This is a genomic window from Methylobacterium sp. Leaf88, from assembly GCF_001422795.1.
Lineage (GTDB): Bacteria > Pseudomonadota > Alphaproteobacteria > Rhizobiales > Beijerinckiaceae > Methylobacterium.
This window is the reverse complement of sequence record NZ_LMMK01000001.1, coordinates 2,203-59,873: the sequence shown is the minus strand read 5'-3', so window position 1 is coordinate 59,873 and position 57,671 is coordinate 2,203. Positions and strand designations below refer to the sequence as shown.

Sequence of the window (57,671 nt, the reverse complement as noted above, 5' to 3'; positions counted from 1 at the left end):
AACGACGGGATCGCGACGGCGACCAGGATCAGCACCGGGACGATAGTCCAGGCCACCTCGATCATGGTGTTGTGCGTGGTCTTTGAAGGCGTCGGGTTTGCCTTCTCGCTGAAGCGGAAGACGCAATAGAGGATCAGGCCGAGCACGAACAGCGAGATGCCGAACGACAGCCAATGCATGCCGTGCTCGAACGAGTGGATATCCCGGGCGTTCTCGGTGACGGCGACCTGACGGTCCATCTGCCACGGCACGGGCTGGCCGATGCCGGCCGCGAGAGCCGATGACGAAGAAACGAGGAACGCGCCAAGCGCGGCAAGCCCCCATGATGACCGGTGTTGCGCCTGCGTCGTCCGCATGTGCCTCTCGTGGCTCCCCGTGATTGTGATCGTCGATGCCGCGCGTCTTGCTGGGTTTGTTCTAAATCGCAAGTGCATTTCGCGGATCGCGGGCCGTTTGCGGGTAAGAACCCACGTCGGGCCGATTGGCGTGTCAGACCACAAGGGCGGGAGGCGCGCAACCGCAACAGCGTCGCATCAGACCGCTCGAAGGTCTCGACTCAGGCTGTTCACCGTCTATCGAAATGTCGCAGCCTCGGTAACGTGTCCTCCGGTATTCATCATGCCAGGTGAGGAAGCGTCGCCCGGCTTCGAGGCCGGCTGTGGGGTCGCGCGTGATCGATCGACTGGAATTCATCCTGGCTCTCGCCCGCGAGCGTCACTTCGGCCGGGCTGCCCAGGTCTGCAACGTCTCTCAGCAGACCCTCTCGGCCGGCGTGAAGCAGTTGGAAGAACGGCTCGGTGTGCTTCTCGTGCAACGGGGCTCGCGTTTCCAAGGGTTCACTCCGGAAGGCGAGCGCGTTCTCGAATGGGCGCGGCGCATCGTCGGGGATGCGCGGGCGATGCGAGAGGAGGTTGCAAGTCTGAGGCGCGGTCTTTCGGGAACGCTTCGACTCGCGGCAATCCCGACGGCGACTCCGATCGTCGCCGCGCTCACGACGCCGTTCCGGGCGCGCCACCCGAACGTCCGCTTCTCTGTTCAATCGACGACCTCCGGGGAAATCGGGCGCCTGATCGCCGATCTCGAGATCGATGCCGGCATCACCTATCTCGAGAACGAGCCCCTCGGCCGTTTGACCGCCGTGCCGCTCTATCGGGAGCGCTACCGCCTGCTGACCGCGATCGACGGGGTGTTCGGCGAACGGGAATCGGTGACGTGGGACGAGGTGGCGAGCCTGCCTCTGTGTCTGTTGACCCCGGATATGCAGAACCGGCGGATCATCGACCGGCAGCTTCTCAACGCGGGAACGGAATCCGCACCGCTTCTCGAGTCCAACTCGATGATCGTTCTCCTGACCCACGTTCGCACAGCCAAATGGGCGAGCATCATGCCGGCGGTTCTCGCCGACACGTTCCGTCTGAATGACCGCGTCAGAGCCGTGCCGATCATCGATCCGGATCTCAGCCACGTTGTCGGTCTCGTGGTGCCGGAACGCGAACCGATGACGCCCCTCTGCGCGGGGCTGATCGTGGAAGCGCGGGCCGTTGCTTCGTCCATTACCCAAATGATCGACGCGCTGTGAGAAAAGCTTGACGACTCGGCATGAGGGACCGGGGTTGCGATGCCTTTTCGCGTCGCAGAATTCGTTTCCGACAAAAATCCGTTGTCGATCCACCGATCAGTGCGATTGATCGGGGGTTGGCGATATACCACCTTGGAACGAGAACAATCTCAGTCCGGGTAGGAATAATGGTGCCGAACGAACCCTGGAACGAGCCGCGGGCCGCCAGGATCATCGCCGAACATATCCACCTGGAGGGGGCGACGCTCCCGATCCTCCATGCGCTGCAGGAGACCTTTGGCTACGTCGACGAAGGTGCTGTGCCGCTGATTGCCGACGCGCTGAACCTATCGCGTGCCGAGGTGCATGGATGCATCACCTTCTATCACGATTTCCGGCGCGCGCCGGTGGGGCGCCACCAGGTGAAACTCTGCCGCGCCGAGGCCTGTCAGGCCATGGGCTCGGACGCGCTGCACGCCCAGATTCTGTCGCGTTTCGGGGTCGACTGGCACGGGACGACCGCCGACGGCCAGGTCACGGTCGAGCCTGTCTACTGCCTCGGTCTCTGCGCAAACGGTCCCGGAGCCCTCGTGGACGACGAGCCTTTGGCCCGGCTCACCGCCGATTCCCTCGAAGCCGCCCTGACGGAGATGACATCGTGAGCATCACGATCACCGTTCCGCGCGATGCCGTGGCCCTCGGGCTCGGCGCCAATCGCGTGGCCCGCGCGCTGTTCGCCGGCGCTGAGCGCCGTGGCCTCGACATCACGATCGTCCGCACCGGGTCCCGGGGCCTCTTGTGGCTCGAGCCGATGATCGAGGTCGCAACGCCGGGGGGCCGTATCGCTTATGGACCGGTGACACCTGCCGACATCGACAGCCTCCTCGATGCGGGCCTCGTCGAGGGCGGTGCCCATCCCCTCCGCCTCGGGCGACCGGAGGAGATCCCCTATCTCGCGCGTCAGCATCGGCTCACCTTTCAACGCTGCGGCGTGGTCGATCCGGTCTCGGTCGAGGATTACCGAGCGCATGGCGGCTACCGGGGCCTCGAAGCTGCCTTGAAGCTCGACGCGGCCGGCATCGTCGCGGAAGTGCGTGAATCCGGTCTTCGTGGCCGCGGTGGCGCCGGGTTCCCTGCCGGGATTAAGTGGAACACGGTGATGCTCGCTCAGGCAGAGCAGAAATACGTAATTTGCAATGCCGATGAGGGGGATTCTGGAACCTTCGCCGATCGCATGATGATGGAGGGCGACCCCTTCAACCTTATCGAGGGTATGACCATCGCGGGTCTCGCCACGGATGCAACCCGCGGCTACATTTACCTGCGCTCCGAGTATCCTCAGGCCTTCGCGACCCTCAAGGAGGCGATCGCCAACGGCATCAGGGCCGGCGTCCTCGGCGAGAACGTACTGAACTCCGGCAAGGCCTTTCATCTGGAAGTTCGCCTCGGCGCCGGCGCCTACATCTGCGGCGAGGAAACGTCCCTGCTCGAGAGCCTGGAGGGCCGCCGCGGCATCGTGCGCGCCAAGCCGCCGATTCCGGCCCTGAAGGGCTTTCTCGGCCAGCCGACGCTCGTCAATAACGTGATGACCTTCACGGCCGTGCCCTACATCCTACAGCATGGCGCCAAGGCCTATGCCGAGTACGGCATGGATCGCTCGCTCGGTACCCTCGCGATCCAGCTCGCCGGCAACATCAAGCACGGCGGACTGATCGAGTACGCCTTCGGCATCACATTGCGCGAGATCATCGAGGATTTTGGCGGCGGCACGCAGAGCGGGCGTCCGGTTCGCGCGGTCCAGGTGGGTGGCCCTCTGGGCGCCTACTTCCCCGACCACCTCCTCGACACGCCGCTCGATTACGAAGCGATGGCGGCCAACAAGGGTCTCGTCGGCCACGGCGGTATCGTCGTCTTCGACGACACCGTCGACATGGCCAAGCAGGCGCGCTTCGCGTTCGAGTTCTGCGCCGTGGAATCCTGTGGCAAGTGCACACCCTGTCGCATTGGCGCAACCCGCGGCGTCGAGACCATGGACAAGGTCATCGCCGGGATCCGGCCGACCGAAAATCTCGCCGTGGTCGCCGACCTCTGCGACGTGATGACCGACGGTTCGCTGTGCGCCATGGGCGGTCTGACGCCGATGCCCGTCATGAGCGCCATCACCCACTTCCCCGAAGATTTCCAGCAGCGCGGACCGATGTCCGTCGCAGCTGAATAAGGAGGCGCGATCCATGGCCCTCATCAAAGAGATCGACTACGGCACCCCGATCCGCGTGAACGAGCAGACGGTCACGCTTACCATCGACGGCATGAACGTGACGGTGCCCGCGGGCACGTCGGTGATGGCCGCCGCCATGCATGCCGGCACGCAGATCCCCAAGCTCTGCGCCACAGACTCGCTGGAGGCTTTCGGTTCCTGCCGTCTCTGCCTCGTTGAGATCGAGGGACGTCGCGGCACGCCCGCTTCCTGCACGACGCCTGCCGAGAACGGCATGGTCGTCTCGACCCAGACGGACAAGCTCGCGAAGCTCCGCAAGGGCGTGATGGAGCTCTACATCTCCGATCACCCCCTCGACTGCCTGACCTGCGCCGCCAACGGCGACTGCGAGTTGCAGGACATGGCGGGCGCGGTGGGCCTGCGCGACGTACGCTACGGCTATGACGGCGCCAATCACGTCAAGCCGACCTCCGAGCAGTACCTGCCGAAGGACGCGTCGAACCCGTACTTCACCTACGATCCGTCGAAGTGCATCGTCTGCAATCGCTGCGTCCGCGCCTGCGAGGAGACGCAGGGGACCTTCGCGCTGACCATCTCCGGTCGAGGGTTCGACAGCCGCGTCGCTGCCGGCCCGACCGACTTCTTCAACTCCGAGTGCGTGTCGTGCGGCGCCTGCGTCCAGGCCTGCCCGACCGCGACCCTGCAGGAAAAGTCGATCATCGAGCACGGTCAGCCGGACCATTCGGCGATCACCACCTGTGCCTATTGTGGCGTCGGCTGCTCGTTCAAGGCCGAGATGCAAGGCACCCGGATCGTCCGCATGGTGCCCTACAAGGGTGGCAAGGCGAATGAGGGCCATTCCTGCGTGAAGGGCCGGTTCGCTTACGGCTACGCCACCCACAAGGACCGCATCACCAAACCGATGATCCGCGACAAGATCACGGACCCCTGGCAGGAAGTCTCCTGGGAGGTCGCGATCGACCGCGCCGCGTCAGAATTCAAGCGCATCCAGGCCAAGTATGGCAAGGATTCGGTCGGCGGCATCACGTCGTCCCGGTGCACCAACGAAGAGGCTTACCTAGTCCAGAAGCTCGTGCGCGCCGCCTTCGGCAACAACAACGTCGACACCTGCGCCCGCGTCTGCCACTCGCCGACCGGCTACGGGCTGATGTCGACGCTCGGCACCTCGGCCGGCACGCAGGACTTCGCGTCCGTGGCGCATTCCGACGTGATCCTGGTCATCGGCGCGAACCCAACGGATGGCCACCCCGTCTTCGCGTCCCGCATGAAGAAGCGCCTGCGCGAAGGCGCGAAGCTCATCGTCGCCGATCCGCGCAAGATCGACCTCGTGAAGTCGCCCCACATCCAGGCCGACCATCATCTGCCGTTGAAGCCGGGTTCGAACGTCGCCTTCATCAATTCGATGGCGCATGTCATCGTCACGGAAGGCCTCGTCGACGAAGCTTATGTCCGCGAGCGTTGTGACCTCGGCGACTTCGAAGCCTGGGCGCGCTTCGTTGCCGACGAGCGCCATTCTCCCGAGGCGCAGGCGACCTACACGGGCATCGACCCGACCGAGCTGCGTGCCGCTGCACGGCTCTACGCCAAGGGCGGTGCCGCCGGCATCTATTACGGCCTCGGTGTTACCGAGCACAGCCAGGGCTCGACCATGGTCATGGGCATGGCCAACCTCGCTATGGTCACCGGCAACATTGGCATGCTGGGCGCTGGCGTGAACCCGCTGCGCGGTCAGAACAACGTCCAGGGCTCCTGCGACATGGGCTCGTTCCCGCACGAGTTGCCTGGCTACCGCCACGTCTCCGACGACGCCACCCGCGAGACCTTCGAGTCGCTCTGGGGCGTGTCGTTGGACCAGAACCCGGGCCTGCGCATCACCAATATGCTCGACGAGGCCGTCGATGGTGCTTTCAAGGGCATGTACATCCAGGGCGAGGACATCGCCCAATCGGATCCTGATACGCACCACGTGACCGCCGGGCTGATGGCGATGGAATGCATCGTCATCCAGGACATCTTCCTCAACGAGACAGCGAAGTACGCTCACGTCTTCCTGCCCGGCGCTTCTTTCCTCGAGAAAGACGGCACCTTCACCAATGCCGAGCGCCGCATCTCCCGCGTGCGCAAGGTGATGCCGCCGCTCTCCGGCGTCGGCGACTGGGAGGGCACGATGCTGCTGTCCAACGCCCTCGGCTATCCCATGCACTACAGCCATCCCAGCGAGATCATGGACGAGATCGCATCCCTGACGCCAAGTTTCTCCGGCGTGAGCTTCGCCAAGCTCGACGAACTCGGCTCGATCCAGTGGCCGTGCAACGAGGCCGCCCCGAAGGGCACGCCGATGATGCACGTGGACCGCTTCGTGCGCGGTCTCGGAAAGTTCATGATCACCGAGTACGTGCCCACCGAGGAGCGTACGGGCCCGCGCTTCCCGCTCATCCTGACCACGGGCCGCATCCTGTCGCAGTACAACGTCGGCGCGCAGACCCGTCGTACGGAGAACTCGCGCTGGCACGAGGAAGACGTGCTCGAGATCCACCCCTTCGACGCGGAGGTGCGCGGGATCGTCGACGGAGACCTCGTTGCGCTGGAAAGTCGCTCCGGCGACATTGCCCTGAAGGCCATCGTGTCCGAGCGCATGCAGCCCGGCGTGGTGTATACGACCTTCCACCACGCCAAGACCGGCGCCAACGTGATCACCACCGACTACTCGGACTGGGCCACCAACTGCCCCGAGTACAAGGTCACGGCGGTGCAGATCCGGCGAACGAACCGCCCCTCCGACTGGCAGGCGCGGTTCTTCGAGGAGGATTTCTCGTTGACCCGGATTGCGACACAGTTGAATGCGGCCGAGTGACCAGACCAGCCTGACGGCGAACGAGGATCATCCGGCGGTCGAGACCGCTCGGCGCGTCCCGACCCTGGTCGTCGCCTACGATGACCAGGAGCCACGGAGCGGCACCCGGCCCCTTGCGGTCGAGATGCCGGTCAACCTGATCTACGGCGCGGTGCCTTACGCCGTGATGATGACGACGCCGGCAGATCTCGTGGACTTCGCCTACGGGTTCAGCTTGACGGAGGGCATCATCGCCACCGCCGACGAGATCCGGTCGGTTCAGGTCGAGGCGGATACGACGGCGGGCGGCATGCGCCTTCTCGTCGATCTCGTGCCGGGGCGCCTGCGGGAACACCTCTCGCGTAAGCGCGCCATGTCGGGGCGTACCGGCTGCGGCGTCTGCGGAATCGACGATCTCGCGTCACTGCCGAAGACCGACGCGCCTCTGCACGGCGCCAGCCGGGTCACCATCGCGGCGATCCAGCGGGCTCTGATGGCCATGGGCGACGCGCAAGTGTTGAACGCCGAGACGCGGGCGGTCCATGCCGCGGCCTGGGCGAATCTCGATGGAAGCTTAGGGGCGCTGCGCGAGGATGTCGGGCGGCACAACGGCCTCGACAAGCTGATCGGCGCCTTGATCCAGCGCAAGACCGACCCGGCCGATGGATTCGTCGTCATCACCAGCCGCTGCTCCTTCGAGATGGTCGAGAAGGCGGCGAGCCTCGGCGCGACGGTGCTGGTGGCAATCTCTGCCCCGACTTCGCTGGCGATCGACCGGGCGCGTCTTCACGGTATGACGCTCTGCGCCATCGCCCGCTCAGATACCCTGACGGTCTTCGCTGGACGCGAACGTCTCGACTTGCCCGCGCAGCCCTGACGCCACGCGATTCCCGTTCCCTCGACAGAGTTTTCGTACCGATGAGCGCCCTGACGTCCGACGAAAAACTGGTCCGCATGGCCAATCAGATCGCCACCTTCTTCCGGTCCTATCCGGACGAGGAGGCCGTGGCCGGCATTCACAAACACATCGTGGCGTTCTGGACGCCGAAGATGCGCAGAGCCCTCGAGGCCTCTGGACTCGATCCGGACAGTGGCCTCGATCCCCTCGCGCTCAGGGCCCTTCAGGACACCCCGGCTGCCGATAGCCCCGTTCGTGCCGCCACCCGCGACCCGCATTTGCAGGGTGCAGGGGCCAGCGACGCCGGCTGATCCAATTCCGAAATCGTCAAACCCGAAGGACCACGCGGTCCTTCGCGTCTCATTACCTGCAGCGCTGACTTCAGTCCTTCTCCGGTTCCTTCCTGGTACCTGGCACGATCGTCGCGCCACCGATCACCCGGACCGGTCGCTTGGCGTCCGCCGGCACGTCCTTCCAGTTCTGCGCCATCGGCTTCGGCACCGGAGGCGGCTGCACCGAGGCCGGCGTCATGGCGGCGGCCGGTCCATCGACCTTCGGAGATGAGACCGCGGCGGTTACGGCGGCGGGGGCAGCGTTGGCCTTTGATCCGGCAGGGGGCACATCGGACAGCTTCGGCGCCCCGGGTGTGACAACAGGCGAACCCGCTTTGACCGTTGGGGTGAGGTGGACGACTTTTCGAAGTGTCTCGGACTTCGGCTTTGCGTCTGCCCCGCGAGCATCGGGGTTCAGGCCCATGGGATTCCGATCGGCAGGTCCGGGCGGCGCCGGCGGAACGGTCCGCGATCCGGTTTCCGATCGATTCGCAAGGTCCGGAAGGCCCGCCGGAGCGGGGCGCGCACGTCGAGCCTGATCCTGCGGGAAGGGGATGTCCGCCGGCGGTATGATTCTTTCGGCTTGCCGGATCGGCTGACGGATCGCCTCGTCGTCTTCGGTCCAGCCATAGCCGGGTGCACGGCGTACGATCCGCGGAGGTGCGTCGGGCGCTATGTCCAGCCGATGGCGTCCAATGATTCGACCGTCGCGCGCATCGACGAAGAGCCGGAGGCGATCACCATAAGGATTCGATGCCTCGACGATATACGCCTGCCCATCGAAGCGTGGACGCGTGACGTCGGTGAATCCGCGGTCATTCAGCCGCCACACGACGGCACGGGGCGGTAGAAGGAGGTCAGGCTCGTAGGCGTATTGCGCCTGGACAGCAGGCGCGGCTGAAAGCGTCATGACACCGGCCAAGACGCCGGCCGACAAGGCGCGGGATGAGGGGGATGCACGCATGGGCTTCTTGCGAGACGAAAACATCGCTGTGAGATCCAGAGAGATGTCGGTGCGGAGGCCTGCTGTTGTCGCAGGTCCTCCGCTCCAAGGTCCGCCGGGATTCGAGACAATCCCCGCACGCCGCTTGTGCTCGGCACGCCGTGTAAACAGGCCGAATGGGGCGAGATTGCGAGGCTTCCACCGTGGGTTCGGCTTCAACGGATCTGGCTCGTTCCGATCACCCGTGGGCCTGCGGCGAGAAAGCTCGCGGCGGGAGGGAACCATGCGCCGGAAAACCGCAGTGAGCCACCGGACACGCCCTTGCTGGAGCGGTTAAAATCTGTCACTTTCCACCGGTAGGACAGTAACGCTGTCCCATTCCCGGCAGGGTATCTGTCCGGATGGCTGTGAGGATCTCGCTCAGGTGACGTTGCCGGCGACCAAACGAGATTCGAAGCCGGTCGCCATCGCGGCGATCCGGGCCCGCACGGCTTGAAACCAAGCCGGCGTCGAGCCCGCGAGTTGCGGGCGCTTCCTGACCGAAGAACCCGCCCAGAGCCGACGCTGTCGAGAGACAAACCCGGAAGCCCCTCGGGCTCTGGGCATGAAACATGCTCGCTTGCGGGCAGGTCGGAGGCGAGAGATGGTGGACGTGGTCGCATCTTCTGAGTTCGGGGCGCTGCAGGCGTCGGTTCCCGCCACCCGCGACGGAACCGCGCCCCTGATCGTGCGCGACGGGGCTCTGCCGAAAGTTCAGGGGCTTTACGACCCGGCTCGCGAGAGCGACGCCTGCGGCGTGGGCTTCGTCGCCGACATGCACGACCGGCGGACGCATGCCATCGTCCAGCAAGGACTCCAAATCCTGAAGAACCTTGATCATCGGGGTGCCGTAGGCGCCGATCCGAAGATGGGCGACGGGTGCGGTATACTGGTTCAGATTCCGCACGCATTCTTCAAGGCTGAGTGCGAGGCACTCGGTATCACCCTACCCGAGCCCGGACATTACGGGGTCGGCCAGTTCTTCATGCCGAAGGATTCCGAGGCCCGTCGCCTCGTCGAGGAGATCGTCGAGAAGGCCCTGGCCGACGAGGGACTGCCCTTCCTCGGCTGGCGCGATGTGCCGGTCGATCCGAGCGACCTCGGCGTGACGGTCAAGGAGACAGAGCCCTGCCACCGGCAGATCTTCATCGGCCGTCCTGCCACGGTGTCGGACGAGAACGCTTTCGAACGTCGACTGTTCACCGCTCGCAAGGTGATTTCGAACAAGGTCTATGGCCTGAAGGACGAGCGTGCGAGCACCTACTATCCCGTGTCCCTCTCGACCCGTACCATCGTCTACAAGGGCATGGTTCTGGTTGATCAGCTCGGCGAATACTATCGCGACCTGCAGGACGAGCGCTTCGTTTCTGGTCTCGCTCTGGTGCACCAGCGGTTCGCCACCAACACCTTTCCGACTTGGCGCCTGTCGCACCCCTACCGGATGGTCGCCCATAACGGCGAGATCAACACACTGCGCGGCAACGTCAATTGGATGGCGGCGCGCCAGGCGAGCGTCGATTCGGAGCTGTTCGGCAACGACATCTCGAAGCTCTGGCCGATCTCCTATGAGGGCCAGTCCGACACCGCGTGCTTCGACAACGCCCTCGAATTCCTCGTCCAGGGTGGGTATTCGCTGGCCCACGCGATGATGATGCTCATCCCGGAAGCCTGGGCCGGCAATCCGCTGATGAGCGAGGAACGCCGTGCGTTCTACGAGTATCACGCCGCCCTGATGGAGCCGTGGGACGGTCCGGCTGCCGTCTGCTTCACCGATGGCCGCCAGATCGGCGCGACCCTCGATCGCAATGGACTTCGACCCGCGCGCTACCTCGTCACCGACGACGGCCTCGTGGTGCTGGCGTCCGAGATGGGCGTGCTCCCGATCCCGGATGAGAAGATCGTCGAATCCTGGCGCCTGCAGCCCGGGCGGATGCTGCTCATCGACCTGGAGAAGGGCCGCATCGTCTCCGATGAGGAGATCAAGAGCGAGCTCGCCGCCGCGCATCCCTACGCCGAGTGGGTCAAGAACACCCAAATCGTCCTTGAGGACCTGAAGCCCGTGATCCCGCGGGCCTCGCGTTCGGACGTGTCGCTTCTCGATCGCCAGCAGGCCTTCGGCTACAGCCAGGAAGACCTCAAGCTTCTCATGGCGCCCATGGCTGTCACCGGCCAGGAGGCCGTCGGCTCCATGGGCACCGATACGCCGCTCTCTGCGCTGTCCGACAAGCCGAAGTCGCTCTATTCCTATTTTAAGCAGAACTTCGCGCAGGTGACGAACCCGCCGATCGACCCGATCCGCGAGGAAGCGGTGATGAGCCTCGTCTCGTTCATCGGCCCGCGCCCGAACCTGCTCGACATGGAGGGCGCCTCCCGCAAGAAGCGTCTTGAGGTTCGTCAGCCGATCCTGACCAACGGCGACCTCGAGAAGATCCGCTCGATCTCCCATTTCGAGGACCGGTTCGACACCAAGACCCTGGACATGACCTTCCCGGCCGAAACCGGTGCGGCGGCCATGGAGGGCGCGGTCGATCGCCTTTGCGATCGGGCCGAGGTCGCGGTGCGCGGCGGCTACAACATCATCATCCTGTCGGACCGAGGCGTCGGGCCGGATCGCATCGCGATTCCGGCACTCCTCGCGACTGCCGCCGTGCACAATTACTTGATCCGCAAGGGACTGCGTACTTCCGTCGGCCTCGTGGTCGAGTCGGGGGAGCCACGCGAGGTACATCACTTTGCTTGCCTCGCCGGTTACGGCGCCGAGGCAATCAACCCCTATCTCGCCTTCGAGACGTTGATCGCGATGAAGGACGAGTTCCCGCCGGACCTGACGCCGGACGAGATCGTCTACCGCTATATCAAGTCGATCGATAAGGGCCTGCTCAAGGTAATGTCCAAAATGGGCATCTCGACCTATCAGTCCTATTGCGGTGCCCAGATCTTCGACGCGATCGGTCTGAATTCCGCTTTCGTCGAGCGGGACTTCTTCGGAACCGCGACGACGATCGAGGGCATCGGTATGGCCGAGGTCGCACAGGAGACCGCGCGGCGTCACGCCGATGCTTTCGGCGACTCCCCGATCTATCGGACCGCCCTCGATGTCGGTGGTGAATACGCCTATCGCCTGCGCGGTGAGAGCCACACCTGGACGCCCGATTCGGTCGCGACGCTGCAGCATGCCGTGCGCCTCGGCCTGCCGGAGCGCTACCGGGAATATGCGCGGCTGGTGAACGAGCAGGAGAACCATCTCAAGACGATCCGCGGGCTGTTCCGCATCAAGCAGGCGGCCGAGATCGGCCGGGCGCCGGTCGACATCGATCAGGTCGAGCCCGCGGCCGATATCGTCAAGCGGTTCGCGACAGGCGCCATGTCCTACGGCTCGATCTCGAAGGAGGCGCATGAGACACTGGCAATCGCGGTGAACTCGTTCGGCGGTCGCTCGAATTCGGGCGAGGGCGGCGAGGAGGTCGAGCGCTTCAAGCCGATGGCGGACGGGCGCTCGCGCCGCTCGGCCATCAAGCAGGTCGCTTCCGGGCGCTTCGGCGTCACGACGGAATATCTCGTCAATTCCGACATGATGCAGATCAAGGTTGCGCAGGGTGCCAAGCCGGGCGAGGGCGGCCAGCTGCCCGGCCACAAGGTCGATGCCAAGATTGCCAAGGTCCGCTACGCCACCCCCGGCGTCGGCCTGATCTCGCCGCCTCCGCATCACGACATCTATTCGATCGAGGATCTGGCACAGCTGATCTTCGACCTGAAGAACGTGAATCCCGAGGCCGACGTCTCGGTGAAGCTCGTCTCCGAGGTCGGCGTCGGAACAGTCGCGACTGGCGTCGCCAAGGCGCGCGCCGATCACATCACGATCTCGGGCTTCGACGGCGGCACTGGTGCGGCCCCGCTGACCTCGATCAAGCACGCGGGTGGCCCCTGGGAAACGGGTCTGGCCGAGACCCAGCAGACCCTGGTGCTGAGCCACCTGCGCGGGCGCGTCGTCCTTCAGGCCGACGGTGGCATCCGCACTGGCCGCGACGTGTTGGTCGCGGCCCTGCTCGGGGCCGACCAGTTCGGCTTCTCGACCGCGCCGCTGATCGCGGCCGGCTGCATCATGATGCGCAAGTGCCACCTGAACACCTGCCCGGTGGGCGTGGCAACGCAGGATCCCGTTCTGCGCAAGCGCTTCAAGGGGACGCCCGAACACGTGATCAACTACTTCTTCTTCGTGGCCGAGGAGCTGCGGGAGTTGATGGCGTCCATGGGCTTCACCAAGATCGAGGACCTGATCGGACGGGCCGACCTCCTCGACACGCTGGAGGTGATCAATCACTGGAAGGCGCGCGGTCTCGACTTCTCGAAGCTGTTCCACCGCCCGGAAGTGCCCGAGCACGTCGCGATCCGGCACACGGAGAAGCAGAAGCATCCGATCGATACGGTGCTCGACCGACGCCTGATCGCCGGCGCGCAATCAGCCCTTGACGGCGGCGAGCCTGTAGTGGTGCGGGAGGAGATCAAAAACTCGGATCGTACGGCCGGCGCCATGCTTTCAGGAGTCGTGGCCAAGCGGTACGGCCACGAGGGTCTGCCCGACGACACCATCCGGTTGGAGCTGTCCGGAACGGCCGGCCAGAGCTTCGGCGCCTGGCTCGCGGCGGGTGTCACGTTGGTACTCACCGGCCACGCCAACGACTACGTCGGCAAGGGCCTGTCCGGTGGCAAGCTGATCATCCGCCCCTCCGACGCCCTGCGGGCGCCGGGCTCGCACACCATCATGGCCGGCAACACGGTCCTTTACGGGGCGATCGCGGGCGAGGCCTACATTCGCGGTTCGGCCGGTGAGCGCTTCGCCGTCCGCAATTCGGGCGCCATCGCTGTGGTCGAGGGCATGGGCGACCACGGCTGCGAGTACATGACCGGCGGCGTGGTGGTGTCGATCGGCGAAACCGGACGCAACTTCGCGGCGGGCATGTCGGGTGGCATTGCCTACGTCCTTGACGAGGACGGCTCGTTCTCGGCCCGTTGTAACCTGTCCATGGTCGATCTCGAACCCGTCGAGGAGGAGGACGACCTCATGCGTCGATTCCACCAGGACGGCGACCTGGAAACGAAGGGCCGTGTCGACATCCTGGCCGATATGTCGGGGCACGACGAGGAACGCCTGTCTCAACTCATCACCAATCACCTGAAGTACACGGGCTCCCCGCGTGCCAAGGCGATCCTTGATGACTGGGCTGGCTACCGCACCAAGTTCGTCAAGGTGATGCCGGTGGAGTACCGGCGAGCCCTGCGCGAAATGGAAATGGCGCGGATGCCGGTGGCGGCCGAGTAGGCGCTGCGCGACCGAAATTCTATCGAGACGGTTCCCGGTTCGTCGACGAACTGGGAACCGCACGGGTCAGCACCTTAGGATGGCTGACGCATGAGGCAGGGCGGTGAGCGGCCGATCTGCCGGGTGAAAGCGGAATAGGCCATCGAGGCCGCCTTCCGCGCGACGGATCAGACAGACTCGCGAAAGACGGTCAGACGATGGGCAAGGTCACGGGTTTCCTCGAATTCGACCGGCAGGAGCAAAAGTATCAGCTCGCAGCCGATCGCGTGCGCCATTTCCGCGAGTTCACGCTGCCGCTCGACGAGCATGATCTTAAGAAGCAGGCGGCTCGTTGCATGGATTGTGGCATCCCGTTCTGCCACGGTCCGACGGGTTGCCCGGTTCATAATCAGATCCCCGACTGGAACGAGCTCGTCTACCAGTCCGACTGGGAAGAAGCGGCACGCAACCTCCATTCAACCAACAACTTTCCAGAATTTACCGGCAGGATCTGCCCAGCGCCCTGCGAGGAGGCGTGCACGCTGAACCTCGAGAATCAGCCGGTGGCGATCAAGACCATCGAGCAGGCGATCGCGGACCGCGCCTGGAACAACGGATGGGTCAAGCCTGAGCCTGCCGATCATAAAACCGGAAAGAAAGTCGCGATTATCGGCTCCGGCCCTGCAGGGCTCGCAGCTGCGCAGCAACTCGCCCGTGTCGGGCACGAGGTCCACGTCTTCGAGCGCGAGCCCAAGGCCGGCGGCCTGCTCCGCTACGGCATCCCCGACTTCAAGATGGAGAAGCGCCACATCGACCGGCGCGTGAAGCAGATGGAGGGTGAGGGCGTTCACTTCCATTACGGCGTCAATGTCGGAATCAACAAGCCGCTCGATGAACTCACCGCCGAATTCGACGCAGTGCTGTTCGCCGCTGGTGCCGAGGACCCGCGTAATCCGCAATTGCCCGGCCAGGATTTGGAGGGCGTCCACTACGCCATGCCATTCCTGGTGCAGTCCAACCGCCGCGTCGGTGCCGAGCCGATGCCGGGGAACGGTGAGGCTCCCATCCTCGCCACCGCCAAGAACGTCGTCGTCATCGGTGGTGGCGACACCGCTTCGGATTGCGTCGGCACCTCGTTCCGTCAGGGCGCCTTGTCGGTGACGCAGCTCGACATCCGGCCTCGCCCACCGGAGCGCGAGGACAAGCTCTCGGTCTGGCCGTACTGGCCGACCAAGATGCGGACCTCTTCCAGCCAGGCCGAGGGCGCCGAGCGCGAGTTCCAGGCCGCGACGCTCCGGTTGGAGGGCAAGAAGGGCAAGCTCACCGGCGTCGTCTGTACCCGCGTCGATGAGAAGCGTCAGCCGATCCCGGGCGGTGAGTTCACGCTACCCGCCGACCTCGTGTTCCTGGCGATCGGCTTTGCCGGCTCGGTCCGGAAGGGCCTGCTGGAAGAGTCCGGCGTCGCCATGGACAAGCGTGGCAACGTGACGGCGAACGAACTCGACTACCGGACGTCGAACGAGAAGATCTACACAGCGGGCGATATGCGCCGCGGTCAGTCCCTCGTGGTCTGGGCCATCCGCGAGGGGCGTCAGGCGGCGCGTTCCATCGACGAGGCCCTGATGGGCGCGAGTATCCTGCCGCGCTGAAGATGATGCCGGACTGGATTGCGACGTCTCGCCGTCGCAGTCCGGAACACGCCGGGTCTACGCATCATTGCTGTCCTGACACCCAAGATGTCGGGATACGCGCATGACCGAACCGATGGCCGAACCCAAGATCGAACCGTATGACGGGCCTGCGGGAGGCTGGGGTTCTGCGCGCTCCCTCGCGGAAATCCTGACGCGGGAACAGATCCCAGTCTCCGGCGCGGCGCTGCTGATGAAGCAGAACAAGCCGGACGGCTTCATGTGCGTCTCGTGTGCCTGGTCGAAGCCGGCCAAGCCCAACACCTTCGAGTACTGTGAGAACGGGGCAAAGGCCACGGTCTGGGAGCAGACCGCCAAGCGGATCGGACCCGACTTCTTCCAGCGCCACACCGTGAAGGAACTGCTGAGCTGGACGGACTACGCCCTCGAGGAAAAGGGACGCCTGACCCATCCGCTCCGCTATGACCCCGGCAGCGACCGGTACGTGACGGTGTCGTGGGAAGAGGCTTTCGCGGAGATCGGACGCGAGCTGCGCGCCCTCGATCCGAACGCCGCGGTCTACTACACCTCTGGCCGCGCTTCGCTAGAGACTTCATACATGTACGCGCTGATGGCGCGGATGCATGGCACCAACAACCTGCCCGACTCTTCGAATATGTGCCATGAGCCGACCTCGGTCGGACTCAAATCATCGATCGGATCTCCTGTCGGGACCACGATCCTGGAAGATTTCGAATCGACCGATCTGATCCTGTTCTTCGGACAGAACGTCGGTTCGAATGCACCCCGCATGCTCCACCCTCTCCAAGAGGCACGAAAGCGGCGCGTTCCAATCGTCACATTTAACCCACTGCGGGAGCGCGGCCTGGAGCGCTTCACGAACCCGCAATCGCCGACCGAGATGCTGACGCGCAGCTCCACCGAAATCTCGACGCAGTACCATCAGGTGAGGGCGGGCGGAGACCTCGCGGCGATCACCGGCATGTGCAAGGTCTTGATTGCCGCCGACCGCGAGGCGATGGAGGTCGGCCGCCCGCGTATCCTCGACGTCGATTTCATCGCTGAGCACACCCACGGTTTCCGGGAGTTCGTCGCATTCTGCGATTCGCAGTCATGGGCGGATATCGAGACGCGCTCGGGGCTCACCCGGGAGGCGCTGGAGGCGGCGGCGACGGTCTATGCGCGGGCCCGTTCGGTCGTTGCGGTCTACGGCATGGGCCTGACCCAGCACCGCCGTGGGACCGAGGGCGTACAGATGCTCGTGAATCTCATGCTTCTGCGCGGCAATGTCGGTCGCCCCGGGGCCGGGCTCTGTCCGGTCCGTGGGCATTCCAACGTCCAGGGTCAGCGCACCGTCGGCATCACGGAGAAGCCGGAGCTGGCACCCCTCGACAAACTCAAGGAACTCTACGACTTCGAGCCGCCGCGGGAAAAGGGTTGCAACACCGTCGAGGCCTGCGAGGGTATCATTGCCGGTGAGGTGAAGGCCTTCATCGGTCTTGGCGGCAACTTCATCCGCGCCGTGCCCGATACCGTCCGGATGGAGAAAGCTTGGCGCGCGCTGCGCCTGTCGGTGCAGATCTCGACCAAACTGAATCGCTCGCACCTGGTTCATGGTGCCGTGTCCTACATCTTGCCCTGCCTCGGCCGGATCGAGGTCGACGAGCAGGCTAGCGGCCCACAGGCGGTCTCGATGGAGGATTCGACCTCCTGCTTCCACGGATCCCGCGGACAAACCAAGCCGGTCAGCGATCAGGTGCGCTCCGAGCCGTGGATCGTTGCTGAGATGGCGAAGGCATTGCTGCCTCCGAACCCGAGGGTTGATTGGGACGAATGGGTCGGTGACTACGCCAAGGTTCGGGATGCGATCGAAGCGACCTACCCAGATGTCTTCCACGACCTGAACGGCCGGATGTTTCAGCCCGGAGGTCTCCACAAGCCCGTCGCGGCGCGTGATCGCAAGTGGGAGACCGAAACCGGCAAGGCCAACTTCACCGTTCCGGACGGCCTGGAGGCCGACCCTGACATGCGCAGCAACCGCCGCGACGTGCTCGATCTGATCACCCTTCGCTCGAACGATCAGTTCAACACGACGATCTACGGCTATGACGACCGCTTCCGTGGTGTGAAGGGCACTCGGATGGTGCTGCTCATGAACGACAAAGACATCGAGCGCCTCGGACTCGCCGACGGCGAAATGGTGGATCTTTCGGCTGACGCCGATGATGAGTTCCTGCGCGAGGTCAACGGCCTGCGGGTGATCAAGTACGGCATCCCGGAAGGTAACGTCGGAGGCTATTACCCGGAGCTCAACGCCCTCATTCCACTCTGGCACTACGACCAGCAGGCGAAAACGCCGGCCGCGAAGGCAATCCCAGTGCGGATTCGGAAAGGGGCGCCGATCGCCGTCGCGGATTGACGCAAAGTCGACTTTCCGCCGCTGGTCCCCTCGACGACCGGCGCCACAGACCCATAATCGACGGCATGGACCGCTCCGACGACGCCCATGACCGCCGCCAGACCATCATCGACCGGATGCTCGCCCAGGCGTTGGATCCGGCTTCGAATGAGCGGAGCCCGAGTCATGACGGACTGCCGAAGGACATGCGGGCAGTGGTCGATGTGCTCCTGGCCAAGGCCGAGGCACTGCGCCAGCGTCGCCTGACCTATGCCGACTTGGAGGCTGCGTTGCCGCCGCGGGATGTCACGGCGGAAGACCTGGAAGCGATCTTCTGGATCCTGTCCGAGCACGGAATCGCCATCGAAGACGGCGATTCGGGTGGAGACTGATTGGACGTGATTTCAATCGAAATCGGCGATTGCTCTTTTCAATCCAGACTCACGCGCGTTGGGTGAATAGCAGCTACGGCCCGGCATCTCTCGCCTCTGCCGAAGAACCGCTTTATAAGCCGCGCTTCTCCGCGGGGCCCTCCGCCGCGCGGAGCCGACCGAAAGGCGGAACGGAGACGATTATGGCCGAGCGTTGGACACCGAAGACCTGGCGAAACCTGCCGATCCAACAGGTACCTGCCTATCCGGATGCCACCGCCCTGGAATCGGTCGAGTCACAGCTCGCAAGCTTCCCCCCCCTGGTGTTTGCAGGTGAGGCGCGGAAGCTCAAGTCGGCTTTGGCTCGAGTCTCGACCGGCGAGGCGTTCCTGCTCCAAGGGGGAGATTGCGCCGAGAGCTTCGACGAGCATTCGGCCGATAACATCCGCGACTTCTTCCGGGTATTCCTGCAGATGGCTCTCGTACTCACCTTCGCGGGCGGCTCGCCCGTGGTGAAGGTGGGGCGGATCGCCGGTCAATTCGCGAAGCCTCGTTCCTCACCGAATGAGACGATGAACGGCGTGACCCTGCCGAGCTACCGTGGCGACATCGTCAATGGCCTGACTTTCACGGAGGAGGCCCGCGTGCCCGACCCGCGCCGTCAGCTCGAAGCGTATCGCCAGTCGGCGGCAACGCTCAACCTGCTGCGTGCCTTCGCGACTGGAGGCTATGCCAATTTGGAGAACTCGCACCGGTGGATGCTCGGCTTCGTGAAGGATTCTCCGCAATCCTCGCGCTACGCCGATTGCGCTGAGCGGATGACCGAGACCCTCGACTTCATGCGGGCCATCGGCATCAATCCGGAGACGCACCAAGAGGTTCGCACCACGGATTTCTACACCAGCCACGAAGCCTTGCTCCTGGGCTACGAAGAGGCACTTACCCGTGTCGATTCGACGAGCGGCGACTGGTACGCCACGTCAGGCCACATGCTCTGGATCGGTGACCGGACCCGGCAGCCGGATCACGCGCACATTGAATATGCGCGCGGCATTAAGAATCCGATCGGACTCAAGTGTGGTCCGTCGATGACGGCCGAGGGTTTGCTCCAACTTGTGGATCAGCTGAACCCGGCCAACGAGGCTGGGCGCCTGACGCTGATCTGTCGCTTCGGAGCAGATAAGGTCGGAGACCACCTTCCCGGCCTAATCCGGGCTATCGCGCGCGAGGGCCGCAAGGTGGTGTGGGTCTGCGATCCGATGCATGGCAACACCATTTCGGCCGGAGGTTTCAAGACGCGTCCGTTCGAACGGGTGATGCAGGAAATCGAGGGCTTTTTCGGCGTCCACCGTGCCGAAGGGACCATCGCTGGCGGCATCCACCTCGAGATGACTGGCAAGGATGTAACCGAGTGTACCGGCGGCGCCCGGGCGTTGACGGCTGAAGACCTGCGCGATCGCTATCACACCTACTGCGATCCACGCCTGAACGCCGAGCAGGCCTTGGAAGTGGCGTTCCTCACCGCGGAACTCGTGAAGCGAGAGCGCTCGGCGATCGAACGTCCTCGCCTCGACGCTGCCGAGTAGCGCTCCGCTCACCGGGCGACGTCGGAAGAGCCTTGCAGCTCGTTCCGACGTTGCGTTCTCAGGATTGGGAACCCGGGTCCAGCATCGCGTTCCCAAAATGCTGCACCAGGCTCATCTCGAGTTTTCCGGTCATCCCTGAGAGGATCGCCAGTGCGTCTAGCGGCGGCATCGGCTTCTTATAAGAGCGGCGCTCCGTCAGAGCTGCGTAAATGTCGCAGATGGTCAGCAATCGGACGGTGTCGCTGATCTCCGATCCTACAAGACCATCCGGATAGCCGGATCCGTCCAGCATCTCATGATGATGGCGGACGGCGCCGAGGGTAGCCGCGTCACACCCGCTCTCGCGTAGGATGTCATAACCGATCACCGGATGGCGGCGCATGATAACCATCTCGTCGGCATCGAGGCGCCCGGGCTTGTTCAGAATCTCCAGCGGGATTTGCGCCTTGCCGACATCGTGCAGAAGGGCGGCCCGCACGAAATGTTCGCGATCCTCGGTGCGAAAGCCGAGATGCAACACGAACTGAGCCGCAACACCGGCAACGAGGAGACAGTGCTGGTACGTGGCATCGTCATGCGTCCAGACGGTCTCCAGCCAACGTGTTAGGCCGCCTTCCTTCACTGCAGCGAGGATTGGATCCAGCCCGGCATCGACCTGCGCCAGAGAGATTGGGCTGCCCCCACGGACGCCGTCGAAAAGGCCGCTCAGAATTTCCTTGGCGCGGGACACATTCTGAAGGACAGGCTGTACGCAGAGATCCGGCTCAGCTGTCTTCATCTCCGCCTGAAGTGCCTGCACGACGAGGTGCGGCGCGGTATAAGCGGGAAAGCAGATCGTTGCGCCGAGGTTGCGAGCCTGACGCAGATCGGTGTCGGTTGTCGATCGAAGGAGACAGATGACCGGCATATCGGTCGCCTTGCCGTGGTGCAAGAAACTACGGAGGCGGCTCACCGACTCGCGTCGGCTCAAGGTCAGATCGGATACGATTGCGCGCGGCTGGACGTTCGACGGATGATCGTCGCCGGCAGCGATGACCTCGCAAGGTCCGATCGTTCTGATGAGTTTTTCCAAGGCCGCGCTCCGATCTGGACGATCAGTGAGCAGGTAAATGGCTCCTTGCGCCATGACGTGCGGGCTTCCTCCAGCGACCTTGATTGCGTATCCCGATGGCGAATGGGATATCGGTGATGTAGTTTGCCTTCGGGAGGCTTCTTTTTGCTGATCGCGTGCTCGAAAAATTTTCTAAGCACGATATCAATTTTGGTTAGGTCAGTGCAATCTGTAACACCCGCGCCGGAAATGCTCCGCACTTGTAAATTGTCATATGATACGATTTAGCGACAATAGCACGGTACGATAATGGTCAGTAAGTGTTCTCAAGCCGTAAATTGCTGACGAGAAACGATGCGGGGACAGATCAATTCGATAGTCGAGCAGCGCGGAGGACATGAGCGGAGGCTTAACAACCTTAGGTTCGATAAGCATACTTTCGCATAGCGTTTTTTCAGGCGTCATTATTTCATTAAGTCGTCGTTAAGCTATCTTCTGAGTTTTAAGGGTTATCAATCTTTATTTCTATATTGTGTTATGAAACATTTAATTGAAAATCTCAACCTTGCTAAATTGAGTAAAACTCTGAATTTGAAAATTTAAATTTTTAATTTGAATATGATCCAAGTATTTGTATCGAAACTTATATATATTTATTAATTTTCAATATACTTATAGGCTTTCATTTTATTGGTGGTTATATACGAATACTCGCGCAATTCCAACGGACGGAATTTAATCTATACATCGAAGGATCTTGCACGCGCAACGACGGTCTATGTTCCTCGCCTGGGCTCAGATGACGCACTATTGGCGCCTTTATTCATAAGGAGCGGCCGAACGGGCCGCACAGGAAGCGACACAGTCCCCAAAAATCTGGTCATTGGATCTGCTGCCGCCCGTCCGGTAACGTGGTGGTGCACCAAATACGAATCTCCACGGTTGTTCACGCTACGTTGTGGTTCGTCATGGCTATGTATCCCGAGCTCGCATCCCCGTGGTGCGGGAATCTACGGCGTGGATGATGCCAATCCGACGCTTCGGCTCCTCGAACATCGTGTCCTGCATCCTGTGAAGATCGCCATCATCGCGCATCTGAAATTCCCGATCGCACAGCCGTTCTCGGGAGGGTTGGAGATGCACACGCATTTACTTGCGTCAGCACTCCAGGCCCGTGGCCACGATGTCACGCTCTACGCGTCGGAAGGGTCGCGGGGCGATTTCCAGCTGGTTGCCATCTGCCCTCCCACCGGATGCGCGTTCGATGATGTTTCGGAGGCGCGGATCGATGCCGCGGAACATTCTACCTATGCCAGGATCATGGATGCGGTCGTGTCCGGTGGGTACGATCTCGTCCACAACAACAGCCTCCACTTCCTCCCCCTGCTTCGCGCCGGTGAACTTGCCGTTCCGATGGTGACGGCCCTGCATACGCCGCCCTTCGAGCCTTTCGTCCGTGGCGTGCGGGCCCGGGCGCGGGATATGACTTTCGCGGCCGTCTCTCCGTCCCTCGCTCGAGAATGGCATGACCTGATCGGCAATCCGCAAGTCATCGGCAATGGCATCGATCTCACGGCTTTTGCCTATGCCGCGAAGCCGGCGGGCGAACCGCACGCGATTTGGATGGGTCGGCTCGTTCCCGAGAAGGGGCCGCATCTGGCCATCGATGCGGCACGCGCCGCCGGCCTGCCCCTGAAGTTTGCTGGGCCACGCTCCAATCCGGCCTATTGGGACAATGAAATTGCTCCCCGCTTGGGCGACGACGTGACCTACCTCGGGCATCTCGGACACGACGCGCTCGCGGCTCAGGTCGCGAAAGCCCATGTGGCTCTCTGTACGCCGCGGTGGGAAGAGCCGTTCGGGCTTGTGCTCGCCGAATTCTTGGCCTGCGGGACACCCGTGGCCGCCTTCCGGCGTGGCGCGATCCCGGACATCCTCGATGACTCCTGCGGGGTCCTGGCCGCGGCGGACGATGTCGCCAATCTCGGTCGGGCTGTGACGCAGGCCATCACTCTCTCCCGAGCCAATTGCCGCCGTCGGGCGGAGCAATTGTTCGATGCCGACACCATGACCGACCAGTACGAGGCCCTCTACGCACTCGAGCTCCAGCGAGTGGCCAGCACTGCGATCACTGCCCGTGCCAGCAATGCCTGAGCAGGATCTTTCCCTCGGGCGCGCTGTCGTTTGTGTGCCTGCCCGGAACGAGGCGAATGCGCTGCCGCGTCTGATACGATCTCTCAATCGGCAGTACGGCACTGGGGATGGCGCGCGTCTGCGCGTCGTGGTTCTCGCCAACAACTGCAACGATGACACCGTTGCGATGTTGCACGGACTGGAACGAAACGCCGAGATTCCGCACCTCGCCCTACGGATTCTCGAGGCGACGATTGCGTCACCCCATGCCCATGTCGGCACCGCGCGGCGTCGTGCCCTCGATGCCGGCGCTGCTTGGTTGGAGCAGGAAGGCGTGACCGAGGGCGTCCTCCTCAGTACCGACGCGGACGCGGTTGCGCCCGCGGACTGGGTGACGGCAAATCTGCGAGCGTTGCGAAACGCCGAGGTCGTGGGTGGACGCCTCGTACTTCACGGCGAGACGCCGGCGGCCGACCCCCGTCTTGCCGCGCTCCATGCGCGGATCGAGGAATACTGGGTGGCTGTGCGGCACCTCGAGGAGGTCTTCGACCCGCCCGCCCACGATCCAGCCCCCCGCCATGGCGATCATGTCGCCGCCAGCCTTGCCCTGCGCGCCGACCTCTATCGTCGCGTGGGTGGGTTGCCGATGCTCCCCTGTGGCGAAGACAATGCCCTGGTTGCGCGGGTGCGCTGGCATGGCGGGCGCGTCCGGCATTGCCCCGGGGTATCGATCGCAGTCTCCGATCGGAGAACCGGCCGGGTGACGGGCGGAATGGCGACCGAGATGCTCCGCCGAACCCGTGTCGTGCAGGGGCTTGAAACCTATAGCCTTCCTTCGGCGGCTCACTGGCGCGCTCTGATCGCGCGACGCCATAGGCTGGCGCGATGCTTCACGGACCCCGCCGGACCCGCCGCGGCCCTGCGCGCCCTCGGCATGACCGAAGCCGATCTTGCCACCATCGGCTGGGAGACCTGCCCGAACGGAATCGCACTGGTCGAGCGGATCGAGGCGCGCCTGGGGGAGGGCATCCCCGAAGCGGTCCCGGTTCCTCTCGATGAGGCCCTGGCGGGCCTTCAAGCGATGCTGGTCGAGTCACAACCCGCTCGTGCCGCACAGGTCGCATGAGCCGGCGTCCTGTCGGCTACTACGTCCACCACCAGGGCGCCGGTCATTGGCAGCGTGCCTGCCTGATCGCGCGGGCGCTCGATCGCCCGATGACGCTGATCGGAACGTTTTCCGATCTCGACACCGCCACCGCAACGGGATCGCTCCTCGATCTGCCCGACGATCGGGTTGGCCGCGAGTTCGACGGGAGGGACGGATCGGCCGAGCGGCCGCATGGCCTGCATTACGCGCCCGTCGGTGCCGACAACGTACGCGCACGAATGGGCCGGCTCGCAGCGTGGATCGCCTCCGCAGATCCTGCGCTGGTCGTCGTTGACGTGTCCGTGGAAATTGCGCTGTTCGCACGCCTGATGTCCGTGCCGACCTTGGTCGTCCGGCTCGCTGGCACGCGCACGGATACCCCGCATCTCGAGGCCTTCCGCAGCGCTGAGCGTCTGCTCGCGTTCTTCCCGCCGGAACTCGACTCGGCCGAGATGCCGGAATGGGTTCGCGCCAAGACGTTCTACGCCGGATTGCTCTCCGGTGAGCCTGCATCGAACCGAGTGAAGGATGCGGATGGATCGATCCTCGTCATCTATGGGCGCGGCGGGACCGGCGGTCGGCGCGCGGATCTCGCTGCGGCCGCGACGGCTATACCGGATCGGCATTGGCACGTTCTCGGCCCCGTCGACGGGGCGGGTCTGCCTGTCCCGGCGAACCTGCACCTGCACGGTTGGGTCGCCGATCCGGGCTCCTACATTGCCCGAGCGGACCTGGTGGTCGGCGGCGGCGGCGACGGGGTTGTCTCGGCGGTCTCGGCGGCGGGAAAGCGCTTCATCTGCCTTCCCGAACCGCGCGCTTTCGACGAGCAGATCGAGAAGTCCCGCGCCCTCGCCGCGATGGGCGCGGCACTGCATTGCGCGTTCTGGCCCGAGCCTGCGGCGTGGCCGGGAATCATCGCGGCCGCGGAACGGCTCGATCCGCGGGTGATCGGCGGCCTATCGCGTCCGGGCGTGATCGACCGCACCGGTGCCTTCATCGGCGACCTCGCGGATCGCCTCGACGCTGGGCGCCGTTAGGCGCCGAGCCCGTCAGAAGGGACGGTCCGCGGGAAGCTGCGTGGCGGCGATCTCGTCGGCGCCGGGTTGGCGTAGAACGACGAGGTCGTCGCGCCACTGCGTGTCGATGAGTCCGCGCTCGGCGAAGGCATCGAGCCATCCGTCCATCGGCCAGAGGCCGTGTCGCGCCCGAAAGCGCTGCGCGTTCCGAACGATGTCGGCGAAGTGCTGCAGCGGCGGATCACAGGCGACATGGTGCTGGTGAAAGGCTTGCCCGCCTGCGCTGAACAGCACCGGGATCCCGAGGGCATCGGCGCGGAAGGCGAGGTCGGTATCCTCCGCGCCGTAGCCGTCGAAGCCCTCGTCGAAGCCGCCGAGGCGGTCGAAGGTGGTGGCCCTGACGCCGAAAGCGAGCGACCAGAACAATCCGGGGTTGTCACTGCGCGCCAATCCCTGTTCGGGAAAGCGGCGGACGGGATGGGGATGTCCTGCGGCCCGAAGCCCGGCTTCGGTCCAGCCGTCCGTGACGGCTCCGGCCGGTAAGTATCGGATTTCGCAGCAGATGAGGCCTTCGGCCTCCGCCAGATCGGCGCTGAGGCGCGGTACAAGATCGGCCGAGGGAATGCAGTCCACATCGAGGAAGACCAGCCGTCCGGTCTCGGCCGCGCGACGTCCAGCATTTCGGGCGCGGGCCAGCGGCAGACCGGGGCTGTCGAGGACGATGCGGCGGATCGGGAAGCCGTAATCCGGTAGGGGGGCGGGCTCGGCACCCATTTCGACGACGACGCAGGCCTGCGGATGCGGACCCCGCGCGACGCCCTCGAGCAGGCGGGCGAGATGGGCGTCGCGACCCTTGTTCAGGGTGATGAGGGTGGTGTCGGCGATCACGGGGTGGGCGCGTCCATGGCGACGAAGATCTCGTAGGGGCCGGTGAAGCGATCGACCATGGTCGGCTCCAGGCGAAAGCCCGTCGGGTCGTCGGAGATGAGGTCGGTGGTTTGGGAGCGGTGGGCGCCGATCGCGGCGGTCTTCGCGGCGCGGTGGGCACCGATGTCGAGGCGCAGGCCGGTCGGAGCGGGGCCGACCTCGGTACCCTCGGGCAGGGTCCAACCCCAGACGGGATAAGCGAAAATTCGGATCGGGCCGAGATGGGGCTGCGCGAGGCGGACGATGGCGGCGGCGGCCTGGTGGTCGCAGTGGGGATCGTGGCCCCAGGTGACGCAGACGGCTCCGGCATCGGCCTCATGGGCGATGGCGGCGATCCGGGCGGCGGCGGCCTCGGCGGTTGGGCCGGCGCTCGGGACGCCGGCATCGGGCAGGCGGAGGAAGGTCACGGCCTCCGGCGGGACGCCCAGTATACCAACGGCGTATACCGTCTCCGTTTCGCGCAGGTCACGCAGTTTTGCCGGCGGATAGAGTGTCGAGTGCGTGTGCGAGCCACAGCCGTCACTGACGATGACGACGCGGACCTCGCGACCCCGCGCCCGGGCCTCGGCCATGAGGCCGCCGCAGCCGAGGCTCTCGTCGTCGGGGTGAGGCGCCACCACGACGACGCCCTTGCCGCCGGTCAGGGCGTCGAGGTCGGCGACCGGCAGGCGTTCGGCGGCGGCGAGGAAAGCGTCGGCATGCATGAGTGGACTCGGGGCAGGCGTCGGGGACGCGAGCGGCCTGTCTAAACGGTCCAGTCTGATCGATGTCTGAACAGTCGGCCGACGCCGACCCGCTACCGGGCGGTACCGCTCTCCGCCGCGAAGGCCGCGATGCCGCCGGCAGTGGTCAGCCAGATCTCATCGCGGCGGGCGGCGATATGGGCGAGGGCGCGGCGCAGGGGGCGGAGGCGATGCGGCTGGCCGACGATGTAGGGATGCAGCGCGATGCCCATGACCAGGGGGGCGGTGCGCGCCTGCTCCAGCATCTCGTCGAAGGCCTCCACGAGGGCGTCGGCGAATTGCTGGCCGGTTTCCTTGCGGGCGACGATGGCGGGGATGTCGTTGAGTTCCTGGGGGTAGGGCACCGCCAGGATGCGGCCGCCGTCGCGGGTGGAAAACCAGGTGGGCTGGTCGTCGTGGCACCAGTCGAGGAGGTAGCTGTAGCCCGCTTCCGCCAGGAGGTCCGGCGTCCGATGGCTCTGCGAGATCCAGGGCCCGAGCCAGCCCTTCGGCGGCTTGCCTTCCTGGGCGGTCAGGACAGCGGTGGCCTCGGCGATGAGGGCGCGCTCCTCGGCCTCCTCCCGGTCGCCCTGGCGCTCGGCGTTGGTGCGTCCGTGGCCGACGATCTCGTCGCCGCGCGCCCTGAAGGCTTCGATCAGGCCGGGACAATCGGCGTAGAGGCGGCTGTTGACGAGGACGCTCGCGGGCATCTCCAGCGCGTCGAGGGTGTCCTTGATCCGCCAGGCGCCGACGCGGTTGCCCCAGTCGCGCCAGGCGTAGTTGAGCACGTCCGGCTGCGGACCGCCGGGGGCCAGTTCCGCGCCGAGGCCCCGGCCGAAATCGAAGCCCTCGAGGTTGAGCGCGAGATAGACCGCGAGGCGCTTGCCCCCGGGCCAGTCGTAGACCGGCCGGTCGGGCAGGGCGCTGTAGGCGTAGCGGCCGTGATGCGGCGCGGGCGTGTCGGTCATCGGGGGTCTCGAAGGAGGAGCGCGAAGGAAATCAGGAGGGATTCAGCAGCGCGGGCCTGCGCCGGGTCACCCATCGGGTCGCGGCATCGTAGGCGGCACCGAGCTGGAGGCAGGCGCGCTCGCCGTTGTTGGGGCCGACGATCTGGATGCCGGAGGGGCGCCCGGCGGGGTCGAAGCCGGCCGGCACGTTGAGGGCGGGCAGGCCGCTCATGGTGACGGGGATCGTCGCCTCCATCCAGCGATGGTAGGTGTCCATGGTCCGGCCGCCGACGGACTTGGGCCAGCGCTCCTCGACGTCGAACGGGAACACCTGGGTCGAGGGCATCAGCAGGAAGTCGTAGCGCTCCTGGAACCGCCGCACGGCCTCGTACCACGCGGTGCGGCCCTCCTGCGCGGCGGTGACCTGATCGGCCGAGAGCGCCAGGCCGCGCTCGACCTCCCAGACCGCCTCCGGCTTGAGCAGCGCCCGATAGGCCGGCTCGTCGTAGAGGGGGCGCAGGTTGGAGGCGGTCATCCAGGCGCGCAGGGTGAGCCAGTCACGCCAGACCTTGGCCATGTCGAAGCGCGGACGATCCCATTCGACCTTGGCGCCGAGGGACTCGAAGGCGGCGAGCGCGCTGCGGTCGAGGTCGAGCACGCCGGGCTCGAAGGGCAGGTAGCCGCCGAAATCGTCGAACCACGCGATGCGGGCGTTTGTGAAGTCCCGCTTCAGGTCCTCGGCGAAGATCGCGGGGTCCTGCGTGTTCGCGAAGGGCACCCGCGCGTCGTAGCCGGCCTGGACCGAGAGCAGCAGGCCGATGTCGGCGGGCGAGCGCCCGATGCCGCCCGAGACGCCGAGGCCGGGGGTGAAGGCGTCCTTGGTCTCGATGGGGATGCGGCCGTAGCCCGTGCGCAGGCCGAACAGATTGTTGAAGGCGGGGGGATTGCGCAGGGAGCCGGCATGGTCGCTGCCGTCGGCGACGGGCTGCATGTGGAGCGCCACCGCCACCGCCGCGCCCCCGCTGGAGCCCCCGGAGGTCTTGGTTGGATCGTAGGCGTTGCGGGTGGCGCCGTAGACCGGGTTGAAGGTCTGCGAGCCGAGGCCGAATTCCGGCATGTTGGTCCGGCCGGTGAAGATCGCGCCGGCCCTGCGCAGGCGCTTCACCATGATCGAATCGGCCGCCGCGATCCGGTCCCGGAAGATCGGCGACCCTTGCGTGAAGGGCAGGCCCTTCACCGCGTCGATGTCCTTCACCGCGTGGGGAAACCCGTGCAGCGGCCCGAGAAATTCGCCGCGCGCGGCCTGGGCATCGCGCTCCCCGGCGGCGGCGATCAGCTCTGCCCGGTCGCGCAGGGCCACGATGGCGTTGACGGTCGGGTTCACCCGGTCGATCTGGTCGAGACAGGCGGTCATGACCTCGACGCAGGAGACGCGCCGGGCGCGGATCGCGGCCGCGAGGTCGACGGCGCCGAGGCCGAGGATGTCGTCGTCCGAAGCCGTGCCGGAGGCCGGTTCGGTGGCGGCGATGGAGGGGGCTGTGCTCATGATCTGGCTCTGGAACGCGCCCGCATGGACCACCGGCTCTCAGGCCGGCAGCCGCCGCTCCTGGAAGGCGTGGCAGGCCACACCCTCGACCAGGGCCGGGACCTCGATGCGACAGCGCTCGTTCGCGAAGGGGCAGCGCGGGTTGAAGGCGCAGCCCGAGGGGGGATCGATGGGGTTCGGGATCTCGCCGGAGACGGGGATGCGCTTGCGCCCGGTGAGCCCGATATCCGGTACCGCGTCGAGCAGCATGCGCGTGTAGGGATGTTTCGGAGCACGGAAGAGTTCCCGTCCGTCTGCGATCTCGACCACGCGCCCCAGATACATCACGCCGATCCGGTTCGCCATGTGGCGCACGACGGCGAGGTTGTGGCTGATGAACAGGTAGGTGAGTCCGAGGCGGTCCTGCAGGTCGCGCATCAGGTTGAGGATCTGGGCCTGGACCGAGACGTCGAGGGCCGAGGTCGGCTCGTCGCCCACCAGGAACTCCGCCTCGGAGGCCAGCGCCCGCGCGATGGCGATGCGCTGGCGCTGGCCGCCGGAGAATTCGTGCGGATACTTCACCCCGTCGTCGGGATGCAGGCCGACGAGGCCGAGGAGGTCCCCGACGCGGCGCCCGATCGCGACCTCGCCCTGCAGCAGGTTGAAGGCCCGGATCGGCTCGGCGACGATCTTTCGGACCCGCCAGCGCGGATTCATCGAGGCGTAGGGGTCCTGGAAGATCATCTGGATGCGGCGGCGCAGGCGCCGACGGGCGGCGGCCTCGCGCGGATCGGTCATCGAGACGCCGGTGATGCGGACGTCCCCGGCGCTCGGCGGCAGCAGGCCCACCACCATGCGGGCCACCGTCGACTTGCCCGAGCCGGATTCACCGACGAGCGCGAAGGTCTCGCCGCGCCGGATCTCGAAGCTGACGCCGTCGACGGCGCGGAGGATCTGCCTGGGCTGGCGCTCGATGACCCGGGCGAGCCAGGGACGGGACACGTCGAAGGTGCGGCGCAGGCCCTCGATGGCGACGTAGGGGGCCTCCGGGGCGCGGGCGCCCGTCCGGGGCGGAGGCATGACGGGCGCGTTCATGCGGCGGAGGCCTCCGACCGGTCGTAGAGGTGGCAGGCGACCCGATGGGCGCCGACCGGGATCGGGTCCGGCCGCTCCACGCGGCAGCGCCCGAAGACGGAGGGACAGCGGGGGTTGAAGGCGCAGCCCGGCGGAATGTCGGACAGGCGCGGCATCGATCCGGGGATCTGGGCGAGGCGGTCGGTCTCCTGGGCCAGGGTCGGAATCGCCCCCATCAGGCCCTTGGCGTAGGGGTGGAGCGGGTTCTGCACCACGTCGCGCACGGGGCCGATCTCGGCGATCCGGCCGGAATACATCACCGCCACCCGGTCGGCCGCCTCCGCGATCACGCCCATGTCGTGGGTCACCAGCATGACGGCGGTACCCCGCTCGCTGCCGAGGCGCTTCAGGAGCGCGATGATCTGGGCCTGGACCGAGACGTCGAGGGCCGTGGTCGGCTCGTCGGCGATGATGAGCTCCGGTTCGGCGGCGAGCGCCAGGGCGATCACCACGCGCTGGCGCATCCCGCCGGAGAACTCGTGCGGGTAGCCGTCGATCCGCCGCTCCGGGGCCGGGATGCCGACCTCGGCCAGGAGGTCGATGGCGCGCGTCCGCGCCGCCTTCTCGGACAGGTCGGTGTGGGTGCGGATGGTCTCCACGATCTGCCGGCCGACCCGGTAGAGCGGGTTCAGACTGGTGAGCGGGTCCTGGAAGATCATGCCGATGCGCCGGCCCCGGATGCGCCGCAGGGCCTCCGGCGGCAGGTTGTCGATGCGTTCTCCCTTGAGCAGGACCTGACCGCCGACGATGCCGCCGGGCGGGTCGATGAGACCGATGACGGCCGAGCCGGTGACAGACTTGCCGGCCCCGGACTCGCCGACGACGCCGAGGATCTCGCCCCGCGCGATGTCGAAGGAGACGTCGTCGATGGCCGTGAGGGTGCCGCGCCGGCCCGCGAAGGCGACGCGCAGGTTGCGGACCGAGAGGACGGGCTCTGTCATGGCAGCTGTGTCATGCCGGCGCGATCACTGGAGTTTCGGGTTCAGGGCGTCGCGCAGCCAGTCGCCCAGCAGGTTGATCGCCAGGACGAGCCCGGCGAGCGCCAGGCCCGGGAAGGCGACGATCCACCACTCGCCGGAGAACAGGAAGCGGTTGCCGGTGCGGATCAGGGTGCCGAGGGAGGGCATCGAATCGGGCAGGCCGGTGCCCAGGAAAGACAAAGTCGCCTCGGTGATGATGGCGAGTGCGAGGTTGATGGTGGCGATGACGAAGACCGGGCCGAGGACGTTGGGCAAGACGTGCCGCACCATGATCACCGGCGAGGACAGACCGATCAGCCGTCCGGCCTGGACGTAGTCCTTGTTCTTCTCCACCAGCACCGAGGAGCGGACGGTGCGGGCGTACTGCACCCAGAACGACAGCCCGATCGAAAGCACGATGAGCCCGATGGCGGCGTTCGTGTCCATCTGGCTGCCGACGGCGGCCTTGGCGACGCCGTCCACCACCAAGGCGATGAGGATGGCCGGGAAGGTGAGCTGCACGTCGGCGATGCGCATGATGAGGGTGTCGACGAAGCCGCCGAAATAGCCCGCCACCAGCCCGAGCACGATGCCGAGGAATCCGGAAACGACGACGCCGAGCAGCCCGACGATGAGGGAGAGGCGGAGGCCGTAGAACACCGTCGAGAGCACGTCGCGGCCCTGGTCGTCGGTGCCGAGGGTGAAGGGCGCGACGCCGTCGGCGTACCAGAGCGGGGGCAGGTTCGAGTTGATGAGCTCGAGCTGGGCCGGATCGTACGGGTTCTGCGGCGAGATCACGGGGGCGGCGAGCGCCAGGAGGACCAGGACGAGGGTAACCGCGAAAGCCCCCATCGCCAGCTTTGAGCGGCGGAAGCTGGCATAGACGTCGGACTCGCGGAAGCGGGCCAGAGCCGAGCGCTTCACCGGCGCCGGCGGGAGGAGGGGGGTGTCCTGCACGGAGGCGCTCATGAGGCCCGTCCCGTGGACAGCCGCAGGCGGGGATCGACGATGGTGTAGAGCACGTCCACCACGAGGTTGATGACGACGAAGATGGCGGCGACCAGCAGCAGGTAGGCCGCCATGATGGGGATATCGACGTTCTGCACCGCCTGGACGAAGAGCAGGCCCATGCCGGGCCACTGGAACACCGTCTCGGTGATGATCGAGAAGGCGATGACCGAGCCGAGCTGCAGCCCCGCGATGGTGATGACCGGCACCAGGGTGTTCTTCAGGGCGTGACCGAGGTGGATCGAGCGGGTGGTGAGCCCCCGCGCCCGGGCGAAGCGGATGTAGTCGGTGCGCAGCACCTCCAGCATCTCGGCCCGCACCAGCCGCATGATCAGGGTCATCTGGAACAGCCCCAGGGTGACCGAGGGCAGGATCAGGGCGCGCAGGCCCGAGGCGGTGAGGAACCCGGTCGTCCACCAGCCCAGCCGCACGGTGTCGCCGCGCCCGAACGAGGGCAGCCACCCCAGCGTGACGGAGAACAGGAAGATCAGCAGGATGCCGATGAGGAAGGTCGGCAGGCTGATGCCGATGAGCGTGATGGCCAGAAAGACCTTGGCGAGCCAAGTGTCCCGCCGCAGGGCGCAGTAGACCCCCATGAGGATGCCGACGGTGAGGGCGAACAGCGTGGCGCAGAGCGCGAGTTCGAGGGTGGCAGGCATGCGCTCGGCCAGCAGCGCCGAGACCGGCTGGCGGAACTGATACGAGGTGCCGAACTCGCCCCGGGCGACGTTGCCGGCGTAGCGCAGGAACTGCATCGCCACCGGATCGTCGAGCCCGAGATCCTTCCGGATGGCGACGCGCTCGGCATAGGGCGTGTCGACGCCGACGATCTGGTTCACCGGGTCGCCGGCGAAGCGGAACATCGAGAACGCGATCAGGCCGACGGCGAACAGCACCGCGACCGACTGGAGCAGGCGCTGGAGGATGAAGGCGATCATGGGCGGGCGATCCGATCGTGCACATCGCCAAGACCGGCACGCCGAGCGATCGCAGACCGAAGCGCGACGTCATTCCGGGGCGCCGCAGGCGAGCCCGGAATCCAGGACCGCCGACGGTGTGACGTCCTGCGCCACCTTCGTTTCTGGATTCCGGGCTCCGCTGCGCGGCCCCGGAATGACGGGGTGCTCCACGCGCCATCCCGGCGGACACGCCAGCGGATGCGATCGCCCTGTCCCCGCCGGGCGGAGACGCGGGTCGGTGCCATATCCTGAAACAGATCGGTCATGGGTGTCACGGCTGCTTCGAGACCCAGTACAGCATCAGCATGTTGTCCGGCCGCTGGACCAGGGTGACCTTCTTGGAGACGCCCCAGGCGAGGGCCTGCTGGTGCAGGGGGATGAAGCCCCAATCGGCCTGGATGGTGTCGAACCCCTCCTTGATCTCGGCGTTGCGCTTGGTCTGGTCGCTCTCGGCCTCGACGGAATCGGCGAGCGCGTCGACCTTCGGGTTGCAGTAATTGCCAAGGTTCCAGTTGCCGCGGCCGGGCTTGGAGCCGTTTCGGCAGCCGGCGATCTCGAACAGGATGTTGTGCGAATCCTGGGAGGAGGGGGTCCAGCCGACGAGGTAGAACGAGGTGTCGTAGGCCGGCGCCAGGACCTTGGCGAAGTACTTGGCCTTGGGCTGCGCGTTGAGGTTCACCTTCACGCCGACCCGGGCCAGCATCGAGACCACGGCCTGACAGATCGCCTCGTCGTTGACGTAGCGGTCGTTCGGGCAATCCATGCCCAACGAGAAGCCGTCCGGGTAGCCGGCCTCGGTGAGGAGCTGCTTGGCGCGCTTCGGGTCGTAGTCCGGCCGCTTGAACTCGGAGGCGCGGGGGAAGAGCACCGGCGCGATCAGCAGGGCGGAGGGCGCCGCCTGCCCGCGCATGACGCGCTTGGCGATCGTCTCCTCGTCGATGGCCCGGTAGAAGGCCTCGCGCACGCGCACGTCCTTGAACGGGTTCTTGCCCTTGACGTTCGAGTCCTTCAGCTCGTCGCGGGACTGGTCCATGCCGAGGAAGATCGTGCGCAGCTCCGGCCCGGCCATCACCGTGGCGGTGCCGCTCCCGTTGACGCGCTGGGCGTCCTGCAGGGGCACGGGGTCGATCCAGTCGACCTCGCCGGAGATCAGGGCGGCGACGCGGGTTGCGTCGTTCTGGATGGTGGTGAAGACCGCCTCGTCGAGGTTCGACTCCACCTTGCCCCAGTAGTTCGGGTTCTTCTTGAACACCGTGCGCACGCCGGGCTGGTGCTCGGTGATGATGAACGGCCCGGTGCCGTTCTCGTGCAGGGCGGCGTAGCTGGTGGAGGTGGCGCTCGGCAGGGTCGGCGCGACGGCGCCGTTCTTCTCGGCCCAGGACTTCGACATGATGTACCAGGTCGAGAACTGGTACAGGGCGATGGGGTTAGGACTCTTGAGCTTCATGTCGACGGTGTGGTCGTCGATCTTCACCCACTCGGCGTCGGACGGCACGTTGGTGGTGAAGTTCGAGCCCGGCGCCCGCACGCGGGTGGCCGAGAAGATCACGTCGTCGGCGGTGAAGTCCGAGCCGTCATGGAACTTCACGCCCTTGCGCAGGTGGAAGCGCCAGCGCGTCGGCTCCGGATTCTCCCAGGATTCCGCCAGCATGGGCGCGAGCTTCAGGTCCTTGTCGCGCGTGATGAGCGAGTCGAAGACCGCCCCGTGCATGCCGATGGTGAAGCTTTCCTTCAGGGAGTAGGGGTCGAGGGACTTGATGTCGCCCTGGAAGGCGAAGCGGAAGACGTTCGCCGCGGCGGCCGGGGCGGTGGCGGACAGGCCCAGCACGGCGGCGAGGGCGGTGGCCGAGACGAACGCTTTGACCGTGGACTTCAACAAGGCACCCATCCTCTTCGAGTCTGCTTCCCACGCGACTGCCGACACCTTGGCATGGATCGGGCCAAGCCCGAACCGGGTTCTCCGCGCCGTCCACGCCGAAGCCGCGGACCCGCCACCGCCCATCGACCGGGCCATTTCATGCCCAAAAATCGGTCAATAGCCACGAATCGGTCAAGTCCCAACCCAACGTGGTCGAAACGCAGCGGCGGATGCATCCGGACGACACGGCCCGGATGCTCGTGTCGGGCCCGGGGGACGCTCCCCGAGCGCGGGCGCCGCTCCATATGATTCACGATCAGGCACTCGACGGAGCCGGCCCGCCGGTGCCTGGGCTCGGCGCGGGGCGTGCACCGAGCCCGGTTCGTGCTGGGCCGATCGTCACCGAAGACCCAGGGAGTTCGACATGGCCGATCTCGACCACACGCTGCAGCGCTTCCAAGGCCTCCTGCTGGCCGAACAGCCCGTCGCGATCGGCGAGGCCGAGGACGCGATCTGGGCGTATCTCTCCCAGGCCCAGGGCCTGTCCGCCCAGATCGAGGCCCTGGAGCGGCTGCAGGAGGCGGTGAGGCCGTGGGACAGCCACTCGCCGTTCCTGCCGCAATTGCGGGCCGCCCTCGACCGGCATCGCACCCGCCTGGCCGAGCCCTCGGCCTGACGGAGGTCGCCCCGCCCTTGCGCCTCCTCAGCTACAATATCCGCCACGGCCGCGGCACCGACGGGCGCGTCGACCTGGAGCGCGTGGCCCGTGCCATCCGGTCGAGCCACGCCGACATCGTCGCGCTGCAGGAGGTCGATCTCGGCCGTGCCCGGACCGGCGGCGTTGACCAGGCCCAAGCCCTCGCCCGGCAGCTCGGCCTGCGGGCGCATTTCCACGCCGCGCTCCAGGTCGAGACGGAGCGTTACGGCGACGCGATCCTCACGCGGCATCCCTCCCGCCTCATCAGGGCCGGGGGCCTGCCGGGGCTCGCCAGTCGGCCCGGTCTCGAGCCGAGGGGCGCCCTGTGGGTGGAGGTCGCGTGCGACGGACACCGCCTTCAGGTCCTCAACACCCATCTCGGCCTCGTTGCGGCGGAGCAGAAAGGGCAGCTGGCGGCGCTGCTCGGTCCCGACTGGCTTGCGGCGGCATCGGCGGCGGGACCGGTGGTCCTGGCGGGCGACTTCAACGCGACGCCGTGGTCGCGGGCCTACCGTCAACTGACCGCGCGGCTCAGCGACGCCCGCGCAATCGCGCGCAGCCGGGCGGGGCGCGCAACCTTCCCCAGTCGCTATCCGGTGTTGCGCCTCGACCACGTCTTCGTCGGCCCCGGCCTCCGGGTGGACCATGTGGCGGTGCTGCGCGACGGTGACGCGCGTCGCGCGTCCGATCATCTCCCGCTCCTGGCCACGCTGGATTTCGCCGCGCCGCCGCGGGCGGTGCGGCGGCCTCAGGACACGCCGGCCGCCGCCCCCGAGGCCTGAGTCGCGGGGGCCTCTGCGGGGTGCTCGCCCCGCCGGACCTGATCCAGGGCGCCGGTCCGGCGCCAGGGCCGCCAGGCGTCGCGCACGCTCGCGGGGTCGCCGAGATGCCAAGACTCCACCACGCGCGCCAGGGCGCCGCGGGGTGAGGGCACCACCGGGCAGAGCCGGCGGGGCGCCACCAGGGCGGGGTCGTCGAGCACTGCGCGCAGGGAGCCGCGCCGGCGCACCGCCTCCTCGAAGATATCGCGCGGGCAGCCCGCATGGTGCGCGAGCAGGCCGTCCCGCAGCCGCAGGATGGCGGATCGCAGGAGGGGCGCGTCCTCGGCCGGCAGGACCTCGAGGGCGAGGTCGCACTCGCTGTCGTAGCCGAGGGAGCGGTTGTTGAGATTGGTCGACCCGACGCGCACCAGGCGATCGTCGAAGATGCCGACCTTGGAATGCACGAGGATCGGGCGTCCCTCCGGCGTATGCGGCGCCAGGATGCGGAGGCGGTCGTGGCGGTCGGCCGCCCGAAGCTTGTGGATCAGTCCCCGCCGGGCGCTGTCCATGGTCAGCCGGTCGAAGGCGTTCGGGCTGCGCTCGGCCACCACGATGATGATTTCCGGTCCCTCGGCCTCGCCGAGGCGCTCCATCAGCGCGTCGCCGATCAGGGGCGATGTGAGGTACTGGTTCTCCAGGTAGATGACGCGGGCGGCGCCCCGGATGGCGGCAGCGTACAACGCGGCGTTCTCTTGCAAAGCCACGCGCTTCCGGCCGGCGGGCCGGGTGCGCGACAGGGCGACCGACATGTCCCTGAGGAGCGGGGTCACGGTGGCCGGCCAGGGCGTGCCGTCCCGCGCGGGCGGGGGCGTCAGCCGCTCGCCGGTTGCATCGAGCCAGCGTTGGCGCGCAAGGTCCCCCAGGGCGGCCGCCGCCGGCCCATCGACCGCCATCATGATGTCGTGGCGCGGCGGATAGGCCTCGCCGTTCGGGAGGCGCCGGCGCGGATCGCCGTCCCGGTGGGCCGGCGTGTCCCAGCGATTGGCCTCGAAGTCGCCGCCGCCGCAAAAGGCCATCGCATCGTCGACGACGAGGATCTTCTGGTGCTGGCAGGCGCCGAAGGGCAGCGTCGCATCGACCCGGTACGTGATGCCGGGACCGAGCAGGGCGCGGACCGCCGCGGGCGTCAGGTCCCGTCCGGCCGAGAGCGGCCACGGCATGTCCCAGATCAGAAGATGGATCGCGAGGTCCGGCCGGCAGGCGCGCAGGCTCTGGAGGAGGTCAGCCAGGGTTTCCCCCTCCGGGGCATGGCTCCCATCCGGCGCGAGGCGCAGGCGCGGGTCGAAACTCCAGCCGATCAGCAGGACGGAGTGGCGCGCCGCCAGCATGGCGCTGCGGGCGGCCGCGAAATACGCGGCGCCGTCATGGAGCACGGCGACCCGATGGGCCTGCTCGATGCGCCAGCAGGTCTGGCCCGGCCGCAGCCAGCGCCCCTCGGGGCGGGGTGGCCCCGGCGCGGGGGGGCCGGGCGCCCGGGAGGCTCGCGGAGCCGGATGCAGTCCGCGCGCGGCGAGCTTCGCCTGCACCCGGCGACGCGTCACCGCGACGGCGGCGAGGGTCGCGGCCAGGCCGAGCCCCAGCGGAATCCAGTGGGCGGCCGAGTCTGCCGCCGTCCGGCCGATCACGCCGAGATAAACGCAGAGAATCGTCCCGGGGATCATGCCGAGGAGGGTCGAGACGAGGAAGTCCCGCATGCGGACGCGCGTCAGGCCGAGGATGTAGTTCTGCGCATTGAAGGGCACGAAGGGACTGACCCGCATCAGGGTCAGCAACTGCCATCCGCCGTCGCCCACCGCCTCCATCGTGGCAACCATCGCGGGACGCCGGGCGATGACGCGCTCGACGCGCTGCCTCAGGACGGATCGCGCCGCGAAAAACGCCAGGACCGAGCCGATCGTCGCCGCTGCGAGGACGATCGGCAGGGACCACCATCCAAAGGCCAGTGCGCCGGCGATCGTCAGCGGCGTGCCCGGGATCACCAGCAGCGTGGCCAGGATGAAGAGGGCCGCGAAGGCGACGGGACCGAGGGGGCCGAGTCCTGCCGTCCAGGCGCCGAAGGCCTGGAGCCAGTCCTGAACCGGCAGGAGGAACCAGACGGCAGCCGTTGCCGCCAGACCGAGCAGGATGAGAAGCCAGGAGCGCATAACGGTTGATGTCAAACGGCCGCGCTCGCGTCACGCCGAAAATCGATGAACGCTCCGCTTCTCCGGCTTCGTCTCACCGCGTCTCCCGTTCCCCCGGCTGTTCCGGCACGGTCACACAGAATGCTTCGCGCGTCGAAGCGATGCGCTGCAGCATCCACCTTTGCACCCTCGCGGCGCATCCGCTATCGCTCGCGCACCCCGCCCACCGGCTGGCCGGACGATCAGGCCATGCGCCGCGAGCCCGGCGATGGGGCGCGACAACGCAGGATTCAAAAGCCATTCCCCAGGATGCCGAGATCACCTTCCGCGGCCGTGGGCGCGGCGTCCTCTGCGACGGGGGACTTCGGCTCGTGGTCTGCCCGCTCTGCTCCCAGGCGAACACCCCGCGCGGGGCAGAGGCCGGCCGATGCGCCTGGTGCGCCTACGTCCCCTCCCTCGACGACGTGGAGCCGGTGCGCGCGAAGGATCCGTCGCACGCCGACGATTAGGCCCGGGGGCGCGGTGCATCCGCCCGCCTCGATCGGGCGCCGATCGGCCGCCTCGGCCAGCGTCACCCAGCAGCGCTGAGCGCTCCGCATCGCCGCCAGGGTCTCGTGGCTTTGGGGGAGGCCGTCGCCTGCGACGCGGTCGAGACACATGGGAAGTCAGCGAGCGAGCCCCCAGTCACCCGAGTGATCCCGCCGATCCCGTCGGCCTCTCGAATGTGCACGTGGGTCGTGCGCTTCAGGAACTCGGGCGCCGAGGCGTGATTGAACACAAGGGTGGGACGCGGAAGCTCCGCAATCGTCAGCCTCTGAAATCGATGGCGGAATCCAATCCGAAGTCCCTGTACCTGGGAACGCTGGCCACGGCATGACCATGAAACTCCAGCCCGTTCAGATCGCGACGGGCAGCAATGACCGCGAGAGCCGGTTGGTTTTCGAGGATGGGATTCTCGTCGCCGTGCTCGTCCAGCTCTCCAGCGAGCATGACTCCGAGGCGGGACATTGGTTTCTGGAGGCGGGCTTCGGGTGCGTGGAGGATCCGCATGCGCCGATCTTCGCGGATCTCGACGAAGCGCAGGCTTGGATTGCCCGGCAATTGTCGGAGGGCCGATCCTTCGGCTGAGACGGCCCGCGTTCGCGCGTCGTCTCGATCACACCGCGTTGCGGATCGCGACGGAAAGGTCTTCGTGCGTGGCGATCCTCCATGGCGTTGATGTGTGTGAATGTGTGGTCCGCAATCGTCGGACATGGTCTCCCCGTCGCGCCGTCTTCGGATCGACCGGGTCTCGCCGATGCCTTGCCCCCCGATCGTGTCGGCGAGACCATTCGAACGCTGAAGCACAGAGAACGATAAAGTGCAGAATCGTTACCTTCCAACAGGTGACGATAGTCTGTAATGCTCGCTTCCATCGCGGCTGATCCTACGGGATCGGGTGGGGTCTGGACGGCGTAGTGCTGTACGACAGCCTCCTTCATCGGCGATGATTTTCGGATCTGAAAATCCGTGGTGTAAGAACCTATAATTTACTTTCAGGGCTCTATTCTCTCCGTGCTGGCGCACCCCGGATGCGCACCGGAGCGGCGACGTGATGCAGGCAGTCCAGGTTCTGGCGAGACCGGAGACGATTCCAGGGCCGGCTGAGGCCGCCCTCGGTCTGGCGCCGTATCTCGACGTGGTGCGACAGGGGTTCATCGTGTTCGAGCGGGGCCGGCTGGTCCTCTGCACCGGGCCGGCGCGGGAGCTTGTGGGCGGGTTCGGCCTGCCCGATCGTCCCAGTCTCCGTCAGGCCCTGCACACCCTCTGCCGCCTCCTGCCCCTCCGCAGGAACGCCTTGTTCGCCCAGGTGCGGCGCGCCCTGGAGCGCTGCGAGGGTCTTGCCTTCGAGATCCTGCGCGCGGGGTTGACGCTCGAGATCGGCATCCAGCCCTTCGGCCCCTCCCGCGGGGCCTGCCAGGGTTGGACCATCACCGTCGAAGACGTCACCCTGCGCCGCGCCGCCGAGATTGCCGCCAGCGAGCGGGCGCGCCTCGACCCCCTGACCGGCCTGCCGAACCGCCTCCACCTGCGCGAACGCCTCGAGGATGCGCTCGTCCAGGTGGAGACCTCCGACGGCACCTGCGCGGTGCTTCTGGTGGACCTGGACCGGTTCAAGCCCGTCAACGACACCCTGGGTCACGCCATCGGCGATGCGCTCCTCGCCAAGGTCGCCGACCGCCTCAGTGCCACGCTCCGTCCCAGCGACACGGTCGCCCGCATCGGGGGAGACGAGTTCGTCGTGGTTCAGCACGGCGTGACGGACCTCGAGGAGACGCGCGTCCTGGCGCGCCGCATCGTAGACCTGATCGGCCGCACCTACATGATCGAGGGGCAACTGCTCACCATCGGCGCCAGCGTCGGCGTGGCCGTGGCGCCCCGCGACGGGACCGACGCGGATCGTCTCCTGAAATGCGCCGATCTCGCCCTCTACCGGGCGAAGCTCGATGGGCGCGGGGCCTTCCGCTTCTTCGAGGCCGAGATGGACGCGCGCATGCAGGCGCGGCGTCGCCTCGAACTCGACATCCGCCAAGCCCTCGGCCGGCGCGAATTCTCACTCCATTACCAGCCGCAGCTGAATCTCGAGAACGATCGCGTGACCGGGTGCGAGGCGCTGCTGCGCTGGCATCACCCGGAGCGCGGCATGGTCCCCCCGGGAGAATTCATTCCCCTCGCCGAGGAGATCGGGCTGATCGTCCCGATCGGCGAATGGGTCATCCGCCAGGCCTGCCGCGATGCCGTGACGTGGCCCGCGGCGATCACCGTCGCGGTGAACGTGTCGCCCGCGCAGTTCAAGGGCGATCGTCTCGTCGAGGTCATCGTCTCCGCGCTGGCGGGTTCCGGACTCCCCGCGAGCCGCCTGGAGATCGAGATCACCGAGGGCGTGCTGCTCCAGGAGAACGAGCGCACCCTGCGGACCCTGCACCGGCTGCGGGCCCTCGGCATCCGCGTCTCCATGGACGATTTCGGGACCGGGTACTCCTCCCTGAGCTACCTGCGCTCGTTCCCCTTCGACAAGATCAAGATCGATCGCTCCTTCGTGGCCGACATCACCCAGAAGCCGGACGGAGACGCGGTGATCCGCGCGATCGCGGGTCTCGGGCGCAGCCTCGGCATGACCACCGTCGCCGAGGGCGTCGAGACCGAGGACCAGATGCGCCGCATCCGCGCCGAGGGCTGCACCGACGTCCAGGGCTACCTGGTGAGCCGTCCGATCCCGGCCGAGGCGCTCCTGGCCCTCTTCACCGACCTCGGTCCGCACGGCCTCGCCCAGGCGTGAGGCGGCCGCCCCCGACCCTGTTCCCCCTTTCCGGAGATCGGAAATGAGCGACCTCTACCGTCTCGTCTATGCCAGCAAGAACCTGCTTCAGGTGCCCGACGCCGAAGCGAGCCACGCGGTGGCGCAGATCCTCGAGACCTCGCAGCGGAACAACGCCGAGGTCGGCGTGACCGGCGCCCTGATGTTCAACGGCGGCGCCTTCGCGCAGGTGCTGGAAGGCCCGCGCCAGGGGGTGGAGCGGACCTTCGAGCGGATCCAGCGCGATCAGCGGCACGGTGACGTCACGGTTCTCGAATGCGGGCCGACCGAGGCGCGGGGCTTCGCGAACTGGTCCATGGCCTTCGTCGGTCAGGCCGAGACCGGACAGACGCTGTGGAGCGATCTCGCCCGCGAGAGCGGGTTCGACCTGTCGCGGCTCGACGGCGACGCCGTGTTCCGGATGCTCCACGGTCTGGTGATCGAGGAGGAGGGCATTCCCGCCTCCGCGCCGGTGCCCGTCGATCCGGGCACCGCGGACGCCCCCGCGGCGGCTCCGGCGCCCGACAGGACCGGTCTCGACGTCGACCGTCTCCGCGCGGAGGTGGCCGACCTGCGTCCGGTCAACCCGCCCGGTCCAGCCGGCCATCCCGCCGCGTCCGATCACGCCGCGCTGGTGGTGCTGCGGGAGGCGTTGGCTCAGGAGCGGCGCCGGACCACGGCGTTGCGCGAGGAGATCGACGACCTGCGCATCGCGCGGGCACAGGACAGCGCCGCGGTCGAGGCCCTCCGCCAGGAGCGCGACATCTGGGTGGAGCGCGCCCGCTGCCTGGCCTCGGCCCTGTGCCGCGAGGCCGAGGCGGTCCGCAGGTCGCCCGACGCGCCCGTCGTCGCGGCGTCCGTCCGAGCCGCGTGACGGGCCCGGGACGCAGGTCGAGCGTGTCAGGCGCGTCGATGCACTTCCGCCGGCCTGCCACCCGGCCGGCCGATGAGCGCGCGCCACCAGGCGGAGAAGGTTCGCGCATCGGCGAGCCGTGTCCGAAGAGGCCGGCGACGGGGTAGGCAGGCCTGCAGCGACGGGCTCAGGCGGGGATCGGCGCGATACATCGGGCGTGCTGCGATTCGTCTGTGATGGCGGTGGCCGGAGGGGGTGTCGGGATCGGGGCGCCGATGACCGTGAGACTCAGCCCTGGAGGCCGAGGATCAGCAGGACGACGGTGGCGACCGCCGGAACGGCGCAGAGGAGCAGGTCGACGATCAGGCGCGGTTGTCGAAGATCCGACCGGCTGGGGGAACGGCGCGTGACGTCGGACATCAGTTCGCCCGCGAAAGGTCGGACGCCGCAGCCATCCGACGGGGCGCAGCGAGGTGGATGGCGGCGACCTGCGGCATGTCCGTCGCCGCCGTCACGTCCTTTGCCGCCGATAGCGTCCGCTGGCCCGCGGATCCGAGGACGAGGGTGCCCAGAGCCACGACCGCCAGGACGGCCAAGCCGCGCGCGAGGGGGGCCAGCGGCCGGGCCGCCGGACCTGCGGAGCGCATCGGCGCGCCCGCTTGCAGCGGCGGCAAGGCGTCCGTGGGATAAAGGGGCCTCAACTCGGCCATGGCGGAACTCCGACCTGAACTCACGACCTCGTTTCTATGTGGGTAAATTTCCCACGTCAATCAGAGTCAGTGGAGATCGGGTGTCGGGACGCACGCCGTGGGATTGTCTCCCACAGCCCGGCGGTTATGGTGTGCGCATGGCCGATCCGACCGAGACACCTTCCGAGGGGGCGAACCTCCACGCCCCCGTCGCGCGTCTGCTCCGGCCGCTCGTGCGCCTCTTCGTGGCACGGGGCATCACCTTTCCGGCGCTCACCACGCTCCTGCGCGAACTCTACGTGAACGTCGCCGAGTACGACTTCGCGCTGCCGGGGAAGGAGCAGACCGACAGTCGGGTCAGCCTGCTGACCGGGATTCACCGCAAGGAGGTCAGCCGCCTGCGCGGCGCCGGCGCCCCCGTCAGCGCCGTGCCGTCCTCCGTGTCGCGGACCAGCCGGATCATCGCGCGCTGGCTCGCCGATCCCGCCTTTACGGACCCGGACGGCCAACCCCGGCCTCTGACGCGGGCGAGCGACGGGAAGGGCCCGTCCTTCGAGGATCTCGTCGCGGCCGTGACCCGCGATCTGCGCCCCCGCGCCGTTCTCGACGAGTGGCTCGACCGGGGACTCGTGGTCGCCGATGCCGACGGGCACATCGTCCTCGCGGAGGCGGCCTACGTGCCGAAGGGCGGTGGGGAGTCGCAGCTCTATTACTTCGGCCGCAACCTGCACGACCACATCGCCGCGAGCGTCGCCAACATCACTGCGCCGACCCCGCGCTTCCTCGAGCGCGCGGTTCATTACGACGGCCTGTCGAAGGAGCTGGCCGATCGCCTCGAGGCCCGCGCCCGCGAGATCGCCATGGAGGCGCTGCAGCAGGCCAACCGCGAGGCCCACGCGGCCTGTGAGACCGATGCCGGCGGCGCCCATCGCTGGAATTTCGGCGTCTACGTCTATGCCGAGGATGCGCCGGCCGCGGCGGCGAAGGCGTGAGGACAGCGTCCATGCGCGCACCGAACCGCCGCGACGCCCTGCGCCTGCTCGCCGCGGCGCCCCTCGCGCTGGCGGCCCGCGCCGACCCGCTCCCACCGATCCGCGACCAGGGCATCGGCGGCACCGGCGCACGCCCGAGCCACCCGCCGGGTGACGGATCGGAGTCGGAGGGCGACCGCGGCCTGGGCGGCACGGGCGTGATCGGAACGATCCGCAAGTTCGGATCGATCATCGTCAACGACCTGCGCATCACCTATCCGCAGGACGTCCCCGTGCGGATCGACGGGCGACCGGCGGCGGTGAGCGACCTTCGGATCGGGCACGTGGTCCGCGTCGTCGCTCTCGAGACCGGCGGCATCCTCGCCACGGGCCGCATCGACGTCACGAGCGAGGTCGTCGGACCGGTCGAGGCGCTCCGGAAGGGCGGACTGACCGTCCTCGGCCAACGGGTCGCCCTGCCGACGACCCAGCGTGACGGATGGAGGGTCGGCGATCGCGTCGCGGTGAGCGGGCTGCGGCGCCCCGACGGCGTCGTCGTCGCCAGTCTGGTGGAACGGCGGTCGGAGGGAGCCGCGCGGGTGGCCGGTCCGGTCCGACGGGGGCCGGATGGCAGCCCGGCGATCGGCAATCTCCGCCTCGTCGGCGTCGATGCCGGGCAGATCGGACGGCGCGCCATCGTCACGGGCGTTCCGGCGGGGTCGAGCCTCACGGTGACGGGGTTCGAGGAATCGCGCGCCCTGTTCGTTCCGGGCCTGCGCCGCGTCTCCATCGAGGCCTATGTCGGCCGAAATGCCCGGGGTCTCCAGATCGGGTCCGGCCTCGACATCGCCGGTCGGCCCGATCCCGGATTGCCCCGCCGCGGCAGCGTCCGCGCGGTCGTCACCGCCGAGCCGGCCCGTGACGGCCGCCTCGCCGTCGAGAGCCTGCGCATCGACACGCGCGGCACCGAGCGCCCCGGCCCTCAGACGGGTCCCGATCGGGGATCGATCCCGAGATCCGAGGGCCGTGGTTTCGAGGGGCGCGGCCTCGACGGACGCATGCCCGGGAGCCAGCCCGGCGGCCCACCGCGCTTCGATATCGATACCCGCTTGCCGTCGGGCGGCGAGCATGCACGCCCCGGGGGTGGGTTCGGGGGTGGACCGGGCGGCATCGAGCGCCCCGGCGGGTTCGAGCGCCCCGGCGGCTTCGGACGTGGTCCGGGGGGAGGGCCCGGGGGCCCGGAAGGGCCGGGCGGTTTCGGCGGTGGCCCCGGACGTGGTCCGGGCGGGCCGGGCGGACGCTGAATCGTCGCCGTCGTGGCGCGCTCTGCGGGAGGCGCGGTGTCAGGCGGCCGGGACGCCGAGGGCCGTTCCGAGCCGGGTCCGGCACCGGGTGAGGCTCCGGAAGGCGCGTCCCGAGTCGCGCGCCAGGCGGATCAGCGCGGGAATCTGGCCGGGCCGGCGCGCGATGGCGGCGAGAACCGCGCGGATGTCGGGCTCGCCATCGGGCTTCAGCGCCTGCGCAGCGAAGGCCGGGATCGCGCGGTCGGCCGGATCGCAGACGATGCGCAGGGCCGCAAAGGGCAGCCCGTGCCGCGCGGCATAGGCCGCCGCGACGTGAGATTCCATGTCGACGCCGGCGCACCCGGTGGCGGTGCGCAGGGCGGCCTTCGCGGACACGTCGATCACGGCGGCATCGACGCCGGCCAGCACGGCTTCGCGGACGGTCGAGCCCGATCCCGCCAGCGCGCGCATCCAGGCCGCGGCGATGGCCGGATCGGCCGGGTAGCGCTGCGTCGGCGTGACGATGGCGGTGGCGATCAGCACGTCGCCGGGCACCAGGGCCGGATCGAGACCGCCGGCGATGCCGAGACTGACCACGGCGCGGCATCCCGGCTCGTGCCGCGCGGCCAGGAGGGCGCGCAGGCGTTCCGGGTCGCCCCCCGCCCCGATTGCGCGAACGCCGGCGCCGGAGGCGAGGCGCGCCTCCTTGGCGAGGCCGGTCACGGCCAGGACGGGGAGGGCACCGGACGTGGCGATCGCGCTCATACCGTTGCGCGATCGACCACGAACCGGAGTCTTCGACACAGACGTCTTCGCATCACGGGCCTTCGCATCACATGCCGAAGGCGACCGTCCGGGTGTTGCTGCGCTGGAGGTTGCGGTAGCGCGCCATGGCCCAGAGGGGGAAGAACTTCGGGTAGCCGTGGTACCGCAGGTAGAACACCCGCGGGAAGCCGGTCGCGGTGTAGCGCTCCTCGGACCAGAACCCGTCGGCGCCCTGGGTGCGGGTCAGATAGTTGATCCCGCGGGTCACCGCCGGATCGTCGGCCTCGCCGGCCGCCATCAGGGCCAGCAGCGACCAGGCCGTCTGCGAGGCGGTGGAGTAGCCGGGCTCGAAGGCCGGATCGATCTTGTAGGACGAGGCGTCCTCGCCCCAGCCGCCATCGGGGTTCTGGATGCGGATCAGCCAGGCGACGGCCCTGCGGATCTCCGGAGAGGCCGGATCGACGCCGGCCGCGTTCAGGGCGCACAGCACCGACCAGGTGCCGTAGATGAAGTTCATGCCCCAGCGGCCGTACCAGGAGCCGTCCTCCTCCTGGTCGTTCAGGAGGTAGGTGACGCCGCGGTCGAGGGCCTTGGAACTCTCCCGGGTCTCGCCGAGCTGCGCCAGCATCGAGACGACCCGGGCCGTGACGTCGGCCGTGGGCGGATCCAGCAGGGCGCCGTGGTCGGAGAACGGAATGTGATTCAGGTAATGGTGGTTGTTGTCGGCGTCGAAGGCGGCCCAGCCGCCGTCGCTCGACTGCAGGCCCTCGACCCACTCGCGGGCCCGGGCGATGGCGTTGCCGTAATCCGGCACGTCGGCGACGAGGCCGTGCTGGTGCATGGCGCGATCCATCGCCATCACCACCACGGCGGTGTCGTCGAGGTCCGGGAAGTGCGGGTTGGCGTACTGGAAGGCCCAGCCGCCGGGGCGGACGTTCGGCCGGCCCGCGGCCCAGTCGCCCTTGATGTCGAGGACTTGGAGCGGCTTCAGCCAGTCGAGGCCGCGCCGGGCCTGATGCTCCGCGTCGGGGCCCCCGGCCTCGAGGAGGGCATGGCCGGCCAGCGCCGTGTCCCAGACCGGGGACAGGCAGGGCTGCACGTAGGCCTCGTGCTCCTTGACGACCACGAGCTTCTCGATCGCCTCGCAGGCGATCCGCACCTGGGGATGGTCGGCCGGGTAGCCGAGCACATCGTACATCAGCACGGTGTTGACCATGGCGGGGAAGATCGCCCCGAGGCCGTCGTCGCCGTTGAGGCGCTCGCTGACCCAGGCCACGGCCTTGTCCGTGGCGCGCGCCCGCGGCGTCTTCGGAAAGTAATCCTGCGAGACCTGCAACATCCGGTCGATGGCACCGAAGATCGGCGTCCAGGGCCAGGTCGCGTGGGGGCTGCCGGGCCAGGTGCGCACGGTCTGCGGCGGGGCGACGAACAGCTCCGGGATGCCGATCCCGCGGGGATTGCGGGCGAGCGGCTTCCTCGCCTGGATCACCAGCATCGGCACGATCACGCAGCGCGCCCAGTACGAGACCTTGTCGAGGTGGAAGGGGAACCACTTCGGCAGATGCATGATCTCGACCGGCATCACCGGCACCGCGCGCCACGGGACCTCGCCGAAGAGGGCCAGGAGGAAGCGGGTGAAGACGTTCGAATTGGCGGCGCCACCGCGGGACAGGATCGCCTCGCGCGCCCGGCGCATGTGCGGGGCTTCGATCGAATCGCCGCTCATCTTGAGGGCGAAATAGGCCTTCACGCTGGCGCTCATGTCGAACGGGCCGTCATGGACCAGGGCCCAGCCGCCGTGCTTGCCCTGCGTGCGGCGCAGGTAGTTGCCGATCTTGGTCTCCAGCTCCGGCGCGATCTCGGTGGCGCGGAACTGGTGGAACATGATGTATTCGGACGGGATCGTCGCGTCGGCCTCGAGCTCGAAGCACAGGTGGCCGTCGGCATGCGACAGCGCCGTCAGCGCCTGGGTCGCGCGCACGACTCCCCGCTCGACATCCTCGAGGGAGATCTCCTGAGTCTTCGGGCGCTGCAGCGCCTCGACCTTCCTGAATGCGTCCCGCATCGTCCTCGCCTCACCGGCCGCGCAGGCGGCCGCCTTATCTCACGCCGCGCCGCGCGCTCGTGCCTGTCCGCACGTGCCGGTCCTCCGGGCGAGGGCCGATGCGGCGGTTGTTCCTGAACGGATGGCTCCCTCGATCGTCGATGGCAGACCGGTCGCGGTCCAATCGCCTGCCAGGACGAGATTCTCGTGGGCCGTCACGGCGCCGGAGCGCCGCGCGGCTTCGGCCGGCGTTGCCGCGAAGGTCGCCCGCTTCTCCTTGACGATCTGCCAGCTGGGCAGTTCGGGTGCAAGACCGGTCAAAGTCACGATTTCGGACCAGATCTGACGTCCCAAATCTTCGCGCGGCACATCCAAGAGGCGATCGGCGCCGCTGATGGTCACGGATAGACGATCCGGATAGGCAAAGAGCCACTCCGTCATTCCGTTCACCACGCCGAGCAGTAACGGCGATCCCGGCGGCGGAATCACAGCAAAATGCGCGTTGACGATGGAGCGGTGGCTCTGCGGCGCCGGCAGGCCCGGCAGCAGGTCGCAGGCGACCCAGGGCGGCAGGGCGAGGACCACCGAATCCTCGGTGGCGAGCGCGATGGTCTCGTCGCTGAAGACGAGGCCGGCGATCCGGCCGTCCCCGAGGGCGAGGCTGCGCAGGCGGTGGCCGAAGCGCAGCTGCGCGCCGCGCCGGGTCAGATAGTCCACCGCCGGATCGACGAAGGCCGCCGAGAGGCCGCCGACGGCGACCAGCGGCCGGCAGGCCTTTCCGCCGGCCCCCAGGGTCTCGCGCAGGATCGTCGCGGCGAGTCCGGCGTCGCTCTCCTTGGGATCGGTGTTGAGGGCGGCCAGCAGCACCGGGTGCCACAGGCGGTCGTAGAGCATGCCCTCGCAGGCCATGCTCTCGCCGATGGTGCCACCCTGGCCCGGCGCCTTGCCGGCCGCGGCCTTCAGGATGCCCAGGGGCGCGAGGTAGTCGCGCGCCGCCGTACCGGGCACCCGGCGCGAGGCCTGCAGGACCCACCACGGCACGCGCCCGGCGTTGGGGCGCAGGGTCCAGCGCTCACCGGTCTTCAGGTCGGCGAAGGGGAAGGCCGCCTCGTCCGGGCCGGACAGGGCGCTCTCCGGTGCACCGATCGTGCGCATGAAGGCGAGCGCCGAGGTGTTGCCCGACAGGAGCAGGTGGTTGCCGTTGTCGATGGTCAGCCCGAGGGTCGGATCGTAGTACGAACGGCAGCGGCCGCCGGCCTGCTTGGCCGCCTCGTGCACGACGACGCGCGCACCGCGCTCCACCAGTGACACGGCGGCGGACAGCCCGGCGAGACCCGCTCCGACGATGTGGACCGTGCCCACCATCAGACGATCCCGTGTCGGAGGACGACGCCGAGGAGCGCGCGCTTGCTCGGCTTGACGCGGGCGCGGGGCTTCTCCCAGCCGCGGGCCAGGACGGCGTCGAGGTACAACCGATAGGCCGCCGCCATGAGGCGCGGCGCCTTGGTTACCTTGCGCGGGCACTTGGCGATGATGTCCCAGGTCGCCCGGTAATGCGCCTCGGCCTCGCGGGCGACGGCGATGCAGACCTCGCCGATGCGCGGATGGTCGATGGCGGCCTGCGGCGTCGGCGCGGTCAGGCCGATGGCGGCCAGCTTCTCGCGCGGCAGGTAGAGGCGGTTGCGTTCCGCATCCTCGTCGATGTCGCGCAGGATGTTGGTGAGCTGCAGGGCACGGCCTTCATGGTGGGCAAGGGCGATGCCCTCCTTCTCGGCGATTCCGAAGATCCGCACCGACAGGCGGCCGACCGCGCTGGCGACCCGGTCGCAATAGAGGTCGAGGGTGGCCTCGTCGGGCGCGACGATGTCCTCGAAGGCATCCATCGCCATGCCGTCGATCACCGCCTGGAAGTCCTCGCGCAGAAGACCGTAGCGGCGGATCGGCACGATGAGGTCCTGCACCCGCGACGCCGGCCGTCCGGCATAGAGGTCGTCGATGTCGGCGCGCCAGCGGTCGAGCTCCGCGGCGCGCACGGGGGCGGGGCCGCCGTCGTCGGCGACGTCGTCGACGGCCCGGCAGAAGGCGTAGACGGCGTACATCGCTGCGCGGCGATCCGGCGGTAGCAGGCGCATCGCCGTGTAGAACGAAGAGGATTTCGCCGGAAGGGCGTCGACCGGGGGGGACGCGGTTTCGGCGGCGGGAGACAGGGTTGCGCTCATGCCCGGTTCCCTCGCGCGACCTTCGCGGCCTGAACCTTCAGGGTCCGGCCTCGCAGGGGTCGGCGCGCCAGGGTCGCGGCGATGCCGCCGAACGCGGTCAGGGCGAAGGCGGCCTTGCCGTGATGCACCTTCTCGCTCAGGGGATCGCGCGTCATCAGCCCTTTGCACAGCACGACGGCGAGGCGATGGATGGCGGCGATCTCCAGGCTGAGGCGCAGGTCGGCGATGAGGTCGGGCAGCACCGCGCCCTCGTCGAGCAGCCCCATGGTACGCTGCGCCAGCTCGCGGATGACGCCGCGGAGCGCCGGGGAGGCCTTCTCGGCGGCCAGCTCCGAGATCGCGGCACCATGCGAGTCGAGGGTCTCCTGCGGCAGGTAGACCCGATCGATCTTGCGAAAATCCTTCCCGCAATCCTGAAGGTGGTTGATGATCTGCAGGGCTGCGCAGATCGCGTCCGACGGCCCCCAGACGACGCTGCGATCCTCGCCGTGCACGTCGAGCACGTAGCGGCCGACCGGCATGGCCGACAGGCGGCAATAGGCGATCAGCTCGTCCCAGTCGGCGTAGCGGCTCTTGCGCGCGTCGAGGCGAAAGGCGTCGAGGAGTTCGAGGGCGTGCGTCGGCGCGAGCCCGCGGGCGGCGAGTTCCCGGCGCAGGGGTTCGGCGGCCGAATCGGTTGGGCGGGTGCCCGTCAGGTCGTCGGCCAGGGCGTCGAGAAGCTCGATCTTCCGCTCCGACGTCAGGCCCGTATGGTCGGCGACGTCGTCGCCGGCGCGCACGAAATCGTAGAACGCCAGGATCGCGCCGCGATGCTTCGGATGGATCAGGTGCGACGCGACGGGGAAGTTCTCGTCGCGGTAGCCCTTGCCGGTGCGCGCCTCGGTGGCTGTCTGGATCGTCGTGCTCATCACAGGCGTCCTTCCTGGCGGAACCAGGCGATCGCGTCGGACAGGCCCTCGCGGTAGGGCCGGGCGGTATAGCCGAGCTCGGCCCGCGCCTTCGCGTCGGAGAAGAACATCCGGTAGCGGGACATCCGGATGCCGTCGATCGTGGCGAAGGGCGCCTTGCCGGTGAAGCGGGCGATCTGCTCGGAGACGAAGGCGATCGGGTAGACCACCGCCCGCGGCAGGTTCACCGTCGGGGGCCTGCGGCCGACCATGCCGGCAATGTCCGCCAGCATCTGCGACAGGAGCACGTTCTCACCACCGAGGATGTAGCGCTCGCCGATCCGGCCGTGCCGGAGGGCCAGCAGGTGGCCGGCGGCGACGTCGTCCACGTGGGCGAGGTTCAGTCCGGTATCGACGAAGGCCGGCATCCGGCCCAAGGCGGCTTCCAGGATGATGCGGCCGGTCGGGGTCGGCTTGACGTCGCGTGGGCCGATCGGCGTCGAGGGATTGACGATGACCACGGGCAGGCCGTTGCGGGCGGCCATCTCCTCGACCACGCGCTCGGAGACAACCTTGCTGCGCTTGTAGGCGCCGATGGCCGTGGCGGGGGTGAGGGGACGGGTCTCGTCGGCCGACGCGCCGTCGTCGTGCGGCTTGATGGTGGCGACGCTCGACGTATAGACGACGCGCTCGATGCCGGCCCGCAGGGCCTCCTCCATCAGGATCACGGCGCCGTCGCGGTTGGTGGCGACGATCTCCTCCGGATCCGGAGCCCAGAGGCGATAGTCGGCGGCCGCGTGGACGAGATAGCGCTGGCCCTGGAGAGCACGTGCCACCGCCGCGCGGTCGCGCATGTCGCCTTCGACGATCTCGACGTCGGTCCAGGTCAGGTTGGTGCGCGGCGAGGTGGCCCGGACCATGATCCGGACGGGGAAGCCGGCCTTGCGGAAGACGTCGACCAGGGCCGCTCCCAGGAAACCGCTCGCGCCCGTGATGAGAACCGGGCCGGCATCGAACGGGCCGGAAGGGGTCGCCTGTGGCATTTCTCTCGTAAGGGTCTGAGGATCTTGTGCGTGCGCGGAGCCCGAAGCGGACTTCGGACCCGAGGATGGCGCGCTTTTGTCATCGAAACCGGTGTCGGACAAGCGCAACGGGGACACACCCGGGCCGCAAAGCCCGGATGCTCCGTGCGTCCGCCCGGCGGCTCAGGCGAGCCGCAGGCGTCCCGACTGTCCGGCCTTCCGCTCGGGGAGGGCGTTCTTGACGGTCTGGAGGATGCCGGCGGCGTCGAGGCCGGCCTCGGCGTACATGGCGTCCGGCNGGTGGGGTGGGACGCGATGCGCCCCCGTCGTCAGAACACGTGCCGCAGGATGACGAACAGCCCGCCCGCCAGGGTGATGGCCGCCGGCAGGGTCAGCACCCAGGCAAGCGCCATGTTGCGCACGGTGGCGACCTGCAGGCCCGAGCCGTTGGCCGCCATGGTGCCGGCGACGCCGCTCGACAGGATGTGGGTGGTGGAGACGGGCAATCCGTAGAGCTCGGCCAGCCCGATGGTACCGGCGGCTACCATCTCGGCCGAGGCGCCCTGGGCGTAGGTGAGGTGGGTCTTGCCGATGCGCTCGCCCACCGTGACGACGATGCGCTTCCAGCCGACCAGGGTGCCGAGGCCGAGCGCCAGGGCGACGCAGACCTTCACCCAGGTGGGGATGTAGCGGGTGCCGTCGTTGAGCAGGCCCTCGTAGGCCTTGAGTACCTTGTCCTCGGCCTCCGGGAAGCCGGCGCCGGCGGCCGGCAGCAGCCGCACCGCGTCGGCGGCGAGGTACATGTCGTTGCGCAGGTTCGGGGTGGCGGCGGCCGGCACCTGGCGGATCGCGCCATGGCGCTGCACCGAGGCGGCGATGTCGTCCGAGAGGGCGGCCAGCGCCGCATAGACGGCGGGGGTGTTCAGCGCCTTCGTCCGCAGGGCCTCGCTGACCTGCGCCCGGGCGGCCGCCGCATCGGGACGGGCCGCACCCGCGGCCCGGGCGGCGAACACCGTGCGGGCGTCCCGCGACTGCTGCACGAAGACCGGCGTCATGTCGTCCGACATGGTGCGGTTGAGGGCGTAGGCGGTGGGGGCCGCGCCGATCAGGATCAGCATGATCAGGCCCATGCCCTTCTGGCCGTCGTTGCCGCCGTGGAAGAACGACACCAGGGTGCAGGTGAGGATGAGGAGGCCGCGGATCCAGAGCGGGGGCGGGGCCTCGCCCGCGGGGGCCTCGTAGAGGTCCCGGCGCCGGACCACCGCCTTCATGGCCACGAGCAGCAGGGCCGCCAGGACGAAGCCGAGGACGGGTGAGAACAGCAGCCCCTCCAGCACCGTCACGGCCTGTCCCCACTCGACCCCGGAGGTGCCCTGGCCCTCGGGCGCCATCAACTGGTTGGCGAGGCCGACGCCGATCACCGAGCCGATCAGGGCGTGGGAGGAGGAGTTCGGCAGGCCGAGCGCCCAGGTGCCGAGGTTCCACAGAATCGCGGCGATCAGCAACGCGAAGATCATCGCGTAGCCGGCGGACGAGCCGACCTGCAGGATGAGTTCCACCGGCAGCAGGGTGACGATGGCGTAGGCCACCGCGCCGGAGGACAGCATGACGCCGAGGAAGTTGAAGGCGCCAGACCAGATCACCGCCACCACCGGCGGCAGTGCGTGGGTGTAGATCACCGTCGCCACCGCGTTGGCGGTGTCGTGGAAGCCGTTCACGAACTCGAAGGCCAGGGCGATCAGGAGGGCCAGGGCGAGGAGGGCGAAGGCCCCCAGCGCGAGCGGCGTCTCGCCGACCGCGTTCATGTCGTGGATCAGGCTGTAGCCGGCATAGGCGAGGCCGCCGAGGAGGACGAGGGCGAAGGCCAGGAGGCCCGAGACGGGGATGCGGCCGTCGAGGTTCGGGCCCGGGCGGCGGCCCGGTTCCGCCTGTGGCACCGGGCGGAGTCCGGGAGCGATCGCATCGGCCATGATTCGGGTCTCCCGGCTGGGCGATCGCCGCTGCGGGTCGATCCCGGCAGGATCCCCGCACGTCCCGGGATCTATGACGGTCCCGTCTCAGGACGATGACAGCCGGCGGCCTCCTGGCAGCGGCCGGGATGAAACCCATTCGTGGTTCGTAACGGCTGCCGGCCCGGCCCGCAGCGGCTCAAGAAAGCGGCCCGAAACCTGTGCGCTGCAACACACACATGCGTCAGCACTTGTTTGCCGAGGGGCAAACCCCAGATATAACAGCATCATGACGCTGTCGCGTCCGGTCTGGCCGCGCTTCCGACCTGCGCAAGGTCCGCGATTCTTCCCATTCATGTCCGCGGGTCGCCCGCTGTGTCCATGCAGGGGAGAGGCCCTCCCGAAGGCGACACGCTCCCGATCCGTCACACGCCGCAGGGCCCCGCCCGCGAAAGCCAGTCCGCGAGTCATTCGATCCATGAACCAGCTTGTCCGCATGTCACAGGTCGGCGAGGCCGATGCCATCGCCGAACCCTCCGCCGAGTTGCGGGTGCCGTTCGCTCAGTCCGGTGCCTTCGTGTGCAAATTCATCATCGGCGAGCCCAACGACCGCGCCGTCTGCTGCGGCGCCCCGGCGCCGGACGGCAAGAGCTGGTGCGCGTTCCACCGCCGCATCGTGTTCGAGCCGGCCCGGCCCGGCCGCCTGCGCTGATCCGCAGACGTCCCATCGCGCGCTCACCCAAACCCCGTCGGTCCCCCCGGCGGGGTTTTCCTATGCAGAACCGGTCGCATCCTAGTCGTCGCCCTCCTCCTCGTAGGGGCGATAGGTGCGCAGGCGCCGGCCGTCGGGGAACTCGACGCTGCGGGACCGCACCACGAGGTACCCGGCCTCCTGGGCCTGACGGATCCGGCGGGCCCGGTCGTCCTCGTACCCGAACGGGCCAGTCGATTCCGGGACGACGCCGTAGCTGTAGCGCATCACCGGCGGGCGCGTCGTGACGCGCCGGACGGCGGGGTCCTGGCGGTCTTGGGCGCGCGCCACCGTCCGGACGGCAGGACGACGCGACGGGGATGCCGCCGGGCGCGCGACCCGCACGCGTGCTTGGGTATTCCCACGCGCGCTTTTCGGCGTCCGAACCGCCGCGTGCGTCGGGCGCCGCGCCCCGGCAGGCGCCTCGGCAGGCGCCGCGGCCGCCTGCTCGAGCGCCTCGGGCTTGGTGACCGGAGCCTTGGTCTGCGAGGATTTGGCCAGCGGAGCCTTGGCCAGCGGAGCCTTGGCCTCGTCGGTCCCCCGGGGCGGCGGGTCGGTCCACGTCCGCCCGGAAGCGGAGGACGGTGGCGTCTGCGCATGCGCCAGGACGGGTAGAAATCCCAGCATCAGAGCGAGGAACCCGAGGCGGCGGGGGGCTGCGAACGTCATGGGAATCTCCCAAGGAGTCTTACGCTGCAATCGATGTTCATGCCGCGCCAAGATCTGCGGACCGTCCACCGGCGGAGACTTGGCGGATCGGACGCCGACATTGGCCCCGTCACGGGAAACTTAGCGAAACCTTAAGAGTTCGTCCACGTACGGCAACCACCTGGGTGCCGCAGGACACAGCTGTCCGCGAGGGCCCGGCATCTGGCCTCGCCGCTCCAGGCATGGGAAAGGTCGGGCATCCCGGCATTGCCGTGGAGCCCCCCGCGACCATCTTCGTTGACGCTCCACCGGCGTACCCGGCATGGAGAGGAGAGCCATTTCATGAGACGACTTCCGTCGGTCCTTGCCCTCGCGGCCAGCACGGCCTTCGCCGCCCAGGCGGCCCTCGCGCAGCCCGCCGCCCCGGCGGCGCCCGCGGAGGCAGCGCCCCCTGCGGCCCCGCAGACCTTCGAGAGCCCGATCCAGAACGGGAAGGGCGAGCCCATCGGCAAGATCATGATCCGCGACGGCGCCAGCTCCCTGGTCATGCGCGTGACGATCCAGCCCGGCGGCCTGCCCCCCGGCTGGCACGGCATCCATTTCCATGCCGTGGGCGATTGCTCGGACACCGCGAAGTTCGAGAAGTCGAAGGCCCACGTGAACCACGACCAGAGCAAGCACGGCCTGCTTAATCCCGAGGGTCCGGACGAGGGCGACCTGCCGAACGTCTTCGCCAATGCCGACGGATCGGTGAACGCGGAGGTGTCGAGCGAGACGCCGCTGACCGGCGAGGGTGCCCTCAAGGACGGCGACGGCTCGGCCCTGATCATCCACGCCAACGAGGATGATCACACCACCCAGCCCATCGGCGGGGCCGGCGCCCGCATCGCCTGCGCGGTGATCAAGTAGGCCTTCGTTCGACCCCGCGGAGCCGAGGGCTCCGCGGGATGCGGGACGACGCTACTTCTGAACGACGCTGACGAGCTTGGCGCCGCGCGCCTTCCGCTCGGGCAGGGCGCTCTTGACGGTCTGGAGGATGCCGGCGGCGTCGAGGCCGGCCTCGGCGTACATGGCGTCCGGT

Annotated in this window: 46 protein-coding genes (1 of these 46 running past the window's edge); 23 read left to right on the top strand and 23 right to left on the bottom strand. The window is 67.7% G+C overall.

Annotation, left to right across the window (positions count from 1 at the left end):
- On the bottom strand, positions 1–356 hold the 5' portion of the coding sequence (coxB, locus tag ASF20_RS00235) for a cytochrome c oxidase subunit II (protein ID WP_055954876.1). 484 nt of this gene lie to the left of the window's left edge; the window shows 356 of its 840 coding nt (coding positions 1–356); it begins with the start codon at positions 354–356; its stop codon lies beyond the left edge, outside the window.
- Positions 357–670: 314 nt separating this feature from the next.
- On the opposite strand from coxB, the gene ASF20_RS00230 reads away from it, so the two are divergent.
- The 6 genes from ASF20_RS00230 (at position 671) to ASF20_RS00205 (ending at position 7,839) form a co-directional block, all read left to right on the top strand.
- On the top strand, positions 671–1,579 hold the full coding sequence (locus tag ASF20_RS00230) for a LysR family transcriptional regulator (protein ID WP_056217323.1): 909 nt from the start codon (positions 671–673) through the stop codon (positions 1,577–1,579).
- 167 nt (positions 1,580–1,746) lie between these two features.
- Positions 1,747–2,220, top strand: a complete 474-nt coding sequence (locus ASF20_RS00225) for a formate dehydrogenase subunit gamma (RefSeq protein WP_056217326.1) — start codon at positions 1,747–1,749, stop codon at positions 2,218–2,220.
- The gene (locus ASF20_RS00220; RefSeq protein ID WP_056269561.1) at positions 2,217–3,776 is read left to right on the top strand and encodes a formate dehydrogenase beta subunit; all 1,560 of its coding nucleotides are present in this window, start codon (positions 2,217–2,219) and stop codon (positions 3,774–3,776) included. The genes ASF20_RS00225 and ASF20_RS00220 overlap by 4 nt, the downstream gene beginning before the upstream one ends.
- 13 nt (positions 3,777–3,789) lie before the next feature.
- The gene (gene fdhF, locus ASF20_RS00215) at positions 3,790–6,651 is read left to right on the top strand and encodes a formate dehydrogenase subunit alpha (protein ID WP_056269558.1); all 2,862 of its coding nucleotides are present in this window, start codon (positions 3,790–3,792) and stop codon (positions 6,649–6,651) included.
- Complete coding sequence (gene fdhD, locus ASF20_RS00210) at positions 6,638–7,507, top strand: formate dehydrogenase accessory sulfurtransferase FdhD (protein ID WP_056269555.1); 870 nt, start codon at positions 6,638–6,640, stop codon at positions 7,505–7,507. The genes fdhF and fdhD overlap by 14 nt, the downstream gene beginning before the upstream one ends.
- A 41-nt stretch (positions 7,508–7,548) precedes the next feature.
- The gene (locus ASF20_RS00205; protein WP_056217336.1) at positions 7,549–7,839 is read left to right on the top strand and encodes a formate dehydrogenase subunit delta; all 291 of its coding nucleotides are present in this window, start codon (positions 7,549–7,551) and stop codon (positions 7,837–7,839) included.
- Between the two features lie 70 nt (positions 7,840–7,909).
- Here the strand turns inward: ASF20_RS00205 and ASF20_RS22980 are convergent, their stop codons facing one another.
- A complete protein-coding gene (locus tag ASF20_RS22980; protein ID WP_156647921.1) occupies positions 7,910–8,824 on the bottom strand; it encodes a hypothetical protein in 915 nt (304 codons plus the stop codon).
- A 700-nt stretch (positions 8,825–9,524) separates the two neighbouring features.
- Between ASF20_RS22980 and gltB the strand changes: the two genes are divergently transcribed.
- The 5 genes from gltB to ASF20_RS00175 all read left to right on the top strand — a co-directional run bounded on the left by gltB (position 9,525) and on the right by ASF20_RS00175 (position 20,145).
- Positions 9,525–14,162: a glutamate synthase large subunit gene (gene gltB, locus ASF20_RS00195; protein ID WP_244476283.1), complete on the top strand. Its 4,638-nt coding sequence runs from the start codon at positions 9,525–9,527 to the stop codon at positions 14,160–14,162.
- A gap of 197 nt (positions 14,163–14,359) precedes the next feature.
- Positions 14,360–15,790, top strand: a complete 1,431-nt coding sequence (locus ASF20_RS00190; protein WP_056269544.1) for a glutamate synthase subunit beta — start codon at positions 14,360–14,362, stop codon at positions 15,788–15,790.
- Between the two features lie 115 nt (positions 15,791–15,905).
- Positions 15,906–18,209: an FdhF/YdeP family oxidoreductase gene (locus ASF20_RS00185; protein ID WP_056269975.1), complete on the top strand. Its 2,304-nt coding sequence runs from the start codon at positions 15,906–15,908 to the stop codon at positions 18,207–18,209.
- A gap of 65 nt (positions 18,210–18,274) precedes the next feature.
- Positions 18,275–18,580 (top strand): RNA polymerase sigma factor region1.1 domain-containing protein, encoded by a 306-nt coding sequence (locus ASF20_RS00180; RefSeq protein ID WP_056269539.1) that lies wholly within the window; start codon positions 18,275–18,277, stop codon positions 18,578–18,580.
- A gap of 182 nt (positions 18,581–18,762) precedes the next feature.
- On the top strand, positions 18,763–20,145 hold the full coding sequence (locus ASF20_RS00175) for a 3-deoxy-7-phosphoheptulonate synthase class II (protein WP_056269536.1): 1,383 nt from the start codon (positions 18,763–18,765) through the stop codon (positions 20,143–20,145).
- Positions 20,146–20,203: 58 nt separating this feature from the next.
- Here ASF20_RS00175 and ASF20_RS00170 read toward each other — a convergent pair whose 3' ends face one another.
- Positions 20,204–21,271, bottom strand: a complete 1,068-nt coding sequence (locus ASF20_RS00170) for an HD domain-containing phosphohydrolase (RefSeq protein ID WP_056269534.1) — start codon at positions 21,269–21,271, stop codon at positions 20,204–20,206.
- Between the two features lie 996 nt (positions 21,272–22,267).
- On the opposite strand from ASF20_RS00170, the gene ASF20_RS00165 reads away from it, so the two are divergent.
- The 3 genes from ASF20_RS00165 to ASF20_RS00155 are packed head-to-tail and all read left to right on the top strand — an operon-like array spanning position 22,268 to position 25,513.
- On the top strand, positions 22,268–23,350 hold the full coding sequence (locus ASF20_RS00165) for a glycosyltransferase family 4 protein (protein WP_056269530.1): 1,083 nt from the start codon (positions 22,268–22,270) through the stop codon (positions 23,348–23,350).
- A complete protein-coding gene (locus ASF20_RS00160; protein WP_056269527.1) occupies positions 23,343–24,455 on the top strand; it encodes a glycosyltransferase in 1,113 nt (370 codons plus the stop codon). Before ASF20_RS00165 ends, ASF20_RS00160 begins: the two co-directional genes overlap by 8 nt.
- The gene (locus tag ASF20_RS00155; RefSeq protein ID WP_056269524.1) at positions 24,452–25,513 is read left to right on the top strand and encodes a glycosyl transferase; all 1,062 of its coding nucleotides are present in this window, start codon (positions 24,452–24,454) and stop codon (positions 25,511–25,513) included. The genes ASF20_RS00160 and ASF20_RS00155 overlap by 4 nt, the downstream gene beginning before the upstream one ends.
- Before the next feature lie 12 nt (positions 25,514–25,525).
- On the opposite strand, the gene ASF20_RS00150 is transcribed toward ASF20_RS00155, so the two are convergent.
- From ASF20_RS00150 to ASF20_RS00110, 9 genes are all read right to left on the bottom strand, one after another.
- Positions 25,526–26,377 carry a galactosyltransferase-related protein gene (locus tag ASF20_RS00150; protein WP_056269973.1) on the bottom strand — a complete coding sequence of 284 codons (852 nt, stop codon included), beginning with the start codon at positions 26,375–26,377 and terminating at the stop codon, positions 25,526–25,528.
- On the bottom strand, positions 26,377–27,123 hold the full coding sequence (locus ASF20_RS00145; protein WP_056269521.1) for a PIG-L deacetylase family protein: 747 nt from the start codon (positions 27,121–27,123) through the stop codon (positions 26,377–26,379). Before ASF20_RS00145 ends, ASF20_RS00150 begins: the two co-directional genes overlap by 1 nt.
- Positions 27,124–27,215: 92 nt before the next feature.
- Entirely contained in the window at positions 27,216–28,109 is an 894-nt protein-coding gene (locus tag ASF20_RS00140; RefSeq protein ID WP_056269517.1) for a polysaccharide deacetylase family protein, read from the bottom strand.
- A 31-nt stretch (positions 28,110–28,140) separates the two neighbouring features.
- A complete protein-coding gene (locus ASF20_RS00135) occupies positions 28,141–29,634 on the bottom strand; it encodes an amidase (protein WP_056269970.1) in 1,494 nt (497 codons plus the stop codon).
- Positions 29,635–29,673: 39 nt separating this feature from the next.
- Positions 29,674–30,693 carry an oligopeptide/dipeptide ABC transporter ATP-binding protein gene (locus ASF20_RS00130; protein WP_056269968.1) on the bottom strand — a complete coding sequence of 340 codons (1,020 nt, stop codon included), beginning with the start codon at positions 30,691–30,693 and terminating at the stop codon, positions 29,674–29,676.
- Between the two features lie 11 nt (positions 30,694–30,704).
- Positions 30,705–31,688, bottom strand: a complete 984-nt coding sequence (locus ASF20_RS00125) for an ABC transporter ATP-binding protein (protein ID WP_056217362.1) — start codon at positions 31,686–31,688, stop codon at positions 30,705–30,707.
- 24 nt (positions 31,689–31,712) lie between these two features.
- Positions 31,713–32,675: an ABC transporter permease gene (locus tag ASF20_RS00120; protein ID WP_056269514.1), complete on the bottom strand. Its 963-nt coding sequence runs from the start codon at positions 32,673–32,675 to the stop codon at positions 31,713–31,715.
- Positions 32,672–33,652 (bottom strand): ABC transporter permease, encoded by a 981-nt coding sequence (locus tag ASF20_RS00115; protein WP_056269510.1) that lies wholly within the window; start codon positions 33,650–33,652, stop codon positions 32,672–32,674. Before ASF20_RS00115 ends, ASF20_RS00120 begins: the two co-directional genes overlap by 4 nt.
- A gap of 292 nt (positions 33,653–33,944) precedes the next feature.
- Entirely contained in the window at positions 33,945–35,501 is a 1,557-nt protein-coding gene (locus tag ASF20_RS00110) for an ABC transporter substrate-binding protein (RefSeq protein WP_244472612.1), read from the bottom strand.
- Between the two features lie 454 nt (positions 35,502–35,955).
- Here ASF20_RS00110 and ASF20_RS00105 point away from each other — a divergent pair, with 454 nt between their 5' ends.
- The gene (locus tag ASF20_RS00105; protein ID WP_056269502.1) at positions 35,956–36,207 is read left to right on the top strand and encodes a hypothetical protein; all 252 of its coding nucleotides are present in this window, start codon (positions 35,956–35,958) and stop codon (positions 36,205–36,207) included.
- 17 nt (positions 36,208–36,224) lie between these two features.
- Positions 36,225–37,010, top strand: coding sequence for an endonuclease/exonuclease/phosphatase family protein (locus tag ASF20_RS00100; protein WP_056269499.1), 786 nt, complete (start codon positions 36,225–36,227; stop codon positions 37,008–37,010).
- Here ASF20_RS00100 and ASF20_RS00095 read toward each other — a convergent pair.
- Positions 36,977–39,208 (bottom strand): VTT domain-containing protein, encoded by a 2,232-nt coding sequence (locus tag ASF20_RS00095; protein ID WP_162242601.1) that lies wholly within the window; start codon positions 39,206–39,208, stop codon positions 36,977–36,979. The genes ASF20_RS00100 and ASF20_RS00095 overlap by 34 nt on opposite strands.
- Before the next feature lie 837 nt (positions 39,209–40,045).
- Here ASF20_RS00095 and ASF20_RS00085 point away from each other — a divergent pair.
- The 3 genes from ASF20_RS00085 (at position 40,046) to ASF20_RS00075 (ending at position 43,383) form a co-directional block, all read left to right on the top strand.
- Entirely contained in the window at positions 40,046–40,300 is a 255-nt protein-coding gene (locus tag ASF20_RS00085; RefSeq protein ID WP_056217382.1) for a hypothetical protein, read from the top strand.
- A gap of 466 nt (positions 40,301–40,766) precedes the next feature.
- Positions 40,767–42,491, top strand: a complete 1,725-nt coding sequence (locus tag ASF20_RS00080; RefSeq protein WP_056217384.1) for an EAL domain-containing protein — start codon at positions 40,767–40,769, stop codon at positions 42,489–42,491.
- A gap of 43 nt (positions 42,492–42,534) precedes the next feature.
- Positions 42,535–43,383 carry a BLUF domain-containing protein gene (locus ASF20_RS00075; RefSeq protein ID WP_056269492.1) on the top strand — a complete coding sequence of 283 codons (849 nt, stop codon included), beginning with the start codon at positions 42,535–42,537 and terminating at the stop codon, positions 43,381–43,383.
- A 267-nt stretch (positions 43,384–43,650) separates the two neighbouring features.
- Here the strand turns inward: ASF20_RS00075 and ASF20_RS25210 are convergent, their stop codons facing one another.
- Positions 43,651–43,782: a hypothetical protein gene (locus ASF20_RS25210; protein ID WP_280136455.1), complete on the bottom strand. Its 132-nt coding sequence runs from the start codon at positions 43,780–43,782 to the stop codon at positions 43,651–43,653.
- On the bottom strand, positions 43,782–44,072 hold the full coding sequence (locus ASF20_RS00070; RefSeq protein ID WP_056269490.1) for a hypothetical protein: 291 nt from the start codon (positions 44,070–44,072) through the stop codon (positions 43,782–43,784). Before ASF20_RS00070 ends, ASF20_RS25210 begins: the two co-directional genes overlap by 1 nt.
- A 137-nt stretch (positions 44,073–44,209) precedes the next feature.
- On the opposite strand from ASF20_RS00070, the gene ASF20_RS00065 reads away from it, so the two are divergent.
- The gene (locus tag ASF20_RS00065) at positions 44,210–45,043 is read left to right on the top strand and encodes a DUF6502 family protein (protein WP_056269487.1); all 834 of its coding nucleotides are present in this window, start codon (positions 44,210–44,212) and stop codon (positions 45,041–45,043) included.
- Between the two features lie 11 nt (positions 45,044–45,054).
- Positions 45,055–46,326 carry a DUF5666 domain-containing protein gene (locus ASF20_RS00060; RefSeq protein ID WP_056269484.1) on the top strand — a complete coding sequence of 424 codons (1,272 nt, stop codon included), beginning with the start codon at positions 45,055–45,057 and terminating at the stop codon, positions 46,324–46,326.
- Positions 46,327–46,365: 39 nt separating this feature from the next.
- On the opposite strand, the gene ASF20_RS00055 is transcribed toward ASF20_RS00060, so the two are convergent.
- The 7 genes from ASF20_RS00055 to ASF20_RS00025 form a co-directional block, all read right to left on the bottom strand.
- The gene (locus ASF20_RS00055; RefSeq protein WP_056269480.1) at positions 46,366–47,070 is read right to left on the bottom strand and encodes a phosphorylase; all 705 of its coding nucleotides are present in this window, start codon (positions 47,068–47,070) and stop codon (positions 46,366–46,368) included.
- A gap of 67 nt (positions 47,071–47,137) precedes the next feature.
- A complete protein-coding gene (gene shc / locus ASF20_RS00050; protein WP_056217401.1) occupies positions 47,138–49,135 on the bottom strand; it encodes a squalene--hopene cyclase in 1,998 nt (665 codons plus the stop codon).
- 39 nt (positions 49,136–49,174) lie between these two features.
- Positions 49,175–50,479 (bottom strand): hydroxysqualene dehydroxylase HpnE, encoded by a 1,305-nt coding sequence (gene hpnE / locus ASF20_RS00045; RefSeq protein ID WP_056269477.1) that lies wholly within the window; start codon positions 50,477–50,479, stop codon positions 49,175–49,177.
- Entirely contained in the window at positions 50,479–51,333 is an 855-nt protein-coding gene (gene hpnD / locus ASF20_RS00040; RefSeq protein WP_056269474.1) for a presqualene diphosphate synthase HpnD, read from the bottom strand. Before hpnD ends, hpnE begins: the two co-directional genes overlap by 1 nt.
- The gene (gene hpnC / locus ASF20_RS00035; RefSeq protein ID WP_056269471.1) at positions 51,330–52,241 is read right to left on the bottom strand and encodes a squalene synthase HpnC; all 912 of its coding nucleotides are present in this window, start codon (positions 52,239–52,241) and stop codon (positions 51,330–51,332) included. Before hpnC ends, hpnD begins: the two co-directional genes overlap by 4 nt.
- Positions 52,241–53,263, bottom strand: coding sequence for a hopanoid-associated sugar epimerase (hpnA, locus tag ASF20_RS00030; RefSeq protein WP_056217413.1), 1,023 nt, complete (start codon positions 53,261–53,263; stop codon positions 52,241–52,243). The genes hpnC and hpnA overlap by 1 nt, the downstream gene beginning before the upstream one ends.
- Before the next feature lie 308 nt (positions 53,264–53,571).
- Positions 53,572–55,212 carry an inorganic phosphate transporter gene (locus ASF20_RS00025; RefSeq protein ID WP_056269469.1) on the bottom strand — a complete coding sequence of 547 codons (1,641 nt, stop codon included), beginning with the start codon at positions 55,210–55,212 and terminating at the stop codon, positions 53,572–53,574.
- Positions 55,213–55,669: 457 nt separating this feature from the next.
- On the opposite strand from ASF20_RS00025, the gene ASF20_RS00020 reads away from it, so the two are divergent.
- On the top strand, positions 55,670–55,903 hold the full coding sequence (locus tag ASF20_RS00020) for a GcrA family cell cycle regulator (protein WP_055951417.1): 234 nt from the start codon (positions 55,670–55,672) through the stop codon (positions 55,901–55,903).
- Positions 55,904–55,984: 81 nt separating this feature from the next.
- Here the strand turns inward: ASF20_RS00020 and ASF20_RS00015 are convergent, their stop codons facing one another.
- The gene (locus ASF20_RS00015) at positions 55,985–56,611 is read right to left on the bottom strand and encodes a hypothetical protein (protein ID WP_056269466.1); all 627 of its coding nucleotides are present in this window, start codon (positions 56,609–56,611) and stop codon (positions 55,985–55,987) included.
- A gap of 321 nt (positions 56,612–56,932) precedes the next feature.
- Here ASF20_RS00015 and ASF20_RS00010 point away from each other — a divergent pair, with 321 nt between their 5' ends.
- Complete coding sequence (locus ASF20_RS00010; RefSeq protein WP_056220398.1) at positions 56,933–57,499, top strand: superoxide dismutase family protein; 567 nt, start codon at positions 56,933–56,935, stop codon at positions 57,497–57,499.
- Positions 57,500–57,671 lie beyond the last annotated feature (172 nt).

Coding starts and splice junctions, on each gene's coding strand:
- ASF20_RS00225 (WP_056217326.1), top strand. CDS start 1,747: ATGGTGCCGAACGAACCCTGGAACGAGCCGCGGGCCGCCAGGATCATC.
- fdhF (WP_056269558.1), top strand. CDS start 3,790: ATGGCCCTCATCAAAGAGATCGACTACGGCACCCCGATCCGCGTGAAC.
- fdhD (WP_056269555.1), top strand. CDS start 6,638: ATGCGGCCGAGTGACCAGACCAGCCTGACGGCGAACGAGGATCATCCG.
- ASF20_RS00205 (WP_056217336.1), top strand. CDS start 7,549: ATGAGCGCCCTGACGTCCGACGAAAAACTGGTCCGCATGGCCAATCAG.
- ASF20_RS22980 (WP_156647921.1), bottom strand. CDS start 8,824: ATGCGTGCATCCCCCTCATCCCGCGCCTTGTCGGCCGGCGTCTTGGCC.
- ASF20_RS00190 (WP_056269544.1), top strand. CDS start 14,360: ATGGGCAAGGTCACGGGTTTCCTCGAATTCGACCGGCAGGAGCAAAAG.
- ASF20_RS00185 (WP_056269975.1), top strand. CDS start 15,906: ATGGCCGAACCCAAGATCGAACCGTATGACGGGCCTGCGGGAGGCTGG.
- ASF20_RS00180 (WP_056269539.1), top strand. CDS start 18,275: ATGGACCGCTCCGACGACGCCCATGACCGCCGCCAGACCATCATCGAC.
- ASF20_RS00175 (WP_056269536.1), top strand. CDS start 18,763: ATGGCCGAGCGTTGGACACCGAAGACCTGGCGAAACCTGCCGATCCAA.
- ASF20_RS00170 (WP_056269534.1), bottom strand. CDS start 21,271: ATGGCGCAAGGAGCCATTTACCTGCTCACTGATCGTCCAGATCGGAGC.
- ASF20_RS00160 (WP_056269527.1), top strand. CDS start 23,343: ATGCCTGAGCAGGATCTTTCCCTCGGGCGCGCTGTCGTTTGTGTGCCT.
- ASF20_RS00155 (WP_056269524.1), top strand. CDS start 24,452: ATGAGCCGGCGTCCTGTCGGCTACTACGTCCACCACCAGGGCGCCGGT.
- ASF20_RS00145 (WP_056269521.1), bottom strand. CDS start 27,123: ATGCATGCCGACGCTTTCCTCGCCGCCGCCGAACGCCTGCCGGTCGCC.
- ASF20_RS00140 (WP_056269517.1), bottom strand. CDS start 28,109: ATGACCGACACGCCCGCGCCGCATCACGGCCGCTACGCCTACAGCGCC.
- ASF20_RS00135 (WP_056269970.1), bottom strand. CDS start 29,634: ATGAGCACAGCCCCCTCCATCGCCGCCACCGAACCGGCCTCCGGCACG.
- ASF20_RS00130 (WP_056269968.1), bottom strand. CDS start 30,693: ATGCCTCCGCCCCGGACGGGCGCCCGCGCCCCGGAGGCCCCCTACGTC.
- ASF20_RS00125 (WP_056217362.1), bottom strand. CDS start 31,688: ATGACAGAGCCCGTCCTCTCGGTCCGCAACCTGCGCGTCGCCTTCGCG.
- ASF20_RS00120 (WP_056269514.1), bottom strand. CDS start 32,675: ATGAGCGCCTCCGTGCAGGACACCCCCCTCCTCCCGCCGGCGCCGGTG.
- ASF20_RS00115 (WP_056269510.1), bottom strand. CDS start 33,652: ATGATCGCCTTCATCCTCCAGCGCCTGCTCCAGTCGGTCGCGGTGCTG.
- ASF20_RS00105 (WP_056269502.1), top strand. CDS start 35,956: ATGGCCGATCTCGACCACACGCTGCAGCGCTTCCAAGGCCTCCTGCTG.
- ASF20_RS00085 (WP_056217382.1), top strand. CDS start 40,046: ATGACCATGAAACTCCAGCCCGTTCAGATCGCGACGGGCAGCAATGAC.
- ASF20_RS00080 (WP_056217384.1), top strand. CDS start 40,767: ATGCAGGCAGTCCAGGTTCTGGCGAGACCGGAGACGATTCCAGGGCCG.
- ASF20_RS00075 (WP_056269492.1), top strand. CDS start 42,535: ATGAGCGACCTCTACCGTCTCGTCTATGCCAGCAAGAACCTGCTTCAG.
- ASF20_RS25210 (WP_280136455.1), bottom strand. CDS start 43,782: ATGTCCGACGTCACGCGCCGTTCCCCCAGCCGGTCGGATCTTCGACAA.
- ASF20_RS00070 (WP_056269490.1), bottom strand. CDS start 44,072: ATGGCCGAGTTGAGGCCCCTTTATCCCACGGACGCCTTGCCGCCGCTG.
- ASF20_RS00065 (WP_056269487.1), top strand. CDS start 44,210: ATGGCCGATCCGACCGAGACACCTTCCGAGGGGGCGAACCTCCACGCC.
- ASF20_RS00060 (WP_056269484.1), top strand. CDS start 45,055: ATGCGCGCACCGAACCGCCGCGACGCCCTGCGCCTGCTCGCCGCGGCG.
- ASF20_RS00055 (WP_056269480.1), bottom strand. CDS start 47,070: ATGAGCGCGATCGCCACGTCCGGTGCCCTCCCCGTCCTGGCCGTGACC.
- shc (WP_056217401.1), bottom strand. CDS start 49,135: ATGCGGGACGCATTCAGGAAGGTCGAGGCGCTGCAGCGCCCGAAGACT.
- hpnE (WP_056269477.1), bottom strand. CDS start 50,479: ATGGTGGGCACGGTCCACATCGTCGGAGCGGGTCTCGCCGGGCTGTCC.
- hpnD (WP_056269474.1), bottom strand. CDS start 51,333: ATGAGCGCAACCCTGTCTCCCGCCGCCGAAACCGCGTCCCCCCCGGTC.
- hpnC (WP_056269471.1), bottom strand. CDS start 52,241: ATGAGCACGACGATCCAGACAGCCACCGAGGCGCGCACCGGCAAGGGC.
- hpnA (WP_056217413.1), bottom strand. CDS start 53,263: ATGCCACAGGCGACCCCTTCCGGCCCGTTCGATGCCGGCCCGGTTCTC.
- ASF20_RS00025 (WP_056269469.1), bottom strand. CDS start 55,212: ATGGCCGATGCGATCGCTCCCGGACTCCGCCCGGTGCCACAGGCGGAA.
- ASF20_RS00020 (WP_055951417.1), top strand. CDS start 55,670: ATGAACCAGCTTGTCCGCATGTCACAGGTCGGCGAGGCCGATGCCATC.
- ASF20_RS00015 (WP_056269466.1), bottom strand. CDS start 56,611: ATGACGTTCGCAGCCCCCCGCCGCCTCGGGTTCCTCGCTCTGATGCTG.
- ASF20_RS00010 (WP_056220398.1), top strand. CDS start 56,933: ATGAGACGACTTCCGTCGGTCCTTGCCCTCGCGGCCAGCACGGCCTTC.